Source organism: Cedecea sp. AS113, assembly GCF_037152415.1.
Classification (GTDB): domain Bacteria; phylum Pseudomonadota; class Gammaproteobacteria; order Enterobacterales; family Enterobacteriaceae; genus Cedecea.
In genome coordinates, this window is the sequence record NZ_JBBCMI010000006.1 from 1 (window position 1) to 53957 (window position 53957).

Annotated in this window: 63 protein-coding genes (1 of these 63 running past the window's edge); 31 read left to right on the top strand and 32 right to left on the bottom strand. The window is 53.5% G+C overall.

Annotated features, from left to right (window positions below; translation table 11 throughout):
• Both WFN87_RS08595 and WFN87_RS24155 read left to right on the top strand, forming a co-directional pair.
• Nucleotides 1-96 (top strand): IS1 family transposase (locus WFN87_RS08595; protein WP_000851394.1); only part of this gene is annotated, 96 nt, incomplete at its 5' end.
• 21 nt (nucleotides 97-117) lie between these two features.
• Nucleotides 118-450, top strand: a complete 333-nt coding sequence (locus WFN87_RS24155) for a putative T6SS immunity periplasmic lipoprotein (protein ID WP_442892763.1) — start codon at nucleotides 118-120, stop codon at nucleotides 448-450.
• A 344-nt stretch (nucleotides 451-794) separates the two neighbouring features.
• Here WFN87_RS24155 and WFN87_RS08600 read toward each other — a convergent pair whose 3' ends face one another.
• Nucleotides 795-1283, bottom strand: coding sequence for a hypothetical protein (locus WFN87_RS08600; protein ID WP_336982447.1), 489 nt, complete (start codon nucleotides 1281-1283; stop codon nucleotides 795-797).
• Nucleotides 1252-1800 carry a DUF2806 domain-containing protein gene (locus tag WFN87_RS08605; RefSeq protein ID WP_336982449.1) on the bottom strand — a complete coding sequence of 183 codons (549 nt, stop codon included), beginning with the start codon at nucleotides 1798-1800 and terminating at the stop codon, nucleotides 1252-1254. Before WFN87_RS08605 ends, WFN87_RS08600 begins: the two co-directional genes overlap by 32 nt.
• A 323-nt stretch (nucleotides 1801-2123) precedes the next feature.
• Between WFN87_RS08605 and WFN87_RS08610 the strand changes: the two genes are divergently transcribed.
• A complete protein-coding gene (locus tag WFN87_RS08610; RefSeq protein ID WP_336982451.1) occupies nucleotides 2124-2654 on the top strand; it encodes a hypothetical protein in 531 nt (176 codons plus the stop codon).
• A 92-nt stretch (nucleotides 2655-2746) separates the two neighbouring features.
• On the opposite strand, the gene WFN87_RS08615 is transcribed toward WFN87_RS08610, so the two are convergent.
• Nucleotides 2747-5173, bottom strand: a complete 2427-nt coding sequence (locus WFN87_RS08615; RefSeq protein ID WP_336707954.1) for a DUF3772 domain-containing protein — start codon at nucleotides 5171-5173, stop codon at nucleotides 2747-2749.
• Nucleotides 5174-5367: 194 nt separating this feature from the next.
• Between WFN87_RS08615 and WFN87_RS08620 the strand changes: the two genes are divergently transcribed.
• Genes WFN87_RS08620 through WFN87_RS08630 form a run of 3 tightly spaced genes read left to right on the top strand, consistent with a single transcriptional unit; the run spans nucleotide 5368 to nucleotide 9077 of the window.
• Entirely contained in the window at nucleotides 5368-6345 is a 978-nt protein-coding gene (locus WFN87_RS08620) for an ABC transporter substrate-binding protein (RefSeq protein WP_166875068.1), read from the top strand.
• 3 nt (nucleotides 6346-6348) lie between these two features.
• Nucleotides 6349-8061, top strand: coding sequence for an ABC transporter permease (locus tag WFN87_RS08625; protein WP_336982453.1), 1713 nt, complete (start codon nucleotides 6349-6351; stop codon nucleotides 8059-8061).
• Complete coding sequence (locus tag WFN87_RS08630; RefSeq protein ID WP_336982455.1) at nucleotides 8049-9077, top strand: ABC transporter ATP-binding protein; 1029 nt, start codon at nucleotides 8049-8051, stop codon at nucleotides 9075-9077. Before WFN87_RS08625 ends, WFN87_RS08630 begins: the two co-directional genes overlap by 13 nt.
• A gap of 65 nt (nucleotides 9078-9142) precedes the next feature.
• Here the strand turns inward: WFN87_RS08630 and WFN87_RS08635 are convergent, their stop codons facing one another.
• The 9 genes from WFN87_RS08635 to rluE form a co-directional block, all read right to left on the bottom strand.
• Entirely contained in the window at nucleotides 9143-10264 is a 1122-nt protein-coding gene (locus WFN87_RS08635; RefSeq protein WP_008453370.1) for a ribosomal protein uL16 3-hydroxylase, read from the bottom strand.
• A gap of 73 nt (nucleotides 10265-10337) precedes the next feature.
• Entirely contained in the window at nucleotides 10338-11807 is a 1470-nt protein-coding gene (phoQ, locus tag WFN87_RS08640; RefSeq protein WP_336982458.1) for a two-component system sensor histidine kinase PhoQ, read from the bottom strand.
• The gene (phoP, locus tag WFN87_RS08645) at nucleotides 11808-12479 is read right to left on the bottom strand and encodes a two-component system response regulator PhoP (RefSeq protein WP_008453365.1); all 672 of its coding nucleotides are present in this window, start codon (nucleotides 12477-12479) and stop codon (nucleotides 11808-11810) included. It lies immediately after the preceding gene.
• Nucleotides 12480-12751: 272 nt separating this feature from the next.
• Complete coding sequence (purB, locus tag WFN87_RS08650) at nucleotides 12752-14122, bottom strand: adenylosuccinate lyase (RefSeq protein ID WP_008453363.1); 1371 nt, start codon at nucleotides 14120-14122, stop codon at nucleotides 12752-12754.
• Nucleotides 14123-14138: 16 nt separating this feature from the next.
• Complete coding sequence (gene hflD / locus WFN87_RS08655; RefSeq protein WP_336982461.1) at nucleotides 14139-14768, bottom strand: high frequency lysogenization protein HflD; 630 nt, start codon at nucleotides 14766-14768, stop codon at nucleotides 14139-14141.
• A gap of 22 nt (nucleotides 14769-14790) precedes the next feature.
• Complete coding sequence (gene mnmA / locus WFN87_RS08660) at nucleotides 14791-15900, bottom strand: tRNA 2-thiouridine(34) synthase MnmA (RefSeq protein ID WP_008453359.1); 1110 nt, start codon at nucleotides 15898-15900, stop codon at nucleotides 14791-14793.
• Nucleotides 15901-15953: 53 nt separating this feature from the next.
• Entirely contained in the window at nucleotides 15954-16415 is a 462-nt protein-coding gene (locus WFN87_RS08665) for an NUDIX hydrolase (RefSeq protein ID WP_008453357.1), read from the bottom strand.
• Between the two features lie 13 nt (nucleotides 16416-16428).
• Nucleotides 16429-16758, bottom strand: coding sequence for a lysozyme inhibitor LprI family protein (locus tag WFN87_RS08670; protein WP_336982464.1), 330 nt, complete (start codon nucleotides 16756-16758; stop codon nucleotides 16429-16431).
• Nucleotides 16755-17420 (bottom strand): 23S rRNA pseudouridine(2457) synthase RluE, encoded by a 666-nt coding sequence (gene rluE, locus WFN87_RS08675; protein ID WP_336982466.1) that lies wholly within the window; start codon nucleotides 17418-17420, stop codon nucleotides 16755-16757. Before rluE ends, WFN87_RS08670 begins: the two co-directional genes overlap by 4 nt.
• Before the next feature lie 107 nt (nucleotides 17421-17527).
• Between rluE and icd the strand changes: the two genes are divergently transcribed.
• Nucleotides 17528-18778, top strand: coding sequence for an NADP-dependent isocitrate dehydrogenase (gene icd / locus WFN87_RS08680; RefSeq protein ID WP_039292075.1), 1251 nt, complete (start codon nucleotides 17528-17530; stop codon nucleotides 18776-18778).
• A gap of 65 nt (nucleotides 18779-18843) precedes the next feature.
• Nucleotides 18844-19710, top strand: a complete 867-nt coding sequence (locus WFN87_RS08685) for a carbon-nitrogen hydrolase family protein (RefSeq protein ID WP_336982469.1) — start codon at nucleotides 18844-18846, stop codon at nucleotides 19708-19710.
• Nucleotides 19711-19923: 213 nt separating this feature from the next.
• Here the strand turns inward: WFN87_RS08685 and WFN87_RS08690 are convergent, their stop codons facing one another.
• The 3 genes from WFN87_RS08690 to WFN87_RS08700 all read right to left on the bottom strand — a co-directional run bounded on the left by WFN87_RS08690 (nucleotide 19924) and on the right by WFN87_RS08700 (nucleotide 22655).
• Nucleotides 19924-20469 (bottom strand): Imm42 family immunity protein, encoded by a 546-nt coding sequence (locus WFN87_RS08690; RefSeq protein ID WP_336982471.1) that lies wholly within the window; start codon nucleotides 20467-20469, stop codon nucleotides 19924-19926.
• A 63-nt stretch (nucleotides 20470-20532) separates the two neighbouring features.
• Entirely contained in the window at nucleotides 20533-20763 is a 231-nt protein-coding gene (locus tag WFN87_RS08695) for a hypothetical protein (RefSeq protein ID WP_188231983.1), read from the bottom strand.
• Between the two features lie 278 nt (nucleotides 20764-21041).
• Nucleotides 21042-22655 (bottom strand): ABC-F family ATP-binding cassette domain-containing protein, encoded by a 1614-nt coding sequence (locus WFN87_RS08700; protein WP_336982474.1) that lies wholly within the window; start codon nucleotides 22653-22655, stop codon nucleotides 21042-21044.
• 370 nt (nucleotides 22656-23025) lie between these two features.
• Between WFN87_RS08700 and WFN87_RS08705 the strand changes: the two genes are divergently transcribed.
• Entirely contained in the window at nucleotides 23026-23229 is a 204-nt protein-coding gene (locus WFN87_RS08705) for a DUF6434 domain-containing protein (RefSeq protein ID WP_166994060.1), read from the top strand.
• A gap of 78 nt (nucleotides 23230-23307) precedes the next feature.
• On the opposite strand, the gene WFN87_RS08710 is transcribed toward WFN87_RS08705, so the two are convergent.
• A complete protein-coding gene (locus WFN87_RS08710) occupies nucleotides 23308-24516 on the bottom strand; it encodes an MFS transporter (protein ID WP_336982476.1) in 1209 nt (402 codons plus the stop codon).
• A gap of 102 nt (nucleotides 24517-24618) precedes the next feature.
• Between WFN87_RS08710 and WFN87_RS08715 the strand changes: the two genes are divergently transcribed.
• Nucleotides 24619-25527, top strand: a complete 909-nt coding sequence (locus WFN87_RS08715; RefSeq protein ID WP_336982478.1) for a LysR family transcriptional regulator — start codon at nucleotides 24619-24621, stop codon at nucleotides 25525-25527.
• A gap of 150 nt (nucleotides 25528-25677) precedes the next feature.
• On the opposite strand, the gene WFN87_RS08720 is transcribed toward WFN87_RS08715, so the two are convergent.
• On the bottom strand, nucleotides 25678-26562 hold the full coding sequence (locus WFN87_RS08720; RefSeq protein ID WP_008456730.1) for a GGDEF domain-containing protein: 885 nt from the start codon (nucleotides 26560-26562) through the stop codon (nucleotides 25678-25680).
• A gap of 224 nt (nucleotides 26563-26786) precedes the next feature.
• Nucleotides 26787-27008, bottom strand: a complete 222-nt coding sequence (locus WFN87_RS08725; RefSeq protein ID WP_166993936.1) for a DUF7661 family protein — start codon at nucleotides 27006-27008, stop codon at nucleotides 26787-26789.
• A 252-nt stretch (nucleotides 27009-27260) separates the two neighbouring features.
• On the opposite strand from WFN87_RS08725, the gene WFN87_RS08730 reads away from it, so the two are divergent.
• The 7 genes from WFN87_RS08730 to WFN87_RS08760 all read left to right on the top strand — a co-directional run bounded on the left by WFN87_RS08730 (nucleotide 27261) and on the right by WFN87_RS08760 (nucleotide 31274).
• Nucleotides 27261-27458, top strand: coding sequence for a hypothetical protein (locus tag WFN87_RS08730; protein ID WP_008456727.1), 198 nt, complete (start codon nucleotides 27261-27263; stop codon nucleotides 27456-27458).
• 141 nt (nucleotides 27459-27599) lie between these two features.
• Nucleotides 27600-27872 carry a hypothetical protein gene (locus tag WFN87_RS08735; RefSeq protein WP_008456726.1) on the top strand — a complete coding sequence of 91 codons (273 nt, stop codon included), beginning with the start codon at nucleotides 27600-27602 and terminating at the stop codon, nucleotides 27870-27872.
• Between the two features lie 293 nt (nucleotides 27873-28165).
• Nucleotides 28166-28597 (top strand): ASCH domain-containing protein, encoded by a 432-nt coding sequence (locus WFN87_RS08740; protein ID WP_336982481.1) that lies wholly within the window; start codon nucleotides 28166-28168, stop codon nucleotides 28595-28597.
• Between the two features lie 99 nt (nucleotides 28598-28696).
• Nucleotides 28697-28912: a fumarate hydratase FumD gene (gene fumD, locus WFN87_RS08745; protein WP_336982483.1), complete on the top strand. Its 216-nt coding sequence runs from the start codon at nucleotides 28697-28699 to the stop codon at nucleotides 28910-28912.
• 40 nt (nucleotides 28913-28952) lie between these two features.
• Entirely contained in the window at nucleotides 28953-29306 is a 354-nt protein-coding gene (locus tag WFN87_RS08750; RefSeq protein WP_008456723.1) for a DUF1304 domain-containing protein, read from the top strand.
• Nucleotides 29307-29644: 338 nt separating this feature from the next.
• Entirely contained in the window at nucleotides 29645-29803 is a 159-nt protein-coding gene (locus WFN87_RS08755; protein ID WP_008456722.1) for a YqaE/Pmp3 family membrane protein, read from the top strand.
• 361 nt (nucleotides 29804-30164) lie between these two features.
• Nucleotides 30165-31274 carry an SDR family oxidoreductase gene (locus tag WFN87_RS08760; protein WP_008456721.1) on the top strand — a complete coding sequence of 370 codons (1110 nt, stop codon included), beginning with the start codon at nucleotides 30165-30167 and terminating at the stop codon, nucleotides 31272-31274.
• An 80-nt stretch (nucleotides 31275-31354) separates the two neighbouring features.
• Here WFN87_RS08760 and WFN87_RS08765 read toward each other — a convergent pair whose 3' ends face one another.
• Entirely contained in the window at nucleotides 31355-32203 is an 849-nt protein-coding gene (locus WFN87_RS08765) for a Vmh family MBL fold metallo-hydrolase (RefSeq protein WP_008456719.1), read from the bottom strand.
• 132 nt (nucleotides 32204-32335) lie between these two features.
• Here WFN87_RS08765 and WFN87_RS08770 point away from each other — a divergent pair, with 132 nt between their 5' ends.
• The gene (locus tag WFN87_RS08770; RefSeq protein ID WP_336982486.1) at nucleotides 32336-33214 is read left to right on the top strand and encodes a LysR family transcriptional regulator; all 879 of its coding nucleotides are present in this window, start codon (nucleotides 32336-32338) and stop codon (nucleotides 33212-33214) included.
• 93 nt (nucleotides 33215-33307) lie between these two features.
• Complete coding sequence (locus WFN87_RS08775; protein ID WP_008456716.1) at nucleotides 33308-33613, top strand: hypothetical protein; 306 nt, start codon at nucleotides 33308-33310, stop codon at nucleotides 33611-33613.
• On the opposite strand, the gene WFN87_RS08780 is transcribed toward WFN87_RS08775, so the two are convergent.
• A complete protein-coding gene (locus WFN87_RS08780) occupies nucleotides 33607-33960 on the bottom strand; it encodes a DUF488 domain-containing protein (RefSeq protein ID WP_336982489.1) in 354 nt (117 codons plus the stop codon). The two genes, WFN87_RS08775 and WFN87_RS08780, sit on opposite strands and share 7 nt — an antisense overlap.
• Nucleotides 33957-34460, bottom strand: a complete 504-nt coding sequence (locus tag WFN87_RS08785) for a 2-thiouracil desulfurase family protein (protein WP_166993944.1) — start codon at nucleotides 34458-34460, stop codon at nucleotides 33957-33959. The genes WFN87_RS08780 and WFN87_RS08785 overlap by 4 nt, the downstream gene beginning before the upstream one ends.
• A 162-nt stretch (nucleotides 34461-34622) precedes the next feature.
• Between WFN87_RS08785 and WFN87_RS08790 the strand changes: the two genes are divergently transcribed.
• A complete protein-coding gene (locus WFN87_RS08790) occupies nucleotides 34623-35330 on the top strand; it encodes a CTP synthase C-terminal region-related (seleno)protein (protein WP_336982491.1) in 708 nt (235 codons plus the stop codon).
• 233 nt (nucleotides 35331-35563) lie between these two features.
• Here the strand turns inward: WFN87_RS08790 and WFN87_RS08795 are convergent, their stop codons facing one another.
• Both WFN87_RS08795 and WFN87_RS08800 read right to left on the bottom strand, forming a co-directional pair.
• The gene (locus WFN87_RS08795) at nucleotides 35564-36304 is read right to left on the bottom strand and encodes a class I SAM-dependent methyltransferase (RefSeq protein ID WP_336707988.1); all 741 of its coding nucleotides are present in this window, start codon (nucleotides 36302-36304) and stop codon (nucleotides 35564-35566) included.
• 22 nt (nucleotides 36305-36326) lie between these two features.
• Complete coding sequence (locus tag WFN87_RS08800) at nucleotides 36327-37529, bottom strand: CynX/NimT family MFS transporter (protein ID WP_336707990.1); 1203 nt, start codon at nucleotides 37527-37529, stop codon at nucleotides 36327-36329.
• A gap of 98 nt (nucleotides 37530-37627) precedes the next feature.
• Here WFN87_RS08800 and WFN87_RS08805 point away from each other — a divergent pair, with 98 nt between their 5' ends.
• Nucleotides 37628-38428 carry an AraC family transcriptional regulator gene (locus WFN87_RS08805; RefSeq protein ID WP_336982494.1) on the top strand — a complete coding sequence of 267 codons (801 nt, stop codon included), beginning with the start codon at nucleotides 37628-37630 and terminating at the stop codon, nucleotides 38426-38428.
• Here WFN87_RS08805 and WFN87_RS08810 read toward each other — a convergent pair.
• Entirely contained in the window at nucleotides 38418-39953 is a 1536-nt protein-coding gene (locus WFN87_RS08810) for a methyl-accepting chemotaxis protein (protein WP_336982496.1), read from the bottom strand. The genes WFN87_RS08805 and WFN87_RS08810 overlap by 11 nt on opposite strands.
• Nucleotides 39954-40247: 294 nt before the next feature.
• On the opposite strand from WFN87_RS08810, the gene WFN87_RS08815 reads away from it, so the two are divergent.
• From WFN87_RS08815 to WFN87_RS08830, 4 genes are read left to right on the top strand one after another with little or no spacing between them, the layout of a single operon-like run.
• On the top strand, nucleotides 40248-41105 hold the full coding sequence (locus tag WFN87_RS08815) for an ABC transporter substrate-binding protein (protein WP_336982498.1): 858 nt from the start codon (nucleotides 40248-40250) through the stop codon (nucleotides 41103-41105).
• 1 nt (nucleotide 41106) lies between these two features.
• Nucleotides 41107-41925 carry an amino acid ABC transporter ATP-binding protein gene (locus WFN87_RS08820; RefSeq protein ID WP_336817720.1) on the top strand — a complete coding sequence of 273 codons (819 nt, stop codon included), beginning with the start codon at nucleotides 41107-41109 and terminating at the stop codon, nucleotides 41923-41925.
• Nucleotides 41922-42680, top strand: coding sequence for an amino acid ABC transporter permease (locus WFN87_RS08825; protein ID WP_336982501.1), 759 nt, complete (start codon nucleotides 41922-41924; stop codon nucleotides 42678-42680). Before WFN87_RS08820 ends, WFN87_RS08825 begins: the two co-directional genes overlap by 4 nt.
• Nucleotides 42670-43365 (top strand): amino acid ABC transporter permease, encoded by a 696-nt coding sequence (locus WFN87_RS08830; RefSeq protein WP_336982503.1) that lies wholly within the window; start codon nucleotides 42670-42672, stop codon nucleotides 43363-43365. The genes WFN87_RS08825 and WFN87_RS08830 overlap by 11 nt, the downstream gene beginning before the upstream one ends.
• Here the strand turns inward: WFN87_RS08830 and WFN87_RS08835 are convergent.
• Nucleotides 43346-43792 (bottom strand): DUF441 domain-containing protein, encoded by a 447-nt coding sequence (locus tag WFN87_RS08835; protein ID WP_034808455.1) that lies wholly within the window; start codon nucleotides 43790-43792, stop codon nucleotides 43346-43348. The two genes, WFN87_RS08830 and WFN87_RS08835, sit on opposite strands and share 20 nt — an antisense overlap.
• Nucleotides 43793-43942: 150 nt before the next feature.
• On the opposite strand from WFN87_RS08835, the gene yoaI reads away from it, so the two are divergent.
• Nucleotides 43943-44047 carry a small membrane protein YoaI gene (gene yoaI, locus WFN87_RS08840; protein WP_336982504.1) on the top strand — a complete coding sequence of 35 codons (105 nt, stop codon included), beginning with the start codon at nucleotides 43943-43945 and terminating at the stop codon, nucleotides 44045-44047.
• Here the strand turns inward: yoaI and WFN87_RS08845 are convergent, their stop codons facing one another.
• Complete coding sequence (locus WFN87_RS08845; RefSeq protein ID WP_166993962.1) at nucleotides 44048-44551, bottom strand: YbaK/EbsC family protein; 504 nt, start codon at nucleotides 44549-44551, stop codon at nucleotides 44048-44050.
• A gap of 93 nt (nucleotides 44552-44644) precedes the next feature.
• Between WFN87_RS08845 and WFN87_RS08850 the strand changes: the two genes are divergently transcribed.
• Complete coding sequence (locus tag WFN87_RS08850; protein WP_336982507.1) at nucleotides 44645-45448, top strand: phosphotransferase family protein; 804 nt, start codon at nucleotides 44645-44647, stop codon at nucleotides 45446-45448.
• Here the strand turns inward: WFN87_RS08850 and WFN87_RS08855 are convergent.
• Entirely contained in the window at nucleotides 45445-45891 is a 447-nt protein-coding gene (locus tag WFN87_RS08855) for an NUDIX hydrolase (protein ID WP_336982509.1), read from the bottom strand. The genes WFN87_RS08850 and WFN87_RS08855 overlap by 4 nt on opposite strands.
• Nucleotides 45892-45995: 104 nt before the next feature.
• On the opposite strand from WFN87_RS08855, the gene WFN87_RS08860 reads away from it, so the two are divergent.
• Nucleotides 45996-46421, top strand: a complete 426-nt coding sequence (locus tag WFN87_RS08860) for a GNAT family N-acetyltransferase (RefSeq protein ID WP_008456684.1) — start codon at nucleotides 45996-45998, stop codon at nucleotides 46419-46421.
• Nucleotides 46422-46473: 52 nt separating this feature from the next.
• Here the strand turns inward: WFN87_RS08860 and WFN87_RS08865 are convergent, their stop codons facing one another.
• From WFN87_RS08865 to ycgZ, 3 genes are all read right to left on the bottom strand, one after another.
• Nucleotides 46474-46752 (bottom strand): biofilm development regulator YmgB/AriR family protein, encoded by a 279-nt coding sequence (locus tag WFN87_RS08865; RefSeq protein ID WP_034808453.1) that lies wholly within the window; start codon nucleotides 46750-46752, stop codon nucleotides 46474-46476.
• A 37-nt stretch (nucleotides 46753-46789) separates the two neighbouring features.
• Nucleotides 46790-47068 carry a hypothetical protein gene (locus WFN87_RS08870; protein WP_336982512.1) on the bottom strand — a complete coding sequence of 93 codons (279 nt, stop codon included), beginning with the start codon at nucleotides 47066-47068 and terminating at the stop codon, nucleotides 46790-46792.
• A gap of 160 nt (nucleotides 47069-47228) precedes the next feature.
• Nucleotides 47229-47477, bottom strand: a complete 249-nt coding sequence (gene ycgZ / locus WFN87_RS08875) for a regulatory protein YcgZ (RefSeq protein ID WP_008456679.1) — start codon at nucleotides 47475-47477, stop codon at nucleotides 47229-47231.
• 307 nt (nucleotides 47478-47784) lie between these two features.
• Between ycgZ and WFN87_RS08880 the strand changes: the two genes are divergently transcribed.
• From WFN87_RS08880 to WFN87_RS08890, 3 genes are all read left to right on the top strand, one after another.
• A complete protein-coding gene (locus tag WFN87_RS08880) occupies nucleotides 47785-48975 on the top strand; it encodes an EAL domain-containing protein (protein WP_166993970.1) in 1191 nt (396 codons plus the stop codon).
• A gap of 129 nt (nucleotides 48976-49104) precedes the next feature.
• Nucleotides 49105-49833 carry a MerR family transcriptional regulator gene (locus WFN87_RS08885; protein WP_166993972.1) on the top strand — a complete coding sequence of 243 codons (729 nt, stop codon included), beginning with the start codon at nucleotides 49105-49107 and terminating at the stop codon, nucleotides 49831-49833.
• 398 nt (nucleotides 49834-50231) lie between these two features.
• A complete protein-coding gene (locus WFN87_RS08890) occupies nucleotides 50232-50981 on the top strand; it encodes an SDR family oxidoreductase (RefSeq protein ID WP_166993974.1) in 750 nt (249 codons plus the stop codon).
• Between the two features lie 125 nt (nucleotides 50982-51106).
• Here the strand turns inward: WFN87_RS08890 and WFN87_RS08895 are convergent, their stop codons facing one another.
• Both WFN87_RS08895 and yeaG read right to left on the bottom strand, forming a co-directional pair.
• Entirely contained in the window at nucleotides 51107-52390 is a 1284-nt protein-coding gene (locus tag WFN87_RS08895) for a YeaH/YhbH family protein (protein ID WP_039292166.1), read from the bottom strand.
• A 71-nt stretch (nucleotides 52391-52461) separates the two neighbouring features.
• Nucleotides 52462-53957 carry the 3' portion of a protein kinase YeaG gene (gene yeaG / locus WFN87_RS08900; protein ID WP_008456669.1) on the bottom strand. The gene runs 439 nt beyond the window's last position, so 1496 of the gene's 1935 nt are visible here — the last part of the coding sequence; its start codon lies beyond the right edge, outside the window — the gene reads right to left on this strand; the stop codon is at nucleotides 52462-52464.

Consider the following 53957-nt stretch of genomic DNA (forward strand, 5'->3'; position numbering starts at 1 on the left):
GCACGGCTGGGACGGAAGTCGCTGTCGTTCTCAAAATCGGTGGAGCTGCATGATAAAGTCATCGGGCATTATCTGAACATAAAACACTATCAATAAGTTGGAGTCATTACCCTGATTCTGGTAGGGCTAATTTCGGGCTGCGTCGGAGACCGGCTGGAGTTTAGAAACGCGGGCACTGTTTATCAAAAGAACAGAGACGTAATTTGCATTAAGTCGAAAGAAGGTGATGTTATCACCTATTATCTTTTAACGTCCTCAGAAGATACCTATCGGCAGCCTTTGTTTTTTGAAGATTATGTTCAAAAGAAATACCCGGATCATTGCTTTAACCTGACGCTTAAGAAAGATGTCACCTATAACCTGCTCTATGAAATGAATGATGTTAAGTATCGGGTTAATTTTGCGTTGGACGGTGTTGGGGGGATAAAGCAGGGGGTGAATAATTTGTGAGTGGTGGGGAATGTGGTGTATTGCATATTTGGATGTGTGGTGTGTCACATTTTTAGAGAAGATAAAAATGATTGTGTACTTAATGTGCGCCACTAGTGTTCGTGAAAACTGTCGTGATGATAGTGTGGATTTCTAAACTGACAACGGAGAAATGTTGATTAGCAGTATGAAATATTTGATTGAGAAGGAAGGGACAGGACGTCCCTTTTAAATAATGGATTTATTCAGAGTCTGCTTGTATTGGTGTTTACGTCATAGAATTTTATTTGTGATAGTGCCTCTCGGTGGGCATGACTGAGATTCACCACAACTTATTTTTATCTGATATTTTAAAATTATTTTTATCACGTCCTTTTTATGGTCATTAAGTTAATAACATTTTTCTTTCCTAAAGAATCATCAATACTATCTCCATAGTATATCTCAGATGCAGTGGTTGAAGTAATAAACCAATTAATTAGAGCATTTAAAGATTGGTCTTTTGTAGGATTTTCTTCTTTAAGTATTCTGTAAAGGGTTGTGCCTGCTGAAGTTAATTCCCAGTATAAAAAATTGGGTTGTTTAACGATTTTATCTGCGTTGATAAAAAAGTATTTATTACCATTATGGAGATAGTATATTTTAGGTATTATTTCCCCACCCAATCCGAACGATTGAGTTGGTAAATTGGAAGAACGATACATACCAGGGGTATACGAAACCAATAAGCCTGCATCTACTAATGCTATAGCTTTGTGAGCACTGTAAAAGGAAATTTTATCTGATTGGCTATCGATTAGTTTATTATCATAAATTATAAAATCAATAATGTCTAAAAAAATATTGAGCTTCAACCTTGGTGATGTTTTTGATTATATCAAGAGACCTTAAACTTACAGTCTCAGGGGCATTTATTTCCTCAGATAAAATTCTACCCCAAACATTACGCATAGTCTCATCATCAATTAGCTTGGCATCATTACGCCATCTATTTATAAAGTCTTGTGTTGGTTCTTTGTAATCTTTGTTTTCATTGGCTTCATTTAAAATAGGTGCTGCATATTTTATACAGCCAAGTATGTTGAGCACCTCCTCTTCTTGAATAGTATCTATTATTAAAGACTTAAGGTTGGTGTTATTTAACTGAGTTAGTTCATTTGATGTTGGATCATAAATAGCATTTCCATCCACAATTTTCAGCATATCTGAATAATCCTGTGCATTAGAGAGTCTTATTCTTCTCTCTGCTTCTGCATGCTTCTTACCAAATAAAATATTGAATATATATTTTGCACCTTTTGGTGAAGCATTTAATATGCCAGTAAAGTCTGCATTTATATTTATTGGCGATTTTTTCTCTTCGTTTGACATTAGGTCTCCTTATCGACTAATTAATAATCCTAAAAAAATCATTATGAAATGTTCTTTTTATCGCTGAAAAAATTCCCAAAGTGGGTTTTTAAAGAACCCCCAAATGCAACCCAACTCCCCAATTATCACATTTCCGCGATCCCCCTCGAGTTTTTTAGGTTTCCAATAATTTTGAACCAAACCACTGTTGACTTATCCAGTATAAAAACAAAAGTTGATACTCAAGAAGCATTCAAAGGTAACCAAAGAAAGAATTCGCCCCCGAAAGGTGCACCAACACCAGACGGGGGCTAACCACAACGTAACTGAAAAGGAGTCACATTATGGCTAACGCCGATAGTAACACATTCGCGTACACGGAAATGACGAAGGAACAAACGATTATTGCTCAGGAGTTCACAGCGTTATTAAAAATGCCGCTGGGCGCAAAGGACGATTTATTTCATGTGCTGCATGTTTGCAGTTGCTGGATGGATGAATTAATCGAAACACATAGTCACGCGGAATATATTGCGCTAGTGGGGCGTTTGCTGGCGGGATTTAACGTGCTGAGGGTGGTGTTAACCTATCCGCTGCCGCAGCATCTTATTGAGCGGTTAACGGTGGAAGAGGGGCAAGCGGCGGCACCCTGCACCGTGTCAGAGGCCGATTCCGATATGCTCTGTGAGTATTGCAGCGCCGTAACCCAGGTGCTGCTGGGCCAGCAGCTGGGGCAGGCTCAACAGGTGCAGATGACGGATCTTCTCAGCCAACTGTTCAGTCTGCTGGAAGAGAATTTAACCGCGCCACGCTTCGTGCGCACGAAGAAAGGGCTGGCGTGGACTAACGGCGAACTGGTGCAGGGTCTGCACTAAATAAGCGGCGGCCGCCTTCGCTGTGACAAAGCACGGCGAAGGCGGGCAGGGCACGTGAGACTCAGGCAAGTAGCCCGGAAAACCGTCTCCACCTAAGACGAAAACTCATCGTCATCGTCCAAAGCCTTCGCCCGCTGCTTCATAAAAACAACTTCCTGGGGGCTGGACAGGTTCACCTCATTTTTGCGCAGCAGCTTGAGGATATTAAACAGCAGTTCGCTTTTGCTGGAGCCGACCATCCGCGGGCTGGCGACGTAGCCGGTCACGCTCAGGATAATGCCTTCTGGCCCCAGTTGGCTGAAGCGTACATACGGCGCAGGCGTCGGGAGGATCACCTCATAATCCTGGTAGGCGCTGAGCAGTAAATCGCGCACCAGCTCCGGGTCAATATTGGTCGGGAAGGTCAGGGCGATGGTGACCACCCCCTGCGCGTTGCCCATCGTCGCGTTACGCACGTTCTGGGAAATCAGCTGCGAGTTGGGGACGATCATCGTCGAGCGGTCGCTGAGCTGGATCTCCGTGGCGCGCACGTTGATCCGCCGCACGTCGCCCTCAATGCCGCCGATGCCGATCATATCGCCGACCTTGACCGGGCGTTCGGTGAGCAGGATCAGGCCGGAGATAAAGTTCTTCACAATCTCCTGCAGGCCAAAGCCGATCCCCACCGACAGGGCGCTGACAATCCAGGCCAGGTTGTTCCACTGAATGCCCAGCGCGGCCAGGGTGATGAGGATCAGCAGCACGTAGCCGACGTTGGTAAACAGCGTAATCAGCGACGCGCGAATGCCGATATCGGTAATGGTTTTGGGCAGCAGCTCCTGGCTGAGCCAGCGCTGGGTTACGCGCAGAATGTACAGGCCAATCACCAGGCAAAGTACGGCGTTCAGCAGGTTGCCGGGCACGATGTGCAACTGCTTCAGCCCGTCGCCGCTTAAAATCGTCACCAGCTTGCTGATAAGCAGGCTCGGCGTGGTGGTGCCGAAGGTGCCGTTAAACAGCGCGATGATGGTCATGAGTATCAGCGCGCACTTGGTGAAGGCGGTAAACACCACGGCCAGCTGCTCAAGGTGCCGGTCTTTAAACCGCAGCGACTTTTTCATCGCCTGGCCGGGGGCTGTGTGCGGTGAAAACACGGCGGTGAAAAAGTCGGTGGCAAAGGTCACCAGATAATAAAACGCCACCAGCACCATGCCGAACCAGATGACCTGGTAAGTCAGGTAGCGGGCGAAGGCGATGTAGCCGACCAGCAGCGAAGCCAGAATCGCCAGCGAAGCGAGCATGACCAGCAGGCAGACTAAGGCGTCGATCCGGGAGCGCTTCTCGGCGGGCTCGCCGTTTCTTTCCAGCCGCCGGTGGGCGTGCTGCACGCGCAGCATCATGGCAAGCAGCACGCTGGCCATAACGGCAGAAATCAGCCCGTTGGCGCGGATCGTGGTGCCGAGACTGGCGCCAATCGTATTATTAATCAGGTCGAGGCAGCCAATGAGCAGGCCGAGAATGGCCAGCAGCGGTGGAAAGTAACGCACGCTTTCGGCCACGCTGTCGTCGAGTTGTACGAGCCGCCATGAAGGGCGGTTCAGGGAAAGAAACGCGCGGCCAGCGCCATAAATCAATGAGCAGAACACGGCCAGCTGCACAAAGCCGTCGACAAAATCGCTCACCTGAGGAGAGAACTCTGCCCCCCGGGAAAAGGCGCTTTTCACAATGGAAAGCGCCAGCGCAAAAGTAAACATGGTCACTACCGTGCTGGCCAGCGTATTGAAGCTGCGGCGCAGGCGGCCATCCGGCAACCAGGTGATGGCGATCCAGACCAGCAGCCGCTCAATCAGGTAGCAGCCAGCCAACACTATCGCGGCGGCAGCCACGAACAGCCAGAAGGTGCCCCAGAACAACTCGGGTTCCCACGCCGTCTGCCAGGTTTCCAGCAGCTGCTCGCCAAAGGCATTGAAGCGCTGGATATCCACTGCCTGGGTGTCGGCTTCCTGCAGCCAGAAGGTGGCGCTCAACATGCTCCCGCTGTTCGACGCCAGCTGGGATTTAAAATAGGTGCGGCGGAGATCGTTTATCTGGATGCCGAGCGCCCGGATGTTGGTTTGCAGGCTTTGCGAGGTGCTGATGGCCTCATCAATCTGCTTTTTGTCGCTGTTCAGCGCGTTGCGCTGCCGGGACACGCTGGCGGTTTCATTCCCCGCAGCGGTCTCCGGGGCAGGCCCCAGCACCTGCAGCTGAGCCTGCACTTTGTCGTGCATCGGCTGCAGCAGCGCGGCCAGGCTATCCACCTCCACGCCCAGCTTTTGCGTGGTGTCGAACAGCTTGATTAGACGGTTGTCGGTATTGGTCTGCGAAACCTGCTGCTTAATGTTGTCTATCTGCGTCTTGTATTGCTTTAGCTGCCCGGCAATCTCTTTCAGGCTGGGATCCTGGTCTTCAGTCGGAGCCGCCAGGCTGCTTTGGGCCGTCAGACACAGGCCGACAAATAACAGGCAGGAGAGGAGGAAAGTATGCAGAGATTTGCTCATGGGATTGCGCTCAATGTCCCTATTAACGTTCACCCAAGTATGGGCAGGCGCTAATCAGATTGCCATTTTTTATCACCGGCAGGCCAGAGGGGTTACTTATCCTGCTAGTCTGAAAGATCTGCTCGCCAGCTTCCGGTCATACTCTTGTCAGATTCGGCTGGTTTAATCGTCGCAACGGAAAAAAGGGACATAAAATGATGAAAAAACATGTGTTGTTGACGGTGATGCTGGCGGCAATGAGTGCTTCTGCTCTGGCAAAATCCACCTTAACGCTTTACACCAGCCAGCCCAATGAAGATGCGCAGACCACCGTCAGCGCCTTCGAAAAAGCGAACCCGGACATCGAAGTGAAATGGATCCGCGACGGCACCAGCAAGCTGACCGCCCGTTTACAGGCGGAAATGGCGGCCGGAGGCGCAGCGCCGGACGTGCTGCTGATTGCCGACAGCGTGACCATGGAATCCCTCAAGCAGCAAAACCTGCTGGCGGCCTACAAATCGCCGGAAGCGGCGCGCTTCGATGCCCAGCTCTATGACAAAGATGGTTATTACTATGGCACCAAACTGATTACCACCGGCATTGCTTACCACAGCAAAGCCCCGGTCAAGCCCACTTCATGGCTCGATTTGCTCAAACCCGAGCTGAAGAACATGACCACGCTGCCAAGCCCGCTTTACTCCGGCGCGGCGCAGATCCACCAGGCCGCGATCATGGGCGCGCCGACGCTGGGCTGGGATTACTACGAAAAACTGAAGGCCAACGGGGCGATGCCGCAGAGCGGCAACGGCGCGGTAATGAACGCCATTGCCTCCGGCAGCAAAGCCTACGGCGTGCTGGTCGATTACATGGCGATCCGTGAGAAAGCCAAAGGCGCGCCAATTGAGTTTGCCTTCCCGACCGAGGGCGTGAGCATTGTCACCGAGCCGGTGGCGATGATGAAGGGCGCTAAAAATCCCGAAGCGGCAAAAGCGTTTATCGACTTCGTGCTCTCCAAAGCGGGGCAGGAGCTGGTGCTGAAACAGGGCTACCTGCCGGCCGATGCCAGCCTGCCGGTGCCGCAGGGCTTCCCGCCGCGCGACAGCATCAAAATCATGCCGTTTGATGCCGCCAAAGCGCTGGCGGACACCGACGCCAACAAAAAGCGCTTTGCCGACCTGTTCGGTAGCCGCTAATCGATGCTTAGCCCGGCATTGTCCCGCCCTAACGACGGCAGCCTGATGAAAGGGCTGCTGCGCCTGCTTGTCGTCGTCATTGCGCTCTTAAGCCTGCTCCCAAGCCTGCAGCTGCTGGTCTCCGCGTTGGTGGACTGGCGGCTGGGTGGCCAAAGTAGCCTGGGCCGCGTGCTCAGCAACCCGAGCACCTGGGTCGCACTACGGAATAGTGTCTATACCAGCGGCCTGGGGGCGCTGCTTTCCCTCCTGCTGGGCAGCCTGTTTGCCTTTTGCCTCGGCCTGATGAACATCCGGGGCCGTCAGGCCTGGGCGTTTCTCTTTATGCTGCCGATGATGATCCCGCCGCAGGTCACGGCCCTGAGCTGGCTGCAGCTTTTCGGCCCCGGCAGCGTGCTGCTCAACAGCCTCGGCCTGGCGCCGGGGTTTGGCAGCCCCAATCCGCTTTATTCGGCGGAGGGCATCGCCTTCCTGCTCGGCATCCAGCACGCGCCGCTGGTGTTCCTGACCCTGCGCACCCAGCTGCAAAGTTTGCCGCAGGAACAGATTGAGGCGGCGAGGCTGAACGGCGCTTCTCTTTGGCGCGTTTTCATCGACATTATTCTGCCGCTGTGCCGACCCGCGCTGTGGGCCGGGGTGGCGCTGGCCTTTGTGTCCGCCCTCGGCAACTTCGGCATCCCGGCGATGCTCGGTATTCCCATCTCTTATTTCGTGTTGCCCGTGTACATCTACCAGACGCTCTCCAGCTTTGGCCCGTCGATGCTGAACGAGGTGGCCTCGCTCTCGGTGCTGATGGGCGTGCTGGCCGTCGCTATTGTCACGCTTCAGGGCATCATGCAGCGGCGTTACGCTTTGCCGCTGATCGGCATGGCCGGGCGGGCGGCAAGTATTGCGACAGGGAAAGGGCGGCTTGCGGTGGAGATCCTGCTCGCGCTCGTGCTGGGCGGGATGCTGGTGGCCCCGCTGCTGGCGCTGATCGCCACCTCGCTGGTGCCAACCCTGGGCGTGCCGCTCAACGGCGACACGCTGACGTTTGCCGCATGGACTGGCATTTTTGATGAGCAAAGCGCCACCTGGCGGGCGCTGAGCAACAGCCTGCTGCTCTCCGTCAGTGCCGCCGCGCTGCTGATGGCGCTGAGCCTGCCGCTGGCCTGGCTGCTGGTGCGTCGCCCCAGTCGGCCTTTGCGCTGGCTGCACAGCCTGATCGACATTCCCTACACGCTGCCCGGCGTGGTGCTGGCCATCGCCTGCATTCTGCTGTTTGCGCGCCCGCTGCCGCTGCTGAACGTCAGTCTCAGCGGCACGTTGACGATTATCTTCTTCGCCTACCTGGCCCGGTTTCTTACCGTCTGCCTGAAGCCGGTTCACACCAGCATGCTGCAGCTGGATCCGGCGATGGAAGAGGCCGCGAGTTTGGCGGGAGCGGACGCCTCCCAACGGTTACGCCATATCGTGCTGCCGCTGCTGGCTCCGGCGGCTTTTGCCGGTGCACTGCTGGTATTTCTCACGGCGGTGAACGAGCTGACTGTCTCCGCGCTGCTCTGGAGCGCCGGGAAAGAAACCCTCGGCGTGGTGGTGTTTAACCTCGACGAAAGCGGCGACAAGGTGATGGCCTCGGCGATTTCCGTGCTGGTGGTGGGGCTGGTCGCCGTGGTGATGCTGTTGCTCGGCGCGCTGGGCCGTTATTTACCGAAAGGAGTGATTCCATGGCAGAGCTAAGGCTGGACAAGCTCAACAAATTCTTTGGCGAACAGGCTGTGGTGAAGGATCTCAGCCTGACGATCCCGTCCGGGGCGTTTACCGCCCTGCTGGGACCGAGCGGCTGCGGCAAAACCACCACGCTGCGGATTGTGGCCGGGCTGGAGTCGCTGAGCGGCGGCCGCCTGTGGCTGGGTGATAAGCTGCTGGCCGACAGCGGCACCCATGTTCCGCCGGAACAGCGCGACATGGGCATGGTGTTTCAGTCCTACGCCCTGTGGCCGCACATGACCGTGGGCGAGAACGTTGGCTATCCGCTGAAGCTGCGCCAGGTAAACGGCGCGGCCAGGCAGAAACGCGTGATGGAGGCGCTGGAAGTCGTGGAGCTTGGGGCCTATTTCGGGCGCTCGCCTCAGGAACTCAGCGGCGGGCAGCGGCAGCGGGTGGCGCTGGCACGTTGCCTGGTCTCGGAGCCGCGAGTGGTTCTGCTCGATGAACCGCTGGCGAACCTCGACCGCCATCTTCGCGCCACCATGGAGCAGACTTTTCGCGAGTTTCACCGCCGCACGGGGGCGACATTTGTCTACGTCACGCACGACCAGGCGGAGGCGATGGCGCTCGCCAGCCATATCGCGGTGATGCATCAGGGCGAACTGATGCAGTGGGGCACTCCGCAGCAGCTTTATCAGCAGCCGCAGAATAGCTGGGTGGCCGGGTTTATCGGCCAGGGCAGCGTGCTGTCCCTCGCCGTTTCGCCGGGCTTACAAAGTCTGGATCTCGCGGCATTGCATGGCGGCCTGGATCAGCCGGGGCGCGATAAAACCGTGCCGGTTCTGGTGCGCCCGGAGCATGTGCAGATCGCAGGCAGCGGGCCGGTCGCCAGCGTCGAAAGCTGTATTTATCAGGGAGAACGCTATCTGCTGGAGCTGCGTTTGCAGGACGGGCAGGCGCTGAGCGCGTTTCATTCTGCGCCGCTGGCGGTGCGGCAGAGCGTGAATGTGCAGCTGTTGCAGGGCTGGCGGCTGGATGCGGCGTGACAATTACGTTGTTGGCAGGAATATCCCGCCTTCACCGCGATAAACGGCAAAGGCGGGGCAGGGTTTTAGTCTTCGAAGAACCAGTAGCCGCTGTTCACCAGGGCGGCTAACGTGGCGAGGAAGGAAGGATCTTCCAGCGCATCGCCAAACTTCTCCGCGTCCAGCTTAATGTGGCTGGCCAGCGCTTCCACCGCCGGGCGGTGCGGGCTGTCGAGCTTCTCGCCGTTCACGTACACCTCTCCGGCCACGCGGAGCACTCGCAGGCCACCCAGGCGCACCAGCTTGTCACCCTGCTGCAGTGCGTCGTAGATCTCATCCGGCTGATAAGGCGGCTCCGGTGGCGCAACGTCCAGCTCGTGGCGGGACTGGGTAATAAACTCGCCAAACCAGCTGTGGAAGGTCTCCGGCTGGTTAACGATGTCCAGCATCATCTCGCGCAGCTTGTCGATCTCCTGCGGCAGAATATCTGCCGGGTGCTGGCGCTCAGGCACGTCCGGGTCGGTATAGCGTAACCCGCCCAGCTCGCGCTGCAGCACGTAGTCGGCAAAGCCGCTGATCAGCTCGCGGCCGCTTGGGGCGCGGAAGCCGACGGAGTAGTTCAGCGCATTTTCCAGCGAGTAGCCTTCGTGCGGGAAACCCGGCGGAATATACAGAATGTCGCCCGGCTCCATCTCTTCGTCGATGATGGCGTCGAACGGCTCAACCTGGAGCAGGTCCGGGTGCGGGCAGTGCTGTTTCATGGCGACTTTTTCGCCCACGCGCCAGCGGCGGCGGCCCACGCCCTGAATAATAAACACGTCGTACTGATCCAGGTGCGGGCCTACGCCGCCGCCTGGCACAGAGAAGGAGATCATCAGGTCGTCAATGCGCCAGTCGGGCAGGGCGCGGAAGGGGCGCATCAGGGCGCTGGAAGGTTCATGCCAGTTGTTCACGGCCTGCACCAGCAGCGACCAGTTGTTCTCGCCGAGGTGATCGTAGCTCTGGAACGGGCCATGGCTGACCTGCCATTTGCCGCCCTGGTGGCTCACGAGGCGGCTGTCCACCTCGCTTTCCATGGCCAGACCGGCCAGCTCATCCGGTGAAATAGGGTCGATGAAGTTTTTAAAGCCGCGCTTCAGCACCACAGGGCGTTTTTGCCAGTAGCGTGCAATAAAGTCGGGCCAGTTTAAATCCAGGTGATAATCCATATTATTGTCTTCCTGCAGATGGAGGAGCCTGACACGGATTATAACGGATGGCGAGCCGGGTTACGGGACTATTTCACCCTTCATTCTGTTCCGGCTGCTGGCGGGCAAAAATCACTTCCATGCGCGCGCCGCCCAGAATACTGGCACTGGTCTGGATCTCGCCGTTGTACTGCTCGACAATTTCTCGGGCAACCGACAGCCCGACGCCCTGGCCAGGCCTCAGCGTATCGGCCCGTTGGCCGCGATCGAAGACCATCGCACGTTTGCTTTTCGGAATGCCGGGGCCGTCGTCTTCCACGATCAGGTGCAGCGCGTCGTCGGTCTGGCGGGCGGTCACTTCCACAAACTCCAGGCAGTATTTGCAGGCGTTATCCAGCAGGTTGCCCATCACTTCCATAAAGTCATTTTGCTCGCCGATAAAGGTGATTTCCGGCGAAACGTCCAGCGTGATGTTCACCCCTTTGCGCTGGTAAACCTTGTTCAGCGCCGAGCACAGGTTGTCCAGCAGCGGGGCAACGGAATGCAGTTCCCGACTAAGCAGGGCGCTGTTGCCGCGCATGCTGGCGCGATGCAGGTAGTAGCCGATCTGCTGAGAGATGCGGCTGATCTGCTCCAGCATCACCGGTTCGGCCTGCTCGACGTTCATCTTGTCGGTGCGCAGCGACCGTAGGGTCGACTGCAGCACGGCGAGCGGCGTTTTCAGGCTGTGCGTTAAGTCCGTCAGCGTGGTGCGGTACTTGTCGTGGCGATCGCGCTCGGTGCGCAGCAGCTGGTTAAGGTTACGCACCAGGCTTGTCAGCTCGCGGGTTGTTTCCGGGTTGAGGCTGTCGCGGTCGTGTTTTTCGAGCTCGCGCACTTCCTGAGCGAGTTCCTGAATCGGGCGCAGGCTCCACCACGCGGCAAGCCACAGCAGTGGCACTACCAGCAGAAGGTTGGCCAGCAGGACGTAAATAAACCAGCTCCACACCATGTACGAGCGCTTCAGCTCGATAGGAATGGTGTCCACCACGACCACGGTCAACGCCGGCATGCGCGCCGTCGCCGGGTAGAGGTTGACCGCCACCGAGTGGGTCATCTCGTAGCCGTCGTCGCTTTCGTCATCGTGCATGTCTTTCAACTGGGCCAGGCGATCTTTGTCGTTGTCCAGCAGGGCGCTACTCGTTGCGTAGTCGGCCTCCAGCTCGTGGAAGCCGTTGCCGGTCAGCCACTCTTTCTGGATCTGTTGCACCACGTCCGGGACGTTGCGCTGCATCCACAGCAGTTTGCCGTGCTCGTCGTAAATCAGCGCCATAGTCGGGCTTTGGATACTGATGTTGTCGGGCAAGTCCACCTGCAGCTTGCCGTCCTTCCAGCTGGACAGCGTATAGAACAGGTTACTTTCCCCGCGCAGCAGGCGGAAGGTGGTTTTATCAAAGCTAACGCTGTAGCCCACCAGCGCCACCAGGCCGTAAGCCAGGGACAGCACCATCACAACCGCGGCGGTAGCCAGTAAGAAACGAACCCGCAGCGACAGCGGCAGGATATGGCGAAAAATGTTCAGCATTTAGTGGAGATCGAACCTGTAGCCCTGCCCGCGCACGGTGGTGATCACTTCCTGCGGGTATTCAGCCTGAATTTTTTTACGTAAACGGCCCATCAGCACGTCAATAGTGTGGCTTTCGCGCAGCTCGGCGTCCGGGTAGAGCTGCAGCATCAGCGAGTCTTTGCTGACCACCTTCCCGGCGTTGCGGATGATGGTTTCCATGATGGTGTATTCAAACGCGGTGAGCTTGATCAGGTTGTCGTTAATCGACAGCTCGCGGCGGGACAAATCGACCTGGAACGGCGGCAGGGAAATCACCTGCGAAGCCAGACCGCTGTTACGGCGCATCAGCGCCTGCATACGGGCGACCACTTCTTCCAGATGGAAAGGTTTAGTGACGTAGTCATCGGCCCCGGCGCCCAGAACTTCAACTTTGTCCTGCCAGCCTTCACGGGCGGTTAATACCATGATGGGAATGGTTACGTCATGGCTGCGCCAGCGGCGGATCAGGCTCATGCCGTCTTCATCCGGCAGGCCTAAGTCAACAATTGCGATATCCGGGGTATGTTCATTCAGGAAATAGTCTGCCTCTTTGGCATCCTCGGCCGCATCCACCTGGTGGCCAGCTTCACGCAGCTGCACCTTAAGGTGATGACGCAGCAGGGCATTATCTTCCACGACCAGTACGCGCATTGTATTTCCTCAATCCATTCATAGTATTGATAGTTTAGCGCTAATTATTAATGACAGGAAATAAACCTCGTATAAACAATGCCCTTATGGAGATTAACGCTGAGTCAACAATCCCATTCGGCTGGAGGCCCTCACCCTAACCCTCTCCCAGAGGGAGAGGGGATCAAAATAAACTTTGTCATTTGTTTTCCCCCTCGCCCCTCTGGGGAGAGGGCCGGGGTGAGGGGCAAACTGCAGGCAACAAAAAAGCCCTCCGAAGAGGGCCTTTTTCATTACTTCAGCTCGTCAACCATGGTAATGGCGCGGCCAATATAGTTGGCAGGCGTCATGGCTTTCAGGCGAGTTTTTTCTTCTTCCGGCAGCTCGAGGCTGTCGATGAACTGCTTCATGCCTTCGGCATCAACGCGTTTGCCGCGGGTCAGCTCTTTCAGCTTCTCGTACGGCTTTTCGATGCCGTAGCGGCGCATCACGGTCTGAATTGGCTCAGCCAGCACTTCCCAGTTGTGATCCAGCTCGTCCAGCAGGCGGTCGCGGTTCACTTCCAGCTTGCTCACGCCCTTCAGGGTGGACTGATAGGCGATCAACGCATAGCCGATACCCACGCCCAGGTTACGCAGCACGGTGGAGTCGGTCAGGTCACGCTGCCAGCGGGACACCGGCAGTTTGCTTGCCAGGTGCTGCAGCATGGCGTTGGACAGGCCGAGGTTGCCTTCGGAGTTTTCGAAGTCAATCGGGTTCACCTTGTGCGGCATGGTGGAGGAGCCAATTTCACCGGCGATAGTTTTCTGCTTGAAGTGGTTCAGGGCGATGTAGCCCCACACGTCGCGGTCGAAGTCGATCAGGATGGTGTTGAAGCGCGCGATGCAGTCAAACAACTCGGCGATATAGTCGTGCGGTTCGATCTGGGTGGTGTACGGGTTCCACTGAATGCCCAGAGAAGTCACGAACTCTTCGCTGAACTGGTGCCAGTCCACTTCCGGGTAAGCGGCGATGTGGGCGTTGTAGTTGCCGACCGCGCCGTTGATTTTGCCGAGGATTTCAACGTTGCCGAGCTGGCGGAACTGGCGCTCCATGCGGTAAGCGACGTTTGCCATCTCTTTCCCCATGGTGGATGGGGTCGCCGGCTGGCCGTGGGTACGGGACAGCAGCGGGATGTCGCGGTACTGCACCGCCAGATCTTTCACCGCATCGATGATTTTACGCCAGTACGGCAGGACCACGTCTTTACGCGCGGTGTCGAGCATCAGCGCGTGGGACAGGTTGTTGATGTCTTCGGAAGTACAGGCGAAGTGAATAAATTCGGACACCGCGTGCAGGGCAGGGATCGCTTCCACTTTCTCTTTCAGGAAGTATTCCACCGCTTTCACGTCGTGGTTGGTGGTGCGCTCGATGGTTTTGATGCGCGCGGCGTCAGCCTCGCTGAACTCGGCGACGATTTTATCAAGGTAACCGTTTGCGTCCGCATCAAAAGCAGGAACTTCCTTGATCGCTGCGTGCGCGGCCAGCTTTTGCAGCCAACGTACTTCGACCTGTACGCGGAATTTCAGCAGACCGAATTCGCTGAAAATAGCGCGCAGAGCGCTGACTTTGTCGCCGTAGCGCCCGTCAACGGGGGAAACGGCGGTCAGTGAGGATAATTCCATAACAACTCCTGAGAGGTTAACAATGAGCAAGAATTTGTTTGGCCTGATCGGTCAGGCGACGACGAGAAAACATTAACTGCAGGCGGCCACCGCCAACCTGATGCCACAGCACGGCGGCACGGATCCCGGCCAGCAGCGCCGCGCGTACTTTACTTTGCACCTGCGGGCTTTGCAGCACGGCAGGGGAACCTGTGACCTGAATACGCGGGCCAAGCGGGCTGATGACATCCACGTAGATCCCGGCCATGGCGCTCAGTAGCGTGTCAGACTCGAGATCAAAGTGCTCCAGCTGGCGCTGCAGGCCATTAATTTTGCTGCCGAGCGTGTCCATCGCGCCTTTGGCGGCGTGGAGTTTTCGCTCCAGTACCATCAGGCTGAGCGTATAACGTGTCAGCTCGGCGTTCAGCCCCTGGCGGCTGCTGGCGTTTAGCACGCCCAGCAGGGTTTCAAGCCCGAGCTTAAGGTTAGCTTCGCTGCCGCCAAAAACATCCAGGGTTGAGCCTGGGTTCTGGTCAATCACGCTGTTGAACGAGACGTGGAGCGCGTCGCTGTCGCAATGACCCTGATGTGCCAACTGCTGAACCAGACGGGCTGACTGGCAAATGCCGGCCAGCGCGAGAGTAATGTCGTAGTAGTTTTTAGCCACCAGGCTGCGTCCTTGTGTGTAATTAACTGACGAGCGGCAAACGCTGCTCGATAATGCCGCCGCCCAGGCACACTTCGCCGAGGTAGAACACCGCGGACTGGCCTGGGGTGACGGCAGCCACCGGCTCTTCAAAACGCACTTCTATGCGCTCAGCGTCCAGCGGCGTAATCGTGCAGGGGATATCCGTCTGGCGGTATCGAGTTTTCACCGTGCAGCTCAGCGGCGCGGTCAGCGGCTCGCGATCCACCCAGTGAAGCTGCTGGGCAATCAGCCCGACCGACATCAGACGCGGGTGATCGTGACCCTGCGCGACGATAAGAATATTGTTGGCGACGTCTTTATCGACCACGTACCAGGGATCTTCAGACCCTTCTTTGGTGCCGCCGATGCCGAGGCCTTTACGCTGACCGAGGGTGTGATACATCAGCCCCTGATGCTCGCCTACGGTTTCGCCGTCCACGGTAATAATTTTACCCGGCTGGGCTGGCAGGTAGCGGCCCAGGAAGTCGCGGAACTTGCGCTCGCCGATGAAACAGATGCCGGTGGAATCTTTTTTCTTCGCGGTGACCAGATCCAGCTCTTCAGCAATGCGGCGCACTTCCGGCTTTTCCAGCTCGCCGACCGGGAACAGGCTTTGGGCAATCTGTTCGTGGCTCAGCGTATAGAGGAAGTAGCTCTGGTCTTTGTTGCCGTCCAGGCCGCGCAGCAGTTGGCTTTTACCGTTCACGTCAGCGCGGCGCACGTAGTGGCCGGTAGCAATGTAGTCGGCGCCTAAATCTTCGGCGGCAAATTCCAGGAAGGCTTTAAATTTGATCTCTTTGTTGCAGAGGATATCTGGGTTTGGCGTGCGCCCGGCTTTGTACTCTTCGAGGAACAGTTCGAACACGTTGTCCCAGTACTCTGCGGCAAAATTAACGGTGTGCAGTTCAATGCCCAGCTTGTCGCAAACGGCCTGCGCATCGGCTAAATCTTCCGCTGCGGTGCAGTACTCCTCGCCATCGTCTTCTTCCCAGTTCTTCATGAACAGGCCTTCCACCTTATAGCCCTGCTGCATCAGCAGGTAAGCGGAAACGGAGGAATCGACGCCGCCGGACATCCCGACGATCACTTTTTTCTGGCTGTTATCAGACATGGAGAGACTCACGACATTGAACTTCAAAGCGGCGTATTCTATCACGCAGGCCGCTACTTGACACCCTCTGTAAACGGCCAGTTAAAAGCCCCCAGCACCGACAGGGGATAACGCGGCTCCTGCTGGTAACAGCGGATGCTTTCCGCCACCAGCGGCGAGCGCAGATTTGCCGCATTGAGAATGGCTTCTGCATCGAGCCACAGGCAGCGGTCAATGTCGCTGTCGTGCGGGGTGGTCGGCAGCTGCTTATCCAGATCGATAGCAAACAGGAAGCGCAGGAAAGGCGTGTTGTCCGGGGCGATCCACTGGTGCATGCGGATAAAGCTCTGCGGCTCGGCGGTAATCCCTGTTTCTTCCCACAGCTCGCGCTTCGCGGCTTCAAGCAGCGTTTCGTCGGCTTCGAGGTGCCCGGCGGGCTGGTTCCACAGTGCTTTGCCGTGAATGGTTTCTTCGACGACTAAAAACTGACCTTCAGCCTGAACAATGCAGGCCACGGTGACGTGGGGTTTAAACATCGCTTCTCCTGGGTTAAAGCGGTTTGTCGATTTTGGCGTAAATGGCATCCAGTGCGCTGAGGCGTTTGTTGTACTGTGCGGTCAGACATGTGGTGTCAGACCCACAGCGTTGGCGCTCTTTGAGCCACGCTTGCTGCTGATCCTGCATGGCGCCCTGGCCACCCATGGCAAACAGCCCTTTTAAGAACTGATATTTGGTGGCCATTTCGACGTCTTTATCATTCAGCGCCCGATGGGCACAAATCGCTTTTTCATCTGGCGCATTGGCTTTGGCGCAGTCAAAACTTGCCGCGCCTGCGGTGGCGGAGCCGATAAGTAAGCTCAGCAGCAATATCTTTTTCATTTTGGTTGCTCCGGAGGGACTTCGCGCCACTCGCCGTTGGCCAGGCCTGCCAGCGTGTAGTCGCCCATGGCGTAGCGAATCAGGCGCAGGGTAGGGTGGCCCACGTGCGCCGTCATGCGGCGAACCTGGCGGTTACGGCCTTCATAAAGCGTGATCTTTAGCCAACTGGTGGGGATCGCCTTACGTTCGCGAATCGGCGGGTTACGCGGCCACAGCCATTCTGGCTCGGCAACCAGTTCGGCGCCTGCCGGCAATGTGGGGCCGTCGTTCAACTCGACGCCGTTGCGCAGGGCGTTAAGCGCTTCTTCCGTTGGCTCGCCTTCCACCTGCACGTAATAGATTTTGCCGGTGCGTTTACCTGGCTGGGTCAGTTTGGCCTGCAGCGCCCCGTCATTGGTGAGCACCAGCAGCCCTTCGCTGTCGCGGTCGAGACGCCCCGCGGCATAGATGCCTTGTAAAGGAATGTAATCCTTTAGCGTGCTGCGCCCGGCTTCGTCGGTGAACTGCGGCAGCACATCGTAGGGCTTATTGAAGATAACCAGCTTCTTTGGACCGTCAGGCTTCTTGCGCCTGGCGGGTTGTGGGCTGCTGAATCGTTTAACTTGGTGATTCCTAAAAGAAGTTTTGTTCATAGTGTTTTCAGCGCGGGTGGATTGACGCATTATAACGGAAAACATGAGTGATTGGCGCGAGCCCGATATTGCAGTAGTATGAGCCCGCAAATTACAAATCATTAACAAAAAACCAGAAGCGCTCGAAGGAGAGGTGAATGGAAAGCAAAGTAGTCGTTCCGGCGGAAGGTAAAAAGATCACCCTGCAAAATGGCAAAATCAACGTTCCAAACAACCCGGTGATCCCGTTCATTGAAGGGGACGGTATCGGTGTGGACGTGACCCCTGCCATGATTAAAGTGGTGGATGCTGCCGTGGCAAAAGCCTACAACGGCGAGCGGAAAATTTCCTGGATGGAAATCTACACCGGCGAAAAATCTACCCAAGTTTATGGCCAGGACGTCTGGCTGCCAGAAGAAACTCTGGACCTGATTCGTGACTACCGCGTGGCCATCAAAGGCCCACTGACTACCCCAGTCGGCGGCGGTATTCGCTCCCTGAACGTTGCCCTGCGTCAGCAGCTGGACCTGTACGTTTGCCTGCGCCCGGTACGCTACTACCAGGGTACCCCAAGCCCGGTGAAACAGCCTGAGCTGACCGACATGGTTATCTTCCGTGAGAACTCCGAAGATATCTATGCGGGTATCGAGTGGAAAGCGGACAGCGCTGAAGCGGACAAAGTTATCAAGTTCCTGCGTGACGAAATGGGCGTGAAGAAAATTCGCTTCCCTGAGCACTGCGGGATCGGCATCAAGCCTTGCTCCGAAGAAGGCACCAAACGCCTGGTACGTGCAGCCATCGAATACGCGATCACCAACGACCGTGATTCCGTGACCCTGGTGCACAAAGGCAACATCATGAAGTTCACCGAAGGCGCGTTCAAAGACTGGGGCTACCAGCTGGCTCGCGAAGAGTTCGGCGGCGAGCTGATCGACGGCGGCCCGTGGGTGAAAATCAAGAACCCGAATACCGGCAAAGAGATCGTTGTAAAAGACGTGATCGCCGATGCGTTCCTGCAGCAGATCCTGCTGCGTCCTGCAGAATACGACGTGATCGCCTGTATGAACCTGAACGGGGACTACATTTCTGATGCCCTGGCGGCACAGGTTGGCGGCATCGGTATCGCCCCGGGCGCAAACATCGGTGACGACTGCGCGCTGTTCGAAGCGACCCACGGTACCGCACCTAAGTACGCAGGCCAGGACAAAGTGAACCCAGGCTCCATCATTCTGTCCGCAGAAATGATGCTGCGTCATATGGAATGGTTCGAAGCGGCTGACCTGATAGTTAAAGGGATGGAAGGCGCTATCGAAGCTAAGACCGTAACTTATGACTTCGAGCGTCTGATGGATGGCGCTAAGCTGCTGAAATGTTCAGAGTTTGGCGACGCTATCATTAAACACATGTAATCAGCTCTGCTGGTTATGTGACAACGGGAACCTTAGGGTTCCCGTTTTTTATTGTTCGGTTTTGGATGATGGTTACAAGCCCTGCGCCAAAAGAACCTTGGGGCTGCCTGAATATGAGGCAAGGTGTTTGTTTTAAGATTTTAGCCGATGATTGTAAAAAAATTGCGGGGATAAGTATGAACGGTATTCGGGAAAGGTTAAGCATTGCCGCGGGACAGTTTGCTCCGGTTCGCGGCAATATTGAAGAGAATATGCGCTGTCACGAATTGCTGATTACTTTGGCCGCCTCGGCAGATGTAAACCTGATCATTTTTCCGGAGCTTTCTTTAACGGGTTATGAGCCTGGGCTAGCTGAAAAATTGGCTCTCATCGATGAGTCCTGCCTCCAGCCGCTTCAGGCATTGGCCGACCGCCATGAGATGACCATTGTGGCGGGGGCACCTTTGTATGTGCAGGATAATAAACCGGCTATTGGCGCATGTGTCATTTCTGCCGGGCAGCCAATTTCTTATTATCGAAAAATGTATCTTCACCCCGGAGAGTCTGATTACTTTTCATCCGGCACAGCGGCGTGTGTTATTACGGCCCGCACGTTTAACGTCGGCGTGGCTATATGTGCAGACGCCGGGCAGCCGAGGCATGTAGAACAAACGGTGCAGATGGGCGCTAATATTTATATTAATTCAGTTTTGAGCGCAGGCGGCTATGAGAAAGATACCGATGTGCTTAAAAGCTACGCCAAATATTACGCAATGCCTACGCTAATGGCCAATTACTGCGGCACCTCAGGCGGTTGGAAGCCAGTCGGGAAAAGCGCCGTATGGAATGCAATAGGTGAACTTATTGCTCAGGCGCCAGAGGATCGTGCCGCCCTGGTTATTATGGATTTCAAGGACGGTGAGTGCGCCGGGAGAGTGATTTACCTCAGCTGAGAGCAATATATTTACTGTGGTTTTATAGCGTGAAGGATTCACGTCCGCTTTGTGCCTAGAAGCGGAAGTTTGCAACATGGTTTGTGCCCATTGAGTAGAGGAATTTCGCGCATATTTAAGCTGAATACTGGGCGTTACAAACACCCTCGCTGTGATTTTCTCAGATGAGGATATAAGTGGTTTAAATGCAAAATTCCTAGCCCTTGAATGTCATTAACGATCTATTTGTAATAAAGAAGTGGTATATTCCTTAAAGCTTGAAATTATTTTATTAATTTCGATTTTTTCTATAGTTATATCTTCTATAACAGGGTACTTTATATCTTGCCAAACGCGTCTCTCACCATGTGAGACTAATTCAGATACCTTACCACCTAAGATTCTAACGAAATTTTTGTTCGAAACGGCAAAAAAACATGCTCCAGATTCTAAAATGATCGTGGGTGAAGCATTGAACTTACAAATTCCATCAGGATATTCATCCTCTGACGTGGGCTGTGGGTAAGCCATTTTATACAGATATTCAAAAGCTTTATCCGTAGATGCATTAAATATTTCATCATCACATGGCATAGCTATAAGAGCATTTTCAGAATCAATAACATCATCATAATCAACGAATAAGGTCGATGTGCGGATATCATTAGGATACATACTCCCGTTCAAAAAGAAATAAAAAAAACCATTCTTTATAGAATCGCCCCACTGCGGAACGTATTCAATCCAGATTGCAAAGCGATAGGGATCACCAAAAATCATAATATTCCTTTACCGAATAGTTGATCGATTTAGAGAAGTTCTGTTCGAAGCACATCAATGCTCTTAAGAGTTTATGGTCTTTTTATATAGTAACCACTCATCCCAGGCATTTTGTGCATCAATATCGGGATAGCCTCGGCTTTCGATCATGTCCTTGGCAATCTCAGCAGGTAACTCAATAGCAGTAGCATCATCACGGATTGACTCAACATCCTCTCGTGTCAATTCTCGTCCGAAGTCCTTCTCTTTGGCTTCAAGCAGCACAACAAGGGCAGGAATAAACACAATAGCCATGATTTGCAATACTCCGTAAATGATTAAATTTAATTCATTTTGGCATAGATATCATGTCAATACATACCTTATAGCCACTGCATAACTGGAAAAATTTTATATTTGAGTTCGTTCGTGAGGTGTAAACGTCCGCTCCTCGCTCATACCTGACCTTCAGCTTCATTGGCTCGTCTGCCAAGTGCCAGAAGTAGATATTGCTCACTTTGCTTATGCGGCCTAAATCGGTATGTCACTAGATTCTGTTTGAAATTGCATGAGCCATAAGATCATTCAACCTGCTAACAGGGGGATAACTCCCAACCCTTATCTCCCGCAACCAGCCAGTGTGTTAGCTCAATCTGGCTGAGAAACACCTCATCGTGTGACACCACCATCAGGGTGCCCTGATACTGATTAAGAAAAGATTCCAGCGTATGCAGGGATACAATATCCAGATGATTACTCGGTTCATCGAGCAATAAAAAGCTTGCGGGCGAGTCAGCATAAATTAGAATTGCCAGCGCAGCTTTAAGTTGTTCCCCGCCGCTAAGTTCGCCGCAGGGTAATGACACACGAGATGCATCCAGTCCAAGCTGGGCAAGTTGCATACGCAGTTGGGATTCCCTCACCTGAGAGTTCACCGCCAGAAGTTGCTCAAGTGCCGTTTTTTGCCGATCCAAAATGGACATCTGCTGGTCAAGATAAGCGGTTTTAGCCCAGACCTCACGATGACCAGACACTGACGGCAACAGACCCGCTAAAGTTTTTAATAATGTTGATTTACCGCATCCGTTGGAACCGACAACACCGATCCGTTGCCCGCCGTTAATGGTCAGCGTTATCTCGCGAAAAGAGGCAGGAACAAAAGGTAATACGACCTCGTCAAGGGTGGCGACCTTCTGCGGTAATGCCCCGAATGTAGAGGTGATGTGCATGGCGATGTGCGTAGATACCTCAATTTGCTTTATGGCTTGCTGCACCTGCTGGCTGAGCAACGCCCGCGCTTGGGTTTGCTGCTTTATCCGTTTTCCTGCTGAAGTCTCACTCCGGCCTTTTTGACGGCCCAGCAATATTTTTGCCTGATTCGCATTCTTACCCTGCCGGGTACCCCGGGATCCGCGTTTTTCAAGTCGTTCGCGTTGTTCACGCAGCGCCTGCTCTTCGCGCTTACGCTCGGTTTTGAGGCGCACCAGGTTTTGCGTGGCGGAGGCAGTCTCCTGCGCTTTCATTTGCTGGTAAAAATCATAGTTGCCGCCATAGCTGCGTAAACCGAGTGACGATAGTTCGACCATTCGCTCCATCTGCTGCAGCAACGTCCGGTCATGACTGATGAGTAAAAGACCACGGGGCCATTGGTGCAACTGCCGCATCAGCGTCAGTCGGCTGGCGGCATCCAGATGGTTGGTAGGCTCATCAAGGATAAGAAAATCTGCCTCAGATAGCATCGCGCCGATCAGTGCTACCCGCATGGCTTCTCCGCCACTCAGCTGATTGACCGCTGAACACGGCGAAAGATAACCCAATCCCGCGGACTCTAACTGCGCCTGCAGCCGCTGGCGAAGGTCCCAATTATCACCCACAAGGTCAAAATAAGCCGGATCGGTGCTACCTGCTTCAATGCGATCCAGCGCGGCTAACTGGCTGTCGACTCCCGCAAGCATCGCCACGCTATGATAATGGTTCGGTGTCAGATGCTGCGCCAGATATCTGACACGACCTGAGCAACTACACTGGCCGGAAGTCGGCGCCACCTGGCCTGAAAGAATTTTAGCCAGCAGGCTTTTACCCACGCCATTTCTACCGACCAGAGCAGTATGTCGGTGGTCAAATTGTTCAGTGAGATCTGAGAAAAGGCGTTTGCCATCAGGCAATACAAAAGAAACGCGATCGAGCGTAAGAATAGAATTCGTCATGCGATAACCCTGAAATTAATGCACCAAAACAGCCCCGAGGGAAACTGCATAAAGGCCGTCAAAGATGACGGTGGGCATTAATTGCGCATTGGACGAATACCTCTAAAGAGACGTGAAAGTGGGCCGATTATAAAATTGCCAATTTCTGTCTGTCAAATGACATCCAGCGACCAGACCACGGTATTAGATACAACGGGCAGGGAGCAATGTCGGTTTGTTAAACCTGACACCACAGATGGAGATGCCGTGGATGTTCATTATGTTGACGCCTCTTACGAGGCCCGGTGCATCTCTGGCGCAGCATTTAAGCGCCAATGTGCTAAGTTTAACGCCACTATCGGCTGCTTATTACAGGAGTAAATAAGTCAACATCGACTGGCACAGTGCGGTATTAACACGCTCGACTGTAGTGGATAAAAACTACAAAAATACACAAAACGTTCGCCGTTTCATGATCGGTGAGTGTGGGCCGCATTTTCGGTTTGATCGTGAATTTATGGCATGGATACGAAATGGCATGCCCAAAAATTTGGGTGATGTCGTTGATGAGTGGAGGCGCAGACATTCATTCTAGAGAAGGAACGCCCGCGTTTCACATTGCGGAGTCCGTCTGGTTCACGCCCGTCCGCATCGCAAACAATCAGCCGCTAATCTAATCACTCATAAGGCGCTCAGCCTGAATCGTCCGTTTAGCCAGTTTCTTTTGCAGAATAATAACGAGAATTGGAAACCCTGATGCGGAAATGGCACATAGCACCAGCAACATATTAATATTCTGGGGCGCTATTTCATCAGTGGGTAAGAGAAAGGCTGACAGGAAAAATGCGGCAGTAGTCATCAGATACATGATTGATGTCTGCAGGGATGCGAATCCCGCCCGTTGCCCGTTATCTGGAAACTGAATGGTAAGCGCCGAGGATGAAACCAGGCGGCTGTATGATGCCCCGAGAAATAAAATAATAAATAACGCCGAATGCGGATAGCCCAGAGCGGGAATTAGCAAACTCAGTATAAAAATGAGGGTTGCGCCAGTAGCCAGACTCGAAGCAGAAAAACGAGAAGTTAATGCGCCAGTCATTTTGCTAGACAGGTACCCGGCAATGCCTCCGGCGAAGAACAGCCAGGACAACTGCTCCAGTGAAGCACCCAACAGCCGGGTCATTAATGGCACCAGAACCGGGATGACCAGCATCGGGCTAAACTGCACCAGCGCATTACCCGAAGCGAACAGGAGAGTATTTCTATCGAGAGGGAGAGCGGGGGGCGTGTCGCAGCAGACCTGATCCCGAGGGATAAAGGAGACAATAAGTGGCAAGGCTAATAAACACAGGGTACTGATTAACCACAAAGCGGGATGCCAGCCATAATGAGTACACAGAAATAATATCGTGGGCATGCCTGCAATGCTTACTACCGAATATGAAGCAATCACCGTTGCCAGCATTTTTCCGCGCAAGTTAGCCGGGGCGTGATTGATCAATATGCTAATCCCCACTCCCATTGTCGTCCCTCCCACCTGGCCCGCACAGAATCGCAATGCCAGCAGAAGGTTAAAACTGGCGGTGAACGTAGTCAAAAACGTCAGCAGGCCCAGCAGCGCCATATTGGCGATTAAAAAACGTTTCTTGTTGAAACGGCCGATCCAGTAAAAGGCAATAATGCCCGACAGGACGGCCCCGAACGTATACATCCCGGAAACATAGCCGGAGAATGAGACGGGAACAGAGAAATCAGCAGCCATAAAAGCAAAAACAGGGTTGAACATCATGTATTCCAGCGCGTTAGTGAACTGGATAAAAGCCATGATAAGCGCTATCCGCATAAGGGATGTATCGTTAAATGTCTGTGTAACCGGTGGCATAGCAGGCACCTGTGAGTGAAAGATGCCTGAGTTTAACGGCTATCAATACTGGTGATTAGGTGGTAAAAATGGCACTTATTATTATCATTTATGGGATAGTTGATGCGTCCGGCGCTTGATTTTAATACCCTGAAAGTGTTCATTGCCGTGGTTGAAAAAGAAAGTTTTGTTGGGGCATCAAAAGTGCTTGAGATGCCGACATCCAACGTGAGCCGCTGTATCTCTCAGTTAGAAGACAAACTGAATATGCAGCTCATTGAGCGCAGCACCCGGCATATGAAACTCACTCAGGCGGGACATTTGCTTTATACCCGAGCGAAGCCCTTAGTGGAGGCGCTCGAGCAAACTGAGACAGAATTAACTTTGCGGCAAGTGCAACTCAAAGGCCCATTGCGCCTGTGTATTCCTAATGAACTGGGGCCTGCATTGCTCGGGTCTGTTATTGCCGATTTCGCCTGCCGACACCCGGACCTGGAAATCAGCTGTGTCACAAATTTGTCCGGGTTGGAATCCCTGCGCGACGATCTGGATTTAGCTATCATTGTTAGCCGCGGCAAGCTGGATGACAGTGACTATATTGCCCGCCACCTGGTGACTATCCCTTGTACGGTTGTTGCTGCCCCGGCCCTCATTCAGCGCTATGGTACGCCCGATCGCATACAGCAATTTGAAGAATTACCCTGTATTACAACGGTCAGTGCGCTGAAAGGCGCGCCCTGGCAGTTCGTCAATAAAAAGGGAGGATTCGAGACTATCAAGGTGAAAGGTCAGTATCGGGTCAACAGCGGAGAGATGGCAGGGCGAGCGGCGGTAGCAGGTGTCGGGTTTGCCATTCTGGCGAAGCAAGCCTGCCAGCCATGGATTGACGACGGCCGGTTAATCGAAATTGAGTTCGAACACTCGGCAGCTCCATTACAGCTGTTCGCTCTTTATTCCGATCGGCGCTATTTGCCCGGTAAAATAAGAGCGCTGATTGATTTTATGCATCAGGAATTGAATCATATAAGTTAAGCTTTAAAAGCCGCAGGAATCAATGAGCCTCTAAACACATAATCTCTCTTTCTCGTTCATAGCTGCAGCGTATTCTCAATACTGTTGTCGGATCGACTATTTGATAACGTTTTCATGGTTTGCCAGAAAATTTCTGCGACTTGTGGCTCATTATGCATAAACTATACGATCTCTGCCGCTTCTCTTGGCCCTATATAATGCTTTATCCGCTGCGGCCAGAGCATACGATGAAGAGCTGTTCATCTGTTTAACGGCAGCACCAATGCTGAGAGTTATAGTCTCTCCGTTACCATCTTTGCATGAAACTGAGTCTTTTATTTCATTGATAACGGCTTCAGCAGCCATGTTATTAAAAATAATTACAGCAAATTCCTCGCCGCCTGATCGTGAGATGAATATATCCTTTGAGAGGAAGTGACTCAGCTGTAAGCCGATATTTTTAAGCGTTATGTCGCCAAAATCATGCCCGTAAGAATCATTTATTTTTTTGAAGTGATCAATGTCGATAATACACAGTGTGCCATATTTAGCATCAAGCTCCCTTAGCTTCATATTAAGATGCCTTCTATTGGGTAATCCTGTAAGTTCGTCAGTTAATGAAAGATCTATCGCAGCTTTATAATTATTATTAATATACTTAATAAATCTCTTGAAGGAAAGAACAATAATAAACATGGCTGGTGCATAAAGCACTGCTGCTATTAAAGAGGTCGTATCGCGATCTAAAATTTCCACTCCACCAGTCAGCGAGGCTAAGCTTGAGTTTAAAAGAAGGAATAACGCAATTCTGAACGACGCTATGTATTTTTCTTCTGATTTAATATGAAAGGATTTTCTGATGAACCATGTTAGCAGGGAAATGGTGCAAGCATTGATAAAGAAATAAAAGTTAAGTCTGCTGACGCTACCCATTGTCAATGTTAAAATCAGGATTATTGCTGTCGCACCGCAGACATAAGCGGTAATCATTCTGTAAAGCAGTCCTTGAGCTGACTCTGCCTCCTCAATAAGTTTGTCATGTATTTTAAAATTCATTTGAAGACCTTAACCGCATGCATAACTCGGAGTGTTATTTAATCACATTACCAGTAGGTTGTTAATCATCTTTGGCAAAGACAAATAGTTAGAAATATTGCTGTTTAGCCGAAGTTTAAGGATTATGTTATTTTTCTGTTATGTTGGGCTGGAAACAAGCGAGTATTTATATAATTTTTTCTTCGGCTTGTGTTCCGGCTAAATGTATCCTTCCTGGACCAATTTCAGCTATCTGTACGCCGCACATCCGGATGCTTTTCACTCGCCGCTTCATGGTAAATATCTCCGAGCCAGCCGGGGAGTTCATCTTCCGTTAGCCATCCCGGGATAACCACATCATAAATCCGGGAATATTTGCCCTCGTTAGGATCAACGCGATAAAGCAGCCATTGTTCACTGACTTTCTTTACGCCCAAACGTCTACCAAAAACATCAAAGTGCAGCATACTTTCCCCTGGCGTGCCCCTATATTTATTAATGATAATCGCTACCGGGCCTGTTGAACAGGCCAGTATTTAGGGGGCATTTTTCCTCTTGTAAAATTCAGACATAAAAAATCCGCGAAATGTTACGGAGTTGTATCAATGAGTTATTTGCCGACGTCGCAAAAGGGCGGGGGATTAGGAAAAGATCCCAGTTTTTTCTGAGTTCTCTTGTGCTAGTTTAGAAAGACAGGGAATTTCATTTATGGAGTGAGTATGGACAAGGACAAGCACGTCTCCGAGGAGCTTCATCCTGAAACGTTGCAGGTGATCGGGGCGGCTGTCGTGCAACTGCTGGCGCGTAAAGAGGCGCTATCGCGGGAGTCGATAGCCGACATGATACATAAGCTGTATGCCAGTGGCCTGGATGACGTAGCGGTGCAGAGGGCGGTTGATGTCCTGATCCTGGGGTAAACGTGTGTTCAGGGCCCTCTATTAGTACGCTATTTTTATACTGCTTTGGCTAATAATCTTCAGTTTTAAACTGATTGTCTTCAAGTGACATGAAGATGTTAAAATTGCAGTTGATTATCATTATCATAAAAGGGATTGTTTATGAATAAGACGCTTATCATCTGCGCTATGTTGTTAACCGCCCACGCCTATGCCGCGAACAAGCCTGCTTCGGAACTCGTCTGGACCGAGGCGGAACAAGACCCGGGCTGCTACGGGAATGTGTGTGTGAGTAACGAAGAAAAGAAACCTCAAAATATGTACGGCAAGCTTGATAAAGGTGACCAAAAGCTGCTGTCCGATCCTTATTCTAAATACGATCGCGATAACAGCAACAGTACCGCCCGGGCTGGCGTGACGTTTAAATGGGATTAAACTCGCTGTTAATTTAAAAAGTGAGAGCCAGATGGCTCTCATCGTTGAGTCACTTACCGACAATGCGCTGAAAAAAAGATACTGTGTGAACCCATCTTTATCATCAAACAGAAATATCTCCTGTTTTCCGTCACAGCTCTGGTAAATTACCCCGTCCACACCCGTTTTTCGATGATGCCCTGACAGGCCATTCCTTTAAATATATTGTTTAAAATGCAGCTAACACTGGGTTGATGATCCATTCTGATAGCTTCGCCTGTATTTCAATCCCAAAAGGAGAGGGAGAATACTTCATGTCTACGCGACTGACTGAATACCAGAAAAAATATCCCAATGCGCAGGTATGGGCATTTGGCGATTCGCCTGAGCTGGCCGACGAGCTGGTGGATTTAGTTTTGAAGGGCCGCAAAACAGCGACATGTTCTGCGGCATCTGCCTATGATAATGGGGAAGAGGCTCCCGTACCCGGCGGATATAGCATTATTCTTAACGGCAGCGGTGACCCGGTTTGTGTTATCCAGACGCGGTCTTTAACGACTCTTAAATTTTCACAGGTCAGTGCAGAGCAGGCCCGTAAGGAGGGGGAAGGGGACTTAAGCCTCTCGTACTGGCGGCGAGAGCATCAGATATTTTTTGAAAGAACTGGTGAGTTTTCTGAAGAGATGCCCTTAATTTTTGAAGAGTTTATGCTGGTGGAACGCATCCCACAGGAAGGGAGCCTGTAACGTGAACTGTTCCAAAAAGCGTAAAAATTGTTTTGCTATTTTTAGTCGTCGATGGCGTTAAATGCTACTGTAAGATCAAACAGATAAGCCGGAGGCGAGATGGATAAAAAAGCAAAAGATGAAGCGCTGTACCAGGAGATGTGCCGCGTGGTGGGTAAGGTGGTGCTGGAGATGGGCGATCTTGGGCAGGAACCTAAACATATCGTGATTGCCGGGGTGGTCAGAACCATGCTGGCTAACCATAAAATCAAACGTTCCCCGCTGACCAGCGAAGCGATGGAACACGTGTTCGAGGCGCTGGGCTATGAAGTGTAGCCGGTGCCTGGCGACAAAATAACCCTTTCAGGAATTGCCTATGATTGCCAATATTCTTATCGGCCTGGTGGCCGTGATTCACCTTTATATTCTGGTGCTGGAAATGGTGCTTTGGGATAAACCGGCGGGGCGAAAGGCTTTTGGGTTGTCTTCTGAGTTTGCTCAACAGTCGAAAACTTTGGCGGCCAATCAGGGGTTGTACAACGGTTTTTTAGCAGCGGGATTGCTTTATGGACTTCTAGCGGCGAGCAGCGGCTATGAATTTAAACTGTTTTTCCTTATTTGCGTTCTGGTTGCTGGTTTATTTGGTGGTTTAACAGCCAGTAAAAAAATACTTTACGTGCAGGCAGCGCCTGCGGCATTGGCATTGATTGCATTATTCGCAGGAATATAATCGAAAAAACCCGGCAAACGCCGGGTCACCATAAGGCTATCATCATTAATATAATTGGTGATCGACCGGATCGTTTTTTGAGTGGTTCCGGCCCCTCCAGTGGAGGAGAAATATAGGCATATTTCGATAGCGGAATGAGGGTTCATCGAGCTACCGAAGGCAAGAAATTATCCTGAGTTGTTATGGTTGGCAAGTGCCGCATGATATTTTTTTCAACATTGAGTTATGAAACTAAATTTTCCAGAATTATCACTCTGAACAAACCTCTGAGATTCGTCTACGCTTTAAGGGCAAGGTGTTTTTTTAGTATGGACTAATCTAATTTATCAGGAGTTTATATGGGGTTTTGGCGCGTTGTTTTCACAATTATCCTGCCACCGTTGGGTGTGCTTATCGGCAAAGGTTTTGGCTGGGCCTTCATCCTCAATATCATCCTCACCCTGCTGGGCTACTTCCCCGGCCTGATTCACGCGTTCTGGGTTCAGACCCGGGATTGACCTGTTGGGCCATTGCTGCGACGCCTGCGCCCGAGAAAAAATGACTGCTTTGGCAACTCACCTCCAGCCCACTGTTGTGGGCTTTTTATTTCCTGTAAATTAAAAAGAGTTCCTGATTACCCAGAAATAACGGTTCTGTTTATCGTTTATTAAGGTTTTCTTAATATTACCGACATCAATAAATAGTCAAAATAATTGCGCCTGAAATTAATTTTTTATTTTTATTTTTCTTTTAAAACAAGGATGTACAAACCGTTACACGAAAGTACTGGGCATTATGTAAAGGTAATCCGCTTTATTGAGGAAACGTTTATTTTTGCCATTTTACTATGCTCGTGTTTTCACTCCTGAGGTTATAATAATGAGTCAACTTTTGATTACCGGTGCGACAGGTTTCCTGGGCGGCGCGGTTTTAGCCCGATCCCTCTCTGAATCTTCTTTCAATACCGTATTACTATTGGTACGAGCGAACTCTCCTCAGGAGGGCGTGGCCAGAATCAGAAATAACCTTGCTAATTTTGGCTGTACTGAAGCACAGCTGGCACAAATTAACCCGGAAAATATATTGCTGGGTGACTTAGCCGAGCCTGAACATTTTCTGGATGATGAAAGACTGTCCAGCGTCACGCACGTTATTAACTGCGCCGCGGTGGCGTCGTTTGGCGAGAATGCGCTGATCTGGAAAGTTAACGTGGAAGGCACGCTGCAGTTTGCTCGCCGCATGTCCCAGGTGAAGGGCCTGCAGCGTTTCCTGCACGTCGGCACCGCAATGTCCTGTGTACCGGATGCGGGCACGCTGGTCACGGAAAGCATGTCGAGCAAGCCGGAAGAAGAGCACCTGGTGCAGTACACCTGGTCTAAGTCCACCATCGAACGCATGATGTCCGAGCAGTTCCCGCAGCTGCCGCTGGTTATCGCTCGTCCATCCATCGTGGTGGGCCACAGCGAGCAGGGCTGCCGCCCGTCCAGCAGCATCTTCTGGGTCTTCCGCATGGTGCTGATGCTCGGGAAATTTATGTGCTCCCTGGATGACAAAATCGACGTTATTCCGGTGGACTATTGCGCAGAAGCGCTGCTGCTGCTGGCGAAGAGCGACTCGCTGAAAGAAAAGATCTACCACATCTCCGCCGGGGACGTGAGCAGCATCCGCTTTGCTGACATCGATGAAGCGATGTCCAGCGCGCTGAACCAGACGCCGATCTTCTCCAATTACGAGCAGGTGGATTACAGCGAGCTGGTGAAAAGCCGCAGAAGCTTCAAATCCATTTACGGGCCGTGCAATGAGCGCTTGATGCTGCGAGCGATGCGTCTGTACGGGGAGTTCTCTATGCTGAACGTGCGTTTCTCTAACGAGAAGCTGCTGGATTTAGGCATGTCTCCGCCGCCGCGCTTTGTGGATTACATCAGCCGTTGCGTGGAAACCACCCGGGATTATTCTATTCCCGAGCTGATGAAGGTCGACTTCAAATAATAAAAAGGGAGCGCAGGCTCCCTTTTTAGTTTGCTGATCGTAGTAAAGGGAGCTTTTGCTCCCTTTTTACGTTTAGCGAATCACCACTTCATTTCGCCGGTATTCACTTTGGCGCTCATCTCCAGCGAGCTTTCATCGGCCAGGCCCGGATATTTTTGCTTCATTTCCGCAATGACCGGGGCGCTTTTGCCTTTCTTCAGCGCCAGCTCAAAGTCGGCTAAATAGTCGCCGGTAAAGACCACCGGGGCCGCGCCTGGTTTGACTTCACCAATGTAGTGGCCCGGGATCACGCGTTTTGGCTTCAGGGCCGCCATTTCATCCAGCACATCGCGCCATTCCTGACGGGCAGCTTTTGTCTGGGAATCGGCGGTCCAGACGTGAATACCGGAGCTGACACCTACGCCGCCAAGAATCGTTTTGTTGGCCGGGATCCACAGATATGCAGCGTGAGAAGCGGGCTGGCGCAGCTCAATTTTTTCACCGTCGACGGTGAAGGTTGTCTCGTGCGTCACCTGCGGCACGAAGACTTCTTTTGGCGCGCCATCTTTCAGGATTGGGCCCCAGTATTTGAGCTTCTCTGCTTTGGTTTGGTTGATATGGTCGACGACCAGCGGCGTGGCTTCAATTTTTACCTGCGGGTACGCTTTAACAATGGGCTCCAGGCCAAAGTAATAATCCGGGTCACCGGCGGTGATAAGCACGCGGGTCAGCTTTTTGCCGCTGTGTTGAATCATTTTCACCAGCGCCTCGCCGTCTTTAACGCTGAACTGGGCATCGACCAACGTGGCTTCCGTTGGGCCGCTGATCAGCGTAGAGGTGACCGGGAAGACGCCTTTGTCCTGCGGGTTGTAGACGTCCAGCGTCAGCGGGGCGGCAAAGCTTGCCGTGGAGAACAAAAGGGTGGCCGCGGCCAGGGTCTGTGTCTTCATCTTTTTCTATCCTGATTAACTGAATCAATGGGCCCGTTTGGGAATGAGAAACAGTGTAAATTGCATTTTGTGAATCGTAATGGCCTTATTCAGGTAAGATAAGTTTCATAAATCGAACAGATGGGCGAAAGAATGGACAGAATCATTGCTGCAAAAGTCTATACCCGCATTTGTGAACTGGGCAGCCTGAGCGCCGCGGCGCGGGCGTTAAATATGTCCCGGCCGATGGTGAGCCGCTATCTGGAGCAAATGGAGCACTGGGCGGGAGAGCGGCTGTTGCATCGCTCCTCCCGCAAACTGACGCTAACGCCGACCGGTGAGCGGGTGCTGCAGCAAACCCGAGCGCTCAACGAGGTAGCGGAAAGTATTGCGGCGCAGAAGCAGCAGGATTTGCCTTCGGGGACTCTGCGGGTGGCCTGTTCCCAGTTTGGCGCCCGGTATTACATTGTGCCTTTCTTGTCTGACTTCCTGCGCGACTACCCGGACGTGAGGGTGGAGCTGCACGTCAGCAGCCAGGCGGTGAATATGATTGAGGAGCGTATCGATCTGGCTATTCGCATCACCAACGATCTCGATCCCAATATTATCGCCCGCCGCCTGGGGGAATGTGACTCCCGGCTTTATGCCTCGCCGTCCTACATTGAGCAAAGGGGGATGCCGCGCACGCCGGGCGATCTCGCGCACCAGAATTGCCTGCAATATAGCTATTTCCTGCGCAACATCTGGCAAATGGTGGATGAAAACGGTGAGCCGCTGAACGTGGAGGTAAGCGGCAACTTCAGTGCCAATGACTCCGTGGTGCTGATGGACGCGGTCGCGGACGGCGTGGGGATTGCGATGCTGCCGGTTCAGGATGCTAAGCCGCGGTTCGAGAGCGGGGAGCTGGTCAAAGTGCTTGAAGCTTATCCGCCGCGATCGATGGGGATCTACGGTATCTATCGGAGCCGAAGCTACCTGCCCGCCGCGTTGAGGCTGTTCCTGGCGGCGCTGTCGGACAGGCTCGCAAAATAATTTAAGAAAAACCTTAGTTACGGGTGGCCATGCCGTTTACTTTTTGCGCCAGGAATGTTCTGATCTCGCGGCGAAAAAGTGAGGGGAGGAGCAATGTTTCAATTAAAACCGGGCAGCCTGGCGATGATCATCGGCGCTCGTACTGCCGCTGGGCGGGTGAATATTGGTAAAGCGGTAGAACTGTTCGGGCTGTGTCAGCCGGGGGAGCGCTTTGTTAATCCGGTGACAGGCGTGGTAACACAGCTTCCGCCGGAGGCAAACTATCCGCTTTGGCTGGTGACCGGCGAGGTTATCGCCTTTGATGGTCGCCAGGGCTATGCCTTCGTGCGTGCCGAGCATTTAATGCCGCTGGACAAAGATTTTTCCCCACAGGAAGACGAGCTCCACCTCAGCTATTGATCCCCGCAGTGACGTAAAAAGTCGGCCAGCACCAGCGCATGGTTCTGGTCGGTATTTTTTGCGCCATACAGCAATGTCAGCGTGCCGTGTTCGCCGCGTCGGGCAAGCGCCTGGGCTGCGTCCTGATGTTGCCTAAGCTCTTGCCTGTAGAGCTTGCTGAAGGCGGCAAAGTCGATAGTTTCGCTGTGAAAGGCTTGGCGTAGCTCGTTCGAGGGCGCCAGTTCTTTCGGCCATTCATCGTAGTGCAGGTCGCTTTTTTTCATTCCTCTTGGCCACAGTCTGTCCACCAGCACGCGGTAGCCATCATCTTCAGCCGGGTCTTCATAGACGCGTTTACAGCGGATCATGCTCTCTCCTTATCGACGGCCTCAAGCCTGCTCAGCAAGAGTGGGACCTGATGGTCCGCAAAGACTTCGATGCCGTGCTGGCGCAACAGTGCTGCCGCGACGCCCTGACCCGGGATTGTTTTGCCTGCAAAGTGGCCATCGTAAATCTTCTGACTGCCGCAGGTCGGGCTGCCGTCAGTAAGAATAGCAAACAGGCAGTTATTCTCCCGGGCGGTTTGAAGCGCGAGCCAGGCGGCAAGAAGATAAGGTTCGGTGACGTCTGCGCCGTCGCTTTCCAGAATGGCGGCATGTCCGAGTAAAGCGGCTTCACCGCTGCCTCCACTAAGCTCTGCGGGGAGGCGAGGTGTTGGCAGCCCGGCGGCGAGTTCAGGACAGTGGATAACCAGGCGGCCTTCGGCCTGCAGTCGGGCGAGGGCTGCGCCAGTTTGTGATTTTTCGCGACCATCATAGCGGACCTGAAACCCCATCAGACAGGCGCTAACCAGTATTTTTGCTTTCATTTTTTTCTTCGATGAAGTGAACCCGATACGTTACTACATTGTTTGTCCGGGTGGAAAGCGGTGAAAGACTGCCAATTTTTGCGGTTGCCAGTGCAAAGCAAAACGCCTACTCTATCATTCCTTATGTTGTTCTCTTCCCTCAAACATAAGGCCAACCAAAGCATGTCAGACACACAGTTGAAATCCACTTTACGTATTGCGCTTGTCGGCGATTATAACCCGGCGGTGATTGCACACCAGGCCATTCCTCAGGCGTTAGATAATGCGGCCGCCGCGCTTGGCGTCAGCGCGGATTATGACTGGGTCTCCTCGCTGGAAGTGACCAGTCCTGAAGATCTGGTGGGCTATGACGCCATCTGGTGCGTACCTTCCAGCCCTTATCTGAATGAAGATGCCGCTTACCTTGCCGTTCGCTTTGCGCGAGAAAACGGCGTGCCTTTCCTCGGTACCTGCGCCGGGTTCCAGTATGCGGTGGTGGAGTATGCGCGTAACGTGCTCGGCTGGGAAGATGCAGGCCATGCGGAAACCGCGAGCGAGGGGCGACTGGTAATTGGCCGCCTGAGCTGCTCGCTGGTGGAGGTTTCAGACAGCATCTCGCTGCTGGCAGACTCCATCGCCGGGCGAGCCTATGGCAAGACGGAAATTGAAGAGGGCTACCACTGCAACTACGGCATTGCGGAGCTGTTTGCCACCGCGCTTGCCGGTGAACCCCTGAAGCCGACCGGCTGGGATAAGCAAGGTCAGATTCGTGCGGTTGAACTTCAGGGGCATCCGTTCTTTGTGGCAACGCTGTTCCAGCACGAACGTAATGCGCTGAAAGGCAGACCATCCCCTTTGGTTGAGGCGTTCCTGGCCGCCGCTGAGAGATAAATTCGGGGTTTAGGGGTGCGGGTAACAGCCCTCACCCCGACCCTCTCCCAAAGGGAGAGGGAGAAAACATATGTCGGGGAAAGTGCTCCCAGATAGCTTTATCTATTCCCTCTCCCTTTCAGGGAGAGGGTTAGGGTGAGGGTAAGAAAACAGAAGCGACATGCGGTTGAAGTCACCGTCGGATATAAAGCGATGCCCTGGCTCCTGCTTAAATCGCATCATAGACCTTATCTTTACCGAGGCTTAGTCGCCCGAAGAATCAAAAAGGCCGGACGGCGCATCTCTTTTGCCAGACGTGGATGCTGTGTCAGGGTTTCTGCCGTCGGTTTGGTTTCCAGCATTCGGGTGAGGGCGAAGCCGCTGTCGAGCAGGGTATTGACATAGGTTTCCGTGGTGCGGTGGTACTTTTGCACATCCTCCACGAACCAGCTGGTGTGGCGTAAGCCTTGCTGGTGATAGTGGTTCACCGGCCAGATAACCTCTTCTTTATAGGGTTGCCAGCCTACCGGGAAGGCGGTGCACATCGGGTGTTCCACGGAGAAGATAAACTGCCCGCCGGGTTTTAACGCAGCAAAGATAGCGTTGCTCAGGCGGGCGAAATCTTCGAGGTAGTGCAGCGCCAGCGACGAAATCGCCAGGTCCCAGGTTTCACCCTCCGGCGAGAATTGCTCCAGCGGTAAATTGTGGTAGCTGATGTTTCTGTCCTGGGTCGCGGCTCGCGCCTGGGCGAGCATCTTTTCCGAGATATCAAAACCCGTCACGCTTGCCGCCCCGTGGGCGCGGGCGAAGCGGGCAAAGTCGCCAAAGCCGCAGCCCAGGTCGAGGATCTTCAGGCCATCCAGTGCGGGCAGCAGGGAGTAAAGCTCGGGGATCTCCAGCAGCCCGTTAAGGCCAGAGTCCTGCTCCCGTAACTGACGGTAATTTTCAAAAAATACCGGGTCGTCGAAAATGTTCTGCGGTGCCGATGATGCCATTCGATCCTCCTTGGGGGTCTGTTCAGGCCACGGCTTTCTCCGCCGCGCCAATCTCTTTCTGGCGTCCAGCATAAGCCCCAAAGACGCCCATGACGACCGAAAGTAGCGCGCAACCTAATAAAGGGATCGCCCAGCTGCCGGTAATGTCATGAATCTTCCCCATCACCGGCGGGCCGAAGGCGGCCAGAAGATAGCCTACGCACTGAGCCATGCCGGACAGCGCCGCCGCCTGATGTGCGGAACCGGTGCGCATCCCAATGAAAGAGAGCCCCAGAATCATCGCCGCGCCGGAGCCAAAGCCGCCGAGCGACACCCAGAAGATGGAGAAGGCCGGCAGCAGCCACAGGCCGAGTGTCGCCAGACACCACAGCAGCGCCATCAGAGCGGCAATTCCGCGCTGGTCTTTCAGGCGGCTCAGGATCAGGCCGACAAACAATCCCGGAATGGCGGTGGCGAGCTGCAAAATACCGTGTATCGACCCGGCCTCGGCTTCGTTGTAGCCGTGGCTGATCAGAATGGAAGGCAGCCAGCCGATAATCACGTAATAGACCAGCGAGTTAATCCCCAGATACAGGGTGACCTGCCAGGCCAGCGGCGAAGACCAGATGCCGCGGCTGTGCAGCGCCGGGTTGCCGGACAGATTCATTACCGTGCTGCTGCCAAGCTGCGGCAGCCAGACAATCAGCGCCAGCAGCGGGAAGATCATCAGCGACAGCATGGCGCCGGACCAGCCGAAGCCGTGCAGGGCAATCGGCACCACCATCACCGAGCCCAGCGCGGCGGCCACGCCCATCGTGAGCGAGTAAGCACCGGTGAGTTTGGCGACCTGGCCGGGGAAGTCGCGCTTAAGCAGGCTGGGCAGCAGCACGTTGCCCATGGCGATCCCGCAGCCGATGATAGCCGTGCCGATATACAGCAGCGCGGCGTGGCCGGCGGAGCGCAAAGCAATCCCGGCGCAAATGATCAGCAACGCACCAAACAGGCTGCGCTCGGTACCAAAGCGGCGGGCGATCCCGGCGGCAAGCGGGGAAACAACCGCAAAGGCCAGCAGGGGCAGGGTGGTTAAAATCCCGATCTGCGCGGTGGACAGCGCAAGTGCATCGCGCACCATATCCAGCAGCGGTGCCGCGCCGGTAAAGGTGACGCGCAGGGTGGTGGCAATCATCAGAATGCCGAGCAGAAGCAGAGCGCGGCTCTTTTTGCTCGCTGAAGTCGTGGAAGTCATGTGTCTGAGTCCTGAAAAACGGTAAAACAAAGATACACGCTTCTGCCTTTTTACGAATCAAGCTAAAATGACAGATTATCGCTAAATTCGGACATGCTATGGAACGTGACCTGGATCTCGAAGGGGTTGACCCGGACAGCATCGCGACGCCCGCGCTGGCGTTTCGCATTCGCGCCGCGCAAACCTATAACGAAAAGCCCATCCACACCCATCGAAAAGGACAGCTGATCCTGGCGCTCCACGGCGGTATCACCAGCGAAGTCACCAACTCGATGTGGATGGTGCCGCCGCAGTATGCGGTTTGGGTGCCGGGGAAAATGCCACACAGCAACCGGGTGACGGCGGACGCGCGGCTCTGCTTTTTGTTTATTGAACCGGAGGCGGTCGCCATGCCGCAGGAATGCTGCACGCTGAAGATCTCGCCGCTGGTGCGGGAACTGATCCTGCGCCTGTCCAACGTTCCCCATGAATATCTCGAATGTGCGCCCATTCAACGGCTGGTGCAGGTGCTGTTTGATGAGCTGCCTAATCAGCCGGTGGAACAGCTCCAGCTACCGATCTCCTCACACCCCAAAATACGTGCGATGGCGGACAGCATGGCGAAAAACCTGAAGGAGAAGAAAACGCTGGCCCAGTGGGCGGACGACATGGCGATGAGCGAGCGTAATCTGGCCCGACTGGTGGGGAAAGAAACGGGGCTGAGTTTTCTGCGCTGGCGGCAGCAGATGCAGCTCATCGTGGCGCTGCGGTATTTGATAAGCGGGATGACCGTGCAAAACGTGGCGGAGTCGCTGGGGTACGACTCCACCACGGCGTTTATTACCATGTTTAAAAAGGCGCTCGGCACCACGCCAGGGCGTTATTTAAGCACCCTGGGCGGGGACGATTTTACAGACTAGCCAGCTTAAACTGGGACACAGCGGTATTCAGCTCATAGGTCTGCGCCAGCAGCGATTCGGCCGCCTCGGAGGCCTGATTCACCATCGCCGCGTTTTGCTGGGTGGTGACATCCATCTGGCTGATGGCCGTGCTGACCTGCTCAATGCCGCTGCTTTGCTCATCGCTGGCGTGGGTAATCTCCACCATCAGCGCAGCGACGCGCTTCACGTCCTGCACCACGGTGTTGATGGTCTTGCCCGCTTCGTTTACCAGTCTGCTGCCGCTGGCGACCTGATTCACCGAGTCTTCAATTAACTCTTTAATTTCTTTGGCCGCACTGGCGCTGCGCTGGGCCAGGCTGCGCACTTCGCCGGCAACAACCGCAAAACCGCGCCCCTGGTCACCGGCTCTGGCGGCTTCTACCGCCGCGTTCAGCGCCAGGATGTTGGTCTGGAAGGCGATGCTGTCGATAACGCCGATGATATCGGTGATTTTGTTGGCGGAGCTTGAAATGCCGTCCATGGTTTCCACGACCTGGGCCACTACCGCGCCGCCCTGTTCCGCGCTTCTCGAGGCGGTATTGGCCAACTGGCTGGCGCTTTGGGCATTCTCTGCGTTTTGCTTCACCGTGGCGGTCATCTCTTCCATCGACGACGCCGTTTGCTCCAGCGCGCTGGCCTGTTCTTCGGTGCGAGAAGCAAGGTCAATATTGCCGCTGGCAATCTCGCTGGAGCGGGTGGATATCTGGTTGCTGCTTTCGTGCACCAGATGGATGACCATGGTGAGCTGCTGGCACATGGTTTCCATCGCGGCCATGACGCTGCTTCTGTCGCCGTCGCGCACTTTCACTTCTCGGGTGAGATCTCCGCAGGCCACGGCGTTGGCAATCTCGGCCACTTCACTTGGCTCGCCACCCAGTGAGCGGAAAATCGTGCGGTGAACCCACCAGCCGACAACCAGCAGCAGCAACACGGCGGCACCGGAACCAATCAACTGCCATTGCGTGGAGTTAACGCTGCTGTGTTGGGCTTTTTCTACCGCGTTATCGGCATACTCGGCGGAGGCTTTAACGAAGGATTCAATGCCTTTTTGGTGGGCGAAAAAGTCTTTATCGGCCGCTTTCAGCTTTTCAAACAGCGGGGTCGGGGCGCCCGAACGAATAAGCTCCACCAGGTCATTGGCATCTTTGATCATTGCCATCCCGGCCTGGTATTGTTCCCCGAGCAGATTCTGCTGCAGCTCAGGTGGCAGGGCGGCCTTCCAGTAATCAACGCGCTGGTGCCATTGCGCGCTGAGGCGCTTAATTTCGGCATCGGCCCGATCGACGCTCAGCGTGCCTTCCACCACGCGCGAAAGCACCAGCCGCAGTTCAATCAGGTAAATCGGTGCGGGCTTGATGTCAGACATCAAATCCTTTGCCAGCAGGCCGCTTTCGGTGCTTTGGGCGCTTCGGTGGCTGCCGTAGAGTGAAATGGCGGTAACCAGGGCGGACATCAAAATCGAACAGCAAATTAATAGCAACAAATTGTGAGCCAGTGATTTCATTTTGCCTCTCCTATTATTTGAAAAGCTTATCGGCCCAGGAGAAGGGAAACTTTTTCACCAGATCTGAAAACTAGCGGGTGAGTCACAAATTTATGCCATAAATCGCCAATTTTTTATTTTTAAAATAATCACTTAACTCAATTATTTGTTAAATCTATAAGTAAAAGATTTAACGTAGAATTAACTAATATGTTTTCTGCATATGCAATGCAGGATTAAGCATTGGCGAGGGAAAGGCGCTTGTGCGAGCGTAAAGGCATAGCTCGCTCACAGACGGGATAACAAGGAAAATCAATGGCACAGGTAAAGGCTTTAACGCACACAACTTCACACACAACAGCGCAACGTAAATTAACGCTCTCTGCTTTGGTTCTGGCCCTGTCCGGCCTGGCCTCCACCGCGGTTCACGCAGACCAGCTGGCGGATATTCAAAAAGCGGGGGTGGTTAAAGTGGCCACTTTTGACGCAAATCCACCTTTTGGCTCTATAGATGCTAAAACGCACGATATCGTGGGCTATGACGTTGATTTCGCGAAAGCACTGGCTAAATCTCTGGGCGTTAAGCTTGAGTTGGTGGCCACCAACCCGGCGAACCGTATTCCGCTCCTGCAGTCCGGTAAGGTCGACCTTATCGTGGCGGATATCACCATTACGCCGGAACGCGCCCAGGTGGTGGATTTCTCTACCCCTTATTTTGTGACCGGGCAGCAGTTCCTGGTCCCGGCTTCCGGGCCGGATAAGCTTGAGGATTACGCGAAAGGGCGCGTGGGTGCGGTGAAAGGCACCACCGGAGAACAGGCGCTGGTGCAGCGCTTCCCGTCAATTCGAGTGCTTTCTTATGATGATATCCCGCTGGCTTTTACCGCGCTGCGCAACGGTAACGTCCAGGCGATCACTCAGGACAGCACTATTCTTGCCGGGCTGCTGGCCGAAGCGCCGGATAAGGCGAAGTTTAAAATTCTGCCGGACTTGCTGAGCAAGGAAGAGATTGGCGTTGGCGTGAAGAAAGGGGAACCTGCCCTTTTAAAAGCGGTTAACGACGAGCTGGTGAAGCTGGAACAAAGTGGCCAGGCAGAGCAAATCTACAGCGCCTGGTTTGGCCCCGACAGCAAAACCCCGCAGCCGCGCAGCTTTAAAATTGTAGCCAAATAATATGTTTAAACGACCGCCTCTTTTGTCCGCAGCTTCGGCTGCGGATTTTTTGCATCTGCAGTCCGCCAGCGTTGAATTTCGCAAAGTGAGTAAAAATTATGGTGAAACATCCGTCTTGCGCGAGATAGACCTGACTATCGCGGCCGGAGAAGTAGTGGCGATTTGCGGCCCGTCCGGTTCGGGGAAATCGACGCTGATACGGCTCATCAACCAGCTCGAAACCCTCAGCGATGGCGATATCTTTATCGATGGCAAATCCACCCGAGCGCTGAATAACAGGACGCTGCGCCGCCTGCGAAGCCGAATCGGGTTTGTGTTTCAGCAGTTTAACCTTTACGCCCACCTGACGGCTGAGCAGAACATTACGCTGTCGCTAACCCACGTTCACGGCTGGAAGCGTGAGGCGGCGCATGAGCAGGCTCTGGCGCTGTTGGCCCGAGTCGGCCTCGCAGACAAAGCGCAGCACTATCCGGCGCAGCTTTCAGGCGGGCAGCAGCAGCGCGTGGCGATTGCCAGGGCGCTGGCGTCATCGCCGCAAATTATCCTGTTTGACGAACCGACTTCGGCCCTCGACCCGGAGATGATCGGTGAAGTTCTGCAGGTGATGAAGGATCTCGCCCACAGCGGCATTACCATGATTGTGGTCACGCATGAGATGCAGTTCGCGCGTGAAATCGCCGACCGAGTGGTGTTCATTGACGGCGGAGCCATTCTCGAGCAGGCGGCCCCGGCGCAGTTTTTCCGCTCGCCGCAGCATCCCCGCGCCCGTCGTTTCCTGCAAAAGGTACTCGACCCGCTACATGCCGGGGCCGAATCATGAACAGCTACTTTGACTGGGCGGGGGTGTTAAGTGGAGCACCGCGAGCCTGGCTGATCTCCGGTTTGCTGACCACCGCGTGGGTGACGTTAGCCGGGATAATCATTGCGACGTTGTTTGCCGTGTTGTTGCTGGGGCTTCGGCTCGCCGGTGGCCGGGCGGGACGCTATTTCACGGCAAGCTGGATCTCCATTTTTCGCAATACGCCTTTGCTGGTACAGCTGCTTTTCTGGTATTTCGCGGCGTGGAACGCGCTGCCGCAGAGCTGGCGCGGCTTTATTAATGACGATCACAGCTGGTCCCAGCTGCCCGGCGGCATCTGGTGGCTGACGCCGGAGTTTCTCTGCGCGGCGTGGGGGCTAGGGGTTTTCACCTCGGCATTTTTGGTGGAGGAGATCCGCAGCGGGTTGCAGGCGGTACCGAAGGGGCAAATCGAAGCTGCACTTTCTCAGGGCTTCTCTGAGTGGCAGCTTTTTCGCACCGTGCTGCTGCCCCAGGGCGTGGTTAACGCCTGGCAGCCGGTGGTCGGGCAATATCTCAACCTGATGAAGCTCTCCTCGCTGGCCACGGGCATCGGCTTTGCCGAGCTCACCAGCCAGGTGCGCCGTATCGAAAGCTACAACGCCCATGCGTTGGGCGCTTTTGCCGCAGGCACGGTGCTTTATCTGCTGCTGGGACTGGCGATGAGCGGGCTATTTACACTCTTTGCGCCGGGGAAACGCGGGTTACGTAAACCGGAGGTACAGCATGATCGCTAACATTTCGGTTATTACGGACAACCTCGATTATTTGCTGTGGGGAAGAATGGCTCAGGGCGAGCCGGGCGGCGTGTTGCTAACGCTGATGATGGCCGTGGGCGCTGGCGTGCTTGCCCTGGGGCTGGGGTTATTGCTGGCCTGTGTCGCCTGGCGCTACGGCGGTATTGTGCGGCGGGTACTTTTCATTTGGGCCGATTTGATCCGCGGCATTCCGCTGATTTTTGTTATCTTCTGGCTCTATTTCCTGCTGCCCGCCATTACCGGGCGTGATTTACCGGGGCCGTTAACCGTCACGCTGGCGCTGGCCTGGTTTACGTCTGCGGCGGTGATGTACACCACGCTGGCGGCGCTGAATGCGCTGGCGAAGGGGCAAAATGAGGCGGCGGTTGCCGGCGGATTTACGCCATGGCAAACGCTGAGGTTAGTGCTGTTGCCTCAGGCGCTGCGCAACGCTTTACCGTCGTTTGCCGGGCTGTTTATCTCGCTCATCAAAGACACGTCGCTGGCGTTTATCGTCAACGTACCGGAGCTGACAACCGTGGCCGGGCAGGTTAACAGCCGGGTACAAATTTACCCGGCGGCCATTTTTATCTTTACCGGTCTGGTTTATTACCTGCTGTGCAGCGCGCTGGCCTGGCGCATTCACCGCTGGCAGCGGCAGGAGGCTACTGCTTACCCACAATAAGGGAAACCAGCCCGGCGGCGATCAGCGGCCCGACCGGCACGCCACGGAACAGGGCGACGCCAAGGACGGTGCCAACCAGCAGACCGCCTACCAGGCCTGGCTGACTGCCCATCAGCGTCACGCCGCGCCCGCCGAGCCATGAAACCGCAATCCCGACGACAATCGCCACCAGCGATTTCCAGTGGGTGAAAGAGTGGATGAGGTTGCTGGCGGGCAGGGTGCCGCTGGCTATCGGGGCCATCACGCCGATAGTCAGAATAATGATCCCTACCGTCAGGCCCTGTTTCTCAATCCACGGAAAAAAGGTGTTCAGCGGGGTGACGCGCACAATAATCAGCACGAGGATGGAAACCGCGACGGTGGTGTTATGGCTGACAAAACCTAATCCCGCCAGCGCCAGAAGGATCAAAAGTGTGGGGTCAAAAATCATGATATATCCTTGCCAAATAAGAGGTTTTTAACTTTTATTGTTGTGGCGAATGGCCGACAGTGATTCTGTGGCCGTTCATCATTCTGTCATTTTTGCGGTCAATAATTGAACGATATGACAGCGAGCAATGGCTTGCGGGAGAAAAGGATGGGCGATCCAGCGTTTTTCGACACGATTTGCATCACTGCCGCGTTCCTCGGGATCGCTTCGGTATTGGTGCTGTCTGTCCTTTATCTCGAACGCCTCGGGTAGCTATTCGGGGCGGTGAAAATTGACCAGCTCCGGGCGCGCAATGCGCAAATAATCCTGCGTATCCATCACCACTGACTTTTCCAGCAACCCTGCATTGAAGGCAATCTCTGAAAAACGCTCGAAAATAGACGGGTCGGCCACCAGCCGGAGCTGAGCGTGAAAGCTGAATGGCGGGATAGCGCCAAACACACATCGCGTTAACTCATCTACTTCCGCCGGGCTTGCCAGCGACGCTTTCAGGCCGCCCAGATGCTGCGCCAGCAGGCTCAGATCCGCCTGTTTGTCCGCCGCCAGAATCGCCAGCACGTGCAGCTTGACGCCGTTGCCTTTGACTTTGCAGACCAGCGCTTTTGCGCCCTGGCCAAGTTCGGTGCCACGGATTGCCGAGACTTCTTCACATTTCCCCGCCGCGACATGTTTTACCACACGGTAGCGGGCCTGCTGTTGCTCGAGTAAATCGATAAGTTGCTGATGGACGTCTTCGCCTTTTGCGTGGGATGTCATTGCACTGCCTCTTGTCGTCTTTCTAAGTCTCTGCTTTGAATTTTCATCCTATCGCGATAATAGTTATCTGACATGCAAAAATTCGGGCAAAAGATGGCTAATAATGTACTGACGCAGATGGGAAATGCCCTCGTGCGTGAATGCGTTTTTCAGGGAAAACCTGCTGTTGAAAAGCGAGATGCTTCCGAGGTTGAACTCGATTTTTATCAGCACCACGCCTCCGTGTTCAGGGCGGAGGGACCTGGCATTCCCGACGTTTATTCCCTTAACCGCCAGGCACGACGGCTGATCATCGAATTTATCCCGCAGCCTTGTTCACTGGAAACGCTGACTGCCGACCCCGATTTGTATGAAAAGCTGGCGTTGCTCCATCATTGCCAGATGAAACCCTCAGGGACATTCAGGCGGCATCAGTGGAGGGATGAGCAAATGGCGTTGGCATTAAGCCTGCTGAAATTGCCCCCGGAGCTCGAAGCAGTTTTGCATTATTTCAAAGCTCAAAGTGATGTGCTTTTCGAGCCGCAGCAATGGGTGTCGGGGGATTCAAATGCCGGAAACTGGGGACGCCGAGCCGGGGGAGAGTTGGTTTTATTTGACTGGGAGCGCTTTGGCCGTGGGAGCCCGGCGATAGATTTGGCACCTCTGATTAAAGGAATGGGGGAACCGGCCAGTATTCACCTCATGGTAGCGCGATATCAACAAGTGGCACCTCAGTGGTCGAAGTCACGCCTGACGCGTCATGTGCTTTTGGCTAAAGCCTGGCTGGTGGTAGAAGTGCTGAATCTTCTTTCCCACAGACACCCGCAAATGTTAACCCGGTATCTTGAGTGGTATCAGGCTAACTTGCCGGCCTGGTTGCCACAGGCCCAGCATGTATGGCGCTCTACGTTCGCTTAGCTTAGCCAGCCGTATTCGGAATAAATCTCGCCGTTGATAATAGCGCTGATGGCTTGTTTAACATAGGGCACGGTGTTCTCCGGCAACTGCCTGATATTTACCCATCGCAGATCAGAATGCTTATTCGGCTCGGCGATATAAGGCTCGCGCTGCCAGTCTGAACAGAGAAAGAAGTGCCCCATCCACGAACGATCTTCGGTTTTAACGTGCATCAAGTGAACTGACCTGAGGGCTTCGGTCTCAATGATCACCCCCGTCTCTTCGTGGGCTTCTCTGGCTGCGGCATTAAGCAGCGTTTCACCGCTTTCAAGACCGCCTGCGGGCAGGCTATAGAAGCCGTCCATCCAGCCGGTGTTCGCTCTGCGGATGAGACAAATTTCGTCTCTGCGGCGCAGGACAACAAATACGGCGACGGAAAGCCGATAGCGTTCTCTTTTCATCATTTTAGACTCTTGTTTTTACGGTCTGTAAATATATACAGTGTTGTCGGCCAGGCTCAACGCAAGAACTGGTAGGGTGATAAGGGGCAATGTCAGTGAGGTATGCGATGTCGGGTTTCAAACTAGAAATTTCTGATCAAATCAGCGAGGAGTATTCGCTGCCCATCGAAGCGGGGCTCGGTGAGTTTAACGATGCGATGAGTGGGATAAACGATCGCCAACCGCTGGCGGTTGTGGTTCGCAGTTCCGAGAGTGGGAAAGTTGTTGGTGGGATGTTGGGGCGTTCGTCCCTCGGTGTACTGTTTATCGATCTGTTTTATTTACCGCCTGAGTTAAGAGCGCATGGATTAGGCAGCGAGATCCTGAGGACGTTTGAAACAGAAGGGCGCAGGCGCGGCTGTGTGGCTGGTTTTTTATATACCATCAGTTTCCAGGCTCCGGACTTCTACCGCAAGCATGGCTGGGAGGCATTTGGCAAAATTGACTGTTTACCCGAAGGCACCAGCCGATATTTTATGAAGAAAACGCTGTAATTCAGAAACAATAAAGGCCGGTTCTGGCCGGCCTTTATTGTTTGCGCAGGCCTTAAATATCGTCCACGGTATGGCCCACAACAATCTCTAAAGCATTGCGATAAACGTCGCACATGACGACGTCTTGAGTCGTTTCCAGGGCGTCAACCAGCCAGATAATAATCGCTTTATTGGAAACGCTCTTATTGGCAGCCAGAATGGCGGTGACGGCCTGACTGATGGCAGCATTTTCCTCTGCGTGTCGGTCTGCTGTGCTTCTTATAAAGTCGGATAATGCGTGGTCTACGATTCCGGTATGCATTGCAGAGGGATTAGAAATTAGCTGTGTCATAGTCATTCACCGTTTTTCAGTTGTTGGCCATGGGCCGCTAGTGGACATTTTTTTCGTTAAGCCGTTGAGTCTTAACTGCGCCTGAAAGCGCTTTTTTTTCTGTCTTTCCTGTCAGACTCTGGGAAATATTCCCCTCGATTTCAGCGATAATTTTCTGTAGCGCGTTACGTCGCCGTACTTCTTGCTCCGATATAAACATCGCTTCTAACTTGGCAACTAAAGCGCGGGTATTAATTGCGCTGTTGCTGTTCAGTAACGACAGCGCTGCTTCGCCGATAATCTCGTCCGTTAATTTTTCATCGTCGCTTCTCTTCACTTCGTTACTCCTGATTTCTTCGCCGGGGGTTAAATACCGCTGGCATGAAGTCATTTGCCGGAGTCTGAGAATGAGGAAAATTCAGCATTTATACTTCAAGGTGACTCTCCCACCAGGGAGCGTACGCATTACTCTGATTGAACTCCGGGCTGGTTATTCGCTAGCGAGTAAAAAGCATGCCCAAAAGGGCCTGATAGTGTTTTTCTTCTTCCGGTTCAGAAACGCGGTCGAGTCGCGAGAGCAATTTGGTACAGATCGCTTTTCTGTTCAGATTGCGGCCATCGCTGAGAATTTCGAGCACAATTTGCCCCATTGTTTCCTGCTGAGACGGCGGCGCAACGCGGCTAAAATAGCGCGCAATGTCATTTTCTACGCTGTTCTGACCTGGTGTAAAAGTGTCCTGTCGCATAAGTTGCTCCTGTAAATTCACACGTTGCAAGATGTTAACTAAGTTATGCAATTGCTATAAAAACTGTACACAAAGGTGTATTAGTTTGCCTGTTATTTTTTTGACTAAAAATGCTAATCTTTATTTATCAATTGGTTATGATTTAAATTTTTTAACTTATCGATACGTAAAATTGTACATTTTGACTAAAGGTAAATGGCGAGCAAACATTCCATGTTGTTAAGTTGTTTAGACTTTGTTGAGTATGTGGCGACGTCAGGACGGGGATCTGTTAAGTTACTCCCTTAACCTTTCGCTGGAACCCGCCATGCTCACGACAGTTATTTACCGAAGCCACATCCACGCCAGCACGCCGTTTGAGGTTTTGGAGGCGATGGTCTCCGCGGCAAATGCAAAAAATATTGACGCTAATGTGACGGGGATCCTGCTATTCAACGGCAGACATTTCTTTCAACTCTTGGAAGGCCCGGAAGAGAGCGTGCAGAAGGTTTATCACGCTATTTGTAAAGACGATCGCCATCACAACATTGTTGAATTGCTCTGTGATTACGCCCCGGCCCGCCGCTTTGGGCGAGTGGGCATGGAGCTTTTTGATTTAAGAGAGCACGATAAAAACGATGTCTTGCAGGTCGTTCTGGAAAAAGGGACTAGCCGATATCAACTGGCTTACGATGACCGGGCCTTGAGTTTTTTCCGGACCTTCATCGAATCGACGGAAAAAGAGAACTATTTTGAGATCCCTCCGGGTGATGCGTGGGAATTTATTCTCGATGCGCCGACTCATTCGGCATCAAGTCCACAAACGCTGCATAAAAAGATAGTTTTTCAACCGATTGTCGACCCAATGGCTCGTACTGTCGCGGCAGTAGAGGTGTTAGCCACGGAAGCTAATTCAGCGCCAGAGGAAGGGGGCGATGTTTACCTGGCTGAACTGCTGAACGCGAAGGCCGCTTTCACCGCAGCATGCGCCGCTAATATTGGCGTGCAAACGCTATGCATCAATCTGCTGCCGATGACGCTGGTCATGATTCCTGACGCCGTGGAACAACTGCTGGCGGATATTGAGGCGAACGGGCTTGTTCCCGAGCAGGTGGTTATTGAGTTTACCGAAAGCGAAATCATGCCGCAGATGGATGCGTTTACCGACGCTATCAGGCAGCTTAAATCGGCCGGTATCAAGCTTGCGATTGATGATTTTGGCGTCGGCTTTGCTGGGCTACAGCTGCTGGCACAGTTTCAACCTGAAAGGCTGAAAATTAACCAGTCGCTGATTCGGGGCATTCATAAAAGTGGGCCACAGCAGGCGATTATCCAGGCCATAATCAAATGCTGCGCCTCCCTTGAAATTGCGGTTTCAGCCACGGGTATTGAGCAACCGGAAGAGTGGATGTGGCTCGAGGCGGCCGGTATTTCTCACTTCCAGGGAAGTTTGTTTGCTAAACCCTGCGGGCACGGCGCTTTCCGTATTGCCTGGCCGGAGCGTAAAGCAGAGTTGTGATATCTGCCGCGTGTCGTGCCTCAAAGGCATCAGATTTCACTTGTACAACTCGTAAAAAAATTGTACACATTGAACAGATTGAGTGATGTTTCAATGGAGACGTGGGATCTGTGTACGGGGAGGGACACTATGGCCTATTACACTATCGGTGATGTAGCAGAGCGATGTGGTATCAACCCGGTCACCCTGCGAGCCTGGCAGCGCCGCTACGGCTTGCTGAAGCCCCAGCGTAGCGAGGGGGGGCATCGCCAGTTCGATGATGCGGATATTCAGCGCATCGAAGAAATCAAATACTGGATGAGCAAAGGCGTTTCCGTAGGCAAAGTGAAAGCCCTGCTGGAGCGCAGCCACGTGCCGGAAGAGCAGCTGTGGGTAACGCTGCAAGAAGAAATGATGCTTCTGGTCAGGAAAGTTAATCCTGGAAAGCTGCGTGAGAAGATTACTTCTCTCAGCCGGGAGCACAGCGCAGACTTACTGATTGATAACCTTTTGCTGCCCGTGAGGCAAAAACTTAGCCAGGATGAATCCACGGCTTTGTTGATGCGCAGCCTGCTGGATGGCGCGTTGATCTGCCATTGTGCCCAGAGCCTGGCGGCGGCGCAGAACCAAAGTTTGGGCGACATCCTGCTGATTGGCTGGCAGACGGACGATCGGGCTGCGTTATGGCTGGAGGCGTGGCGCCTGTCCCGCAGAGGCCTGACCGTGAACGTATTTGCCGAGCCGGTGGATACGTTGCGTCCGGAGCTTTTCCCCGGGCAACATATTTTCCTATGGGTGGGAAAGACGTTATCGACAGCCCAGCAGGAACAGCTGCTTCACTGGAAACAGTGGGGATACGACATTGAGCTCCATCAATAAGCAGGCGTCAGCCTGATTCAGGTTATTCCCCCGTTTTCTTTTCTCTCAGGGATAAAAAGCCGGTGAAGCGCCGGCTTTAAGCTTTTCCTTATCCGCTGCAAACCGATTCGTTTCAGGTACACCTTTCAACGTGGGATAGCCTTAAAAACATCCAAAACGCCTTCTCCAAATGTTGAAGGCTTGTCATTTCGCGCACCCTATCCGGTTTTGCCGGGCCCGCCATAACGCGTTTATCCATCAATAAGTTAATTAAAAAGCAAGAAACAGAGTTTTTATGGCATAGCCTGGACATAGGCTTACGGATAAGCCGCTGAAATCAAACGGCGACACGCATCAAGAAAATGAACAGAAAGATTCAAAATGAGTTTCGGAATCTCATTAATGAAATGGGGAAAGTGATGAAATTACTTGAAGGTAAAGTCGCTGTGATTACTGGCGCCTCGGAAGGTATTGGACGGGCTGTTGCTATTTTGTTTGCTCAGCATGGCGCTTCGTTGATTCTGAATGCGAGGAGTCAGGCACCGCTGGATGCGCTGGCGGCGGAGCTTCGTTCCGTTGGCAGTGATGTCAGGATTTTTGTCGGGGACGCAGGCGAGGAGCAAACGCATGCTTCAATCGCCGCCCTGGCTGCTGATGCATTCGGCGGTATCGATATTGCGGTCAATAATGCCGGTACAACGGGCACTATCCGTCCACTGGCAGAGATCACCCCTGACGAATGGCAGCATACGCTGACCGTTAACCTGACAGCGGGTTATTTCGGTGCCCGGAGCCAGATCCCGTTGATGCTCAAACGAGGTGGGGGTTCTCTTATTTTTATCTCCAGTTTCGTCGGTACCAGCGTAGGTCTGCCGGGAATGGCCGCATATGCGGCAGCTAAGGCCGGGCTGATGGGGCTGGTGAAGGGTCTTACCGCAGATTATGCCGGACAAGGCATCCGTGCCAATGCCTTACTGCCTGGAGGAACGGAAACCCGAATGGCTGGTGATGAGCATCAGAAAGCCTGGGCTGCGGGGCTGCATGCGTTGAAACGTCTGGCACAGCCGGAGGAGATAGCCAGCGCGGCACTGTTTCTGGCGAGTAATATGTCGAGTTTTGTGGCTGGTTCAGCCTTGTTTGCTGACGGGGGAAACGCTGCGGTTAAATAGGAAGCCGCTTGAACATGATTTTTTGAGTGTCGGGCGATTTCTTGGAAGGCACTGAATGCATGAACCTGTTGCCAACTGAATCCGTTTGGCAACAGGTTTTCATCGTGCAACTTACTGATTTTTAACTAGCTATGAGAGTCTGAAGTCTGTTTTTGGAACAGTTCCCGGAACACAGGATAAATATCATCCTGATCCCGGATATGCTGCATCGCGAAGTTCTCGAAAGTGGCCTGCAGATTTTCGTATTCCCGCCACAGGGTCTGGTGCGCCCGGCGGGTGATTTCGATGTAGCTGTAGTAACGCACCACCGGCAGCAGTTTTTTCGCCAGGATCTCATGGCACAGCGGCGAGTCGTCTGCCCAGTTGTCGCCGTCCGAAGCCTGCGCGGCGTAGATGTTCCACTGCGCCGGATCGTAGCGCTCCTGCACCACTTCATCCATCAGCTTCAGGGCACTGGAAACAATGGTCCCACCGGTTTCCTGTGAGTAAAAGAACTCGTGTTCGTCCACCTCTTTCGCCTGGGTATGGTGGCGAATATAAACCACCTCCACGTTTTTATAGGTCCGGCTCAGGAACAGATAGAGCAGGATATAAAAGCGCTTGGCCATGTCTTTTGTCGCCTGGTCCATCGAACCAGAGACGTCCATCAGGCAGAACATCACCGCCTGGCTGGAAGGTTCCGGGCGCTTCTCGTAGTTTTTGTAGCGGAGATCGAAGGTGTCGATAAACGGCACGCGGGCAATTTTTTCCCGCAGCTCTGCAATCTCTTTGCGCAGGCGTTCCTCTTCCAGCAGTTGAGCGGGTTCGCTGCGGCTGACGGTGTCTAGGGTCTCTTCGAGTTCGTGTAGCAAACGGCGTTTACCCGCGCTCATTGCCGTACGGCGAGCCAGCGAGTTTTGCAGCGAGCGAACAACGCTGATATTGGCCGGGACGCCGTTAGAGGTGAAACCTGCGCGATGGGATTTAAATTCGGTGATCTGCCGGTGCTGGTTACGTTTCAGGTTCGGCAGCGCCAGATCCTCGAACAGTAAGTCGAGATATTCATCTTTGGAGATCTGGAACACGAATTCATCCTGGCCTTCGCCGTCCTGGCTCGCCTGACCCTGGCCGCTTCCACCGCCGCCGCCTCCGCCCTGTGGGCGCTCAATGCGGTCGTTTTGTACAAAGTGGTCGTTGCCGGGATGGACGCGGTGGCGCAGGCCGCCGCGACCCTGATGAAACATCGGTTCGTTGATATCCTCAATGGGGATGGACACGGATTCGCCGCTGTCCACGTCGGTCACCGAACGCTTGTTGATGGCCCCGGAAATCGACTGTTTGATCTGCGCCTTATAGCGGCGCAAGAAGCGCTGGCGGTTGACCGCGCTCTTGTTTTTGCCGTTAAGCCGCCTGTCTATGAAGTAGGCCATAGTTCCCCCAACTGCTTATGCCAGGTGCGCAAACAGGCCACGCCGCCCGGCGTGACCTGCATGAAACTCCCTTAAGAAGACTTACGGACCCGCAGATACCATTCACACAGCAGGCGAACCTGCTTGCGGGTGTAGCCTTTCTCCATCATCCGATCGACAAAATCATCGTGTTTCTTCTGCTCGTCGGTGGAGGTTTTGGCGTTGAACGAGATAACGGGCAGCAGCTCTTCGGTGTTCGAGAACATTTTCTTCTCGATAACCGTGCGCAGCTTCTCGTAGCTGGTCCAGTTTGGGTTACGACCGTTATTATTGGCCCGGGCACGCAGCACGAAGTTGACGATTTCATTGCGGAAATCTTTCGGGTTGCTGATCCCGGCCGGTTTTTCAATTTTCTCCAGCTCCGCGTTCAGGGATTCGCGGTCAAACAGCTGGCCGGTATCCGGGTCGCGGTACTCCTGATCCTGAATCCAGAAATCAGCGTAGGTGACATACCGGTCAAAAATGTTCTGCCCGTACTCTGAGTAAGACTCGAGATAGGCGGTCTGGATTTCTTTGCCGATAAATTCCGCATATTTCGGAATCAGGTAGCCTTTGAGGTACTCCAGGTATTTCTCTGCCTGATCCTGCGGGAACTGCTCGCGTTCGATTTGCTGTTCCAGCACATAGAACAGGTGCACCGGGTTAGCTGCCACTTCAACGTGGTCAAAGTTGAACACGCGGGAGAGGATTTTAAAGGCGAAGCGCGTCGAGAGCCCGTTCATGCCTTCATCGACCCCGGCGTAGTCCCGATATTCCTGGTAGGACTTGGCTTTCGGATCGGTGTCTTTCAGACTTTCCCCGTCATAGACGCGCATTTTCGAGTAGATGCTGGAGTTTTCCGGCTCTTTCAGGCGCGACAGGATAGAGAAGCGAGAAAGCGTTTCCAGGGTGCCCGGGGCGCAAGGCGCGTGGGACAGTTCGCTGTGGTTGAGCAGTTTCTCGTAGATTTTGATTTCTTCCGAGATGCGCAGGCAGTAAGGCACCTTGACGATGTACACGCGGTCAAGGAACGCCTCGTTGTTTTTGTTATTGCGGAAGGTGACCCACTCGGATTCGTTCGAGTGCGCAAGAATAATCCCGTTGAACGGCAGGGCAGAGATGCCTTCCGTGCCGTTGTAGTTGCCTTCCTGAGTGGCGGTCAGCAGCGGGTGAAGCACCTTGATGGGCGCTTTAAACATCTCCACAAATTCCATGATGCCCTGGTTGGCCCGGCACAGCGCCCCGGAGTAGCCGTAAGCATCCGGGTCGTTTTGCGCGTGGTGTTCCAGTTTGCGGATATCCACTTTACCGACCAGCGCAGAGATATCCTGGTTGTTCTCATCGCCGGGTTCGGTTTTGGCAATCGCAATCTGCGCCAGAATGGACGGCCAGACTTTCACCACGCGGAATTTGGTGATGTCGCCGCCAAATTCGCTCAGGCGTTTGGCTGCCCACGGCGACATGATGGTGCCGAGGTAGCGGTTAGGGATGCCATATTCTTTTTCCAGAATGGAGGCGTCTTCCTGCGGGTTAAACAGGCACAGCGGAT

What these genes read in the sequence shown, in the direction of transcription:
- WFN87_RS08615 (WP_336707954.1), bottom strand. Translation starts at nt 5,173, where the DNA reads ATGAGCAAATCTCTGCATACTTTCCTCCTCTCCTGCCTGTTATTTGTC.
- WFN87_RS08725 (WP_166993936.1), bottom strand. Translation starts at nt 27,008, where the DNA reads ATGCTGCACTTTGATGTTTTTGGTAGACGTTTGGGCGTAAAGAAAGTC.
- WFN87_RS08730 (WP_008456727.1), top strand. Translation starts at nt 27,261, where the DNA reads ATGGACAAGGACAAGCACGTCTCCGAGGAGCTTCATCCTGAAACGTTG.
- icd (WP_039292075.1), top strand. Translation starts at nt 17,528, where the DNA reads ATGGAAAGCAAAGTAGTCGTTCCGGCGGAAGGTAAAAAGATCACCCTG.
- WFN87_RS08610 (WP_336982451.1), top strand. Translation starts at nt 2,124, where the DNA reads ATGGCTAACGCCGATAGTAACACATTCGCGTACACGGAAATGACGAAG.
- WFN87_RS08760 (WP_008456721.1), top strand. Translation starts at nt 30,165, where the DNA reads ATGAGTCAACTTTTGATTACCGGTGCGACAGGTTTCCTGGGCGGCGCG.
- WFN87_RS08630 (WP_336982455.1), top strand. Translation starts at nt 8,049, where the DNA reads ATGGCAGAGCTAAGGCTGGACAAGCTCAACAAATTCTTTGGCGAACAG.
- WFN87_RS08605 (WP_336982449.1), bottom strand. Translation starts at nt 1,800, where the DNA reads ATGTCAAACGAAGAGAAAAAATCGCCAATAAATATAAATGCAGACTTT.
- WFN87_RS08815 (WP_336982498.1), top strand. Translation starts at nt 40,248, where the DNA reads ATGGCACAGGTAAAGGCTTTAACGCACACAACTTCACACACAACAGCG.
- WFN87_RS08860 (WP_008456684.1), top strand. Translation starts at nt 45,996, where the DNA reads ATGTCGGGTTTCAAACTAGAAATTTCTGATCAAATCAGCGAGGAGTAT.
- phoQ (WP_336982458.1), bottom strand. Translation starts at nt 11,807, where the DNA reads ATGCTGAACATTTTTCGCCATATCCTGCCGCTGTCGCTGCGGGTTCGT.
- WFN87_RS08770 (WP_336982486.1), top strand. Translation starts at nt 32,336, where the DNA reads ATGGACAGAATCATTGCTGCAAAAGTCTATACCCGCATTTGTGAACTG.
- WFN87_RS08715 (WP_336982478.1), top strand. Translation starts at nt 24,619, where the DNA reads ATGCGTCCGGCGCTTGATTTTAATACCCTGAAAGTGTTCATTGCCGTG.
- WFN87_RS08825 (WP_336982501.1), top strand. Translation starts at nt 41,922, where the DNA reads ATGAACAGCTACTTTGACTGGGCGGGGGTGTTAAGTGGAGCACCGCGA.
- WFN87_RS08690 (WP_336982471.1), bottom strand. Translation starts at nt 20,469, where the DNA reads ATGATTTTTGGTGATCCCTATCGCTTTGCAATCTGGATTGAATACGTT.
- WFN87_RS08710 (WP_336982476.1), bottom strand. Translation starts at nt 24,516, where the DNA reads ATGCCACCGGTTACACAGACATTTAACGATACATCCCTTATGCGGATA.
- WFN87_RS08865 (WP_034808453.1), bottom strand. Translation starts at nt 46,752, where the DNA reads ATGACACAGCTAATTTCTAATCCCTCTGCAATGCATACCGGAATCGTA.
- WFN87_RS08890 (WP_166993974.1), top strand. Translation starts at nt 50,232, where the DNA reads ATGAAATTACTTGAAGGTAAAGTCGCTGTGATTACTGGCGCCTCGGAA.
- WFN87_RS08635 (WP_008453370.1), bottom strand. Translation starts at nt 10,264, where the DNA reads ATGGATTATCACCTGGATTTAAACTGGCCCGACTTTATTGCACGCTAC.
- WFN87_RS08755 (WP_008456722.1), top strand. Translation starts at nt 29,645, where the DNA reads ATGGGGTTTTGGCGCGTTGTTTTCACAATTATCCTGCCACCGTTGGGT.
- WFN87_RS08895 (WP_039292166.1), bottom strand. Translation starts at nt 52,390, where the DNA reads ATGGCCTACTTCATAGACAGGCGGCTTAACGGCAAAAACAAGAGCGCG.
- WFN87_RS08765 (WP_008456719.1), bottom strand. Translation starts at nt 32,203, where the DNA reads ATGAAGACACAGACCCTGGCCGCGGCCACCCTTTTGTTCTCCACGGCA.
- WFN87_RS08820 (WP_336817720.1), top strand. Translation starts at nt 41,107, where the DNA reads ATGTTTAAACGACCGCCTCTTTTGTCCGCAGCTTCGGCTGCGGATTTT.
- WFN87_RS08810 (WP_336982496.1), bottom strand. Translation starts at nt 39,953, where the DNA reads ATGAAATCACTGGCTCACAATTTGTTGCTATTAATTTGCTGTTCGATT.
- WFN87_RS08625 (WP_336982453.1), top strand. Translation starts at nt 6,349, where the DNA reads ATGCTTAGCCCGGCATTGTCCCGCCCTAACGACGGCAGCCTGATGAAA.
- WFN87_RS08700 (WP_336982474.1), bottom strand. Translation starts at nt 22,655, where the DNA reads ATGACGAATTCTATTCTTACGCTCGATCGCGTTTCTTTTGTATTGCCT.
- WFN87_RS08850 (WP_336982507.1), top strand. Translation starts at nt 44,645, where the DNA reads ATGGCTAATAATGTACTGACGCAGATGGGAAATGCCCTCGTGCGTGAA.
- yoaI (WP_336982504.1), top strand. Translation starts at nt 43,943, where the DNA reads ATGGGCGATCCAGCGTTTTTCGACACGATTTGCATCACTGCCGCGTTC.
- WFN87_RS08785 (WP_166993944.1), bottom strand. Translation starts at nt 34,460, where the DNA reads ATGAAAGCAAAAATACTGGTTAGCGCCTGTCTGATGGGGTTTCAGGTC.
- WFN87_RS08775 (WP_008456716.1), top strand. Translation starts at nt 33,308, where the DNA reads ATGTTTCAATTAAAACCGGGCAGCCTGGCGATGATCATCGGCGCTCGT.
- WFN87_RS08830 (WP_336982503.1), top strand. Translation starts at nt 42,670, where the DNA reads ATGATCGCTAACATTTCGGTTATTACGGACAACCTCGATTATTTGCTG.
- ycgZ (WP_008456679.1), bottom strand. Translation starts at nt 47,477, where the DNA reads ATGCGACAGGACACTTTTACACCAGGTCAGAACAGCGTAGAAAATGAC.
- phoP (WP_008453365.1), bottom strand. Translation starts at nt 12,479, where the DNA reads ATGCGCGTACTGGTCGTGGAAGATAATGCCCTGCTGCGTCATCACCTT.
- WFN87_RS08695 (WP_188231983.1), bottom strand. Translation starts at nt 20,763, where the DNA reads ATGGCTATTGTGTTTATTCCTGCCCTTGTTGTGCTGCTTGAAGCCAAA.
- WFN87_RS08740 (WP_336982481.1), top strand. Translation starts at nt 28,166, where the DNA reads ATGTCTACGCGACTGACTGAATACCAGAAAAAATATCCCAATGCGCAG.
- WFN87_RS08720 (WP_008456730.1), bottom strand. Translation starts at nt 26,562, where the DNA reads ATGAATTTTAAAATACATGACAAACTTATTGAGGAGGCAGAGTCAGCT.
- WFN87_RS08845 (WP_166993962.1), bottom strand. Translation starts at nt 44,551, where the DNA reads ATGACATCCCACGCAAAAGGCGAAGACGTCCATCAGCAACTTATCGAT.
- WFN87_RS08665 (WP_008453357.1), bottom strand. Translation starts at nt 16,415, where the DNA reads ATGTTTAAACCCCACGTCACCGTGGCCTGCATTGTTCAGGCTGAAGGT.
- WFN87_RS08780 (WP_336982489.1), bottom strand. Translation starts at nt 33,960, where the DNA reads ATGATCCGCTGTAAACGCGTCTATGAAGACCCGGCTGAAGATGATGGC.
- rluE (WP_336982466.1), bottom strand. Translation starts at nt 17,420, where the DNA reads ATGCGTCAATCCACCCGCGCTGAAAACACTATGAACAAAACTTCTTTT.
- purB (WP_008453363.1), bottom strand. Translation starts at nt 14,122, where the DNA reads ATGGAATTATCCTCACTGACCGCCGTTTCCCCCGTTGACGGGCGCTAC.
- WFN87_RS08880 (WP_166993970.1), top strand. Translation starts at nt 47,785, where the DNA reads ATGCTCACGACAGTTATTTACCGAAGCCACATCCACGCCAGCACGCCG.
- WFN87_RS08885 (WP_166993972.1), top strand. Translation starts at nt 49,105, where the DNA reads ATGGCCTATTACACTATCGGTGATGTAGCAGAGCGATGTGGTATCAAC.
- WFN87_RS08855 (WP_336982509.1), bottom strand. Translation starts at nt 45,891, where the DNA reads ATGATGAAAAGAGAACGCTATCGGCTTTCCGTCGCCGTATTTGTTGTC.
- WFN87_RS08805 (WP_336982494.1), top strand. Translation starts at nt 37,628, where the DNA reads ATGGAACGTGACCTGGATCTCGAAGGGGTTGACCCGGACAGCATCGCG.
- WFN87_RS08795 (WP_336707988.1), bottom strand. Translation starts at nt 36,304, where the DNA reads ATGGCATCATCGGCACCGCAGAACATTTTCGACGACCCGGTATTTTTT.
- WFN87_RS08750 (WP_008456723.1), top strand. Translation starts at nt 28,953, where the DNA reads ATGATTGCCAATATTCTTATCGGCCTGGTGGCCGTGATTCACCTTTAT.
- WFN87_RS08800 (WP_336707990.1), bottom strand. Translation starts at nt 37,529, where the DNA reads ATGACTTCCACGACTTCAGCGAGCAAAAAGAGCCGCGCTCTGCTTCTG.
- mnmA (WP_008453359.1), bottom strand. Translation starts at nt 15,900, where the DNA reads ATGTCTGATAACAGCCAGAAAAAAGTGATCGTCGGGATGTCCGGCGGC.
- fumD (WP_336982483.1), top strand. Translation starts at nt 28,697, where the DNA reads ATGGATAAAAAAGCAAAAGATGAAGCGCTGTACCAGGAGATGTGCCGC.
- WFN87_RS08685 (WP_336982469.1), top strand. Translation starts at nt 18,844, where the DNA reads ATGATGGTTACAAGCCCTGCGCCAAAAGAACCTTGGGGCTGCCTGAAT.
- WFN87_RS08670 (WP_336982464.1), bottom strand. Translation starts at nt 16,758, where the DNA reads ATGAAAAAGATATTGCTGCTGAGCTTACTTATCGGCTCCGCCACCGCA.
- WFN87_RS08790 (WP_336982491.1), top strand. Translation starts at nt 34,623, where the DNA reads ATGTCAGACACACAGTTGAAATCCACTTTACGTATTGCGCTTGTCGGC.
- WFN87_RS08735 (WP_008456726.1), top strand. Translation starts at nt 27,600, where the DNA reads ATGAATAAGACGCTTATCATCTGCGCTATGTTGTTAACCGCCCACGCC.
- WFN87_RS08620 (WP_166875068.1), top strand. Translation starts at nt 5,368, where the DNA reads ATGATGAAAAAACATGTGTTGTTGACGGTGATGCTGGCGGCAATGAGT.